Below are 55,076 nucleotides of genomic sequence, written 5' to 3'. Positions count from 1 at the left end.
GTGCTGCGCGACAGCCAGAAGGCCTATGCCCACTGCCGCTACCAACCGGGTGCCGGCGTGCTGCTGCTCACCTGCATCGCGGGCGGCAAGGAACGGCCGATGACCATGCGCGTGGCGCCCGACAAGGCATCGCTGACCAACTCGGTGGGCGACGTGTACCGCAAGAACCGCAAGTAGGGGCGCGTCCGCCTCAGAAGGGCCGCTCACGCCGAGCACGCAGCAAGTCTTGGCCACAGACTCGCTCGAGAGCTTGGAGGCCAGGTCCACCAGGCCCTTGATTCACCGCTGGACCAGGAGCAGCTTGGGGCCGCCGTCGGCAATGGCCTGGGCCTCGCCCTTTTCAACGGCCAGGCCCATCCCACCACCGTGGCCGCCCCCGTTGCACGCAGCAACTACCGGCGCGACCAGCGCTCCTCTCCCCCCAGAATCTGGCCCCTGGTGTTCATGCTGGATACCCTCTTGAATGAAGACGACGACGGTGCAGGCACCGGACCGAACGCATTGCAAACTACGGGGCACCGAAAGAGAACGAAGAAAAACGGAAATGGATATGCAAACGATGCCGCACACCCCCACGGCCAATGCTGGTGCAATACCGGACATGGATGCCCCTGCCCTCGCCGTTCCTGACAAATCCGCCGTCGCCGAGGCGCCGCCCGACACCGCCCGCCTGCGCGGCTTCGTGCAGCAACTGGCCGCACTGGTGGAAAGCGCCCCGCCCGAGCCCGAACTGCTCAAGCACGGCAGCGCCTTGCTCGCCGCGCTCGTGGCCCATGACGACTGGCTGCCCGCCGCCTATGCCCAGCCCAGCCCCGAGCGCTACCAGCAGTTCCTGCTGCATGCCGACGCCCTGGGCCGCTTCTCGGTGGTGAGCTTCGTCTGGGGCCCGGGCCAGGCCACGCCCATCCACGACCACACGGTGTGGGGCCTGATCGGCATGCTGCGCGGGGCCGAGGATTCGCAGGCCTTTGCCCGCACGGCAGATGGCCGCTGGGCGCCCGACGGTGCACCGCACCGCCTGCAGCCAGGCCAGGTGGAGGCCGTGTCCCCCACCATCGGCGACGTGCACCGCGTGGGCAACGCGGTGGATGGCCAGACCTCCATCAGCATCCACGTCTACGGTGCCAACATCGGTGCCGTGCAGCGCAGCGTGTACCTCGAAGACGGCACGCGCAAACCCTTCATCTCGGGCTACAGCAACAGCACCCTGCCCAACATCTGGGACCTGTCCCGCAACCCCGCCCCCTCGGCCTGATCCTGCTCCCAAAGACCCGTACGATCCCGCAATGACTGCTCCCGCCATTCCCCAGACTTCCGCTCTCCAGGTCCGCCAGGCCCTGCTTGCCCGCGAGGAAATCGCCTTGCTCGACGTGCGCGAGGAAGACCCCTATGCCCAGGGCCACCCGCTGTTCGCCGCCAACCTGCCTGCGGGCAAGATCGAGCTGGACGCCTGGACGCGCATCCCACGGCGCGACACCTTCATCGTGGTCTACGACGATGGCGAGGGCCTGGCCGAGCCGGCGGCGCGCACGCTGCAGCAGCTGGGCTACACCCGGGTGACCTTGCTCACCCGCGGCCTGCAGGGCTGGCGCGATGCCGGGGGCGAGCTGTTCATCGACGTGAACGTGCCCAGCAAGTCCTTTGGCGAGCTGGTGGAGGCCGAGCGCCACACCCCCTCCCTCGCCGCAGAAGAGGTGCAGGCCCTGATCGACGCCAAGGCCGACGTGGTGGTGCTCGATGCGCGCCGCTACGACGAGTACCACACCATGAACATCCCCACGGGGGTGAGCGTGCCCGGTGCCGAGCTGGTGCTGCGCGCCCAGGCGCTGGCGCCCAACCCGGCCACACAGATCATCGTGAACTGCGCCGGGCGCACGCGCAGCATCATCGGCACGCAGTCGCTGGTCAATGCGGGCATTCCCAACCCCGTGGCCGCCCTGCGCAACGGCACCATTGGCTGGTTGCTGGCCGGGCAGACGCTGGAGCGTGGCGCCAGCCGCCGCTTCGATCCCGCCGTGCATATCGACCGCGCCCAGGCGCCACAGCAGGCGCGCAGCGTGGCCGACCGCGCCCGCGTGCAGCGCGCCCAGGCCGGTGACCTGGCCCGCTTTGTGGCCGAGGCCGGCCGCACCACCTACCTACTGGACGTGCGCACGCCCGAGGAGTTTGCGGCCGGCCACCTGCCGGGCTTTCGCAACACGCCTGGTGGCCAGTTGGTGCAGGAGACGGACCACACTGCTCCCGTGCGCGGCGCGCGCCTGGTACTGGTGGACGACGACGGCGTGCGCGCCAACATGAGCGCATCGTGGCTGGCCCAGATGGGCTGGGAGGTGTGGGTGCTCGACAGCGCGCAACCCGCAGACTTCAAAGAAACCGGCGCCGTCGCCAACTCCGTGCCAGAGCCGAAAGGCCCCATCGCCTGGACCACGCCCGAGCAGTTGGCCGCATGGCTGCAGCAGGAGCCGGCCGGGCACACCGCCGTGCTTGACCTCACCAGCAGCGCCAACTACACCCAGCGCCATATCCCAGGTGCCTGGTTCGCGCTTCGCTCGCAACTGGCGCACGCCGTGGCCTCCATCCCGCAGGCGCGCCGCTACGTGCTCACCTGCGGCAGCAGCCTGCTGGCCCGCTATGCGGCGCAGGACCTGGCGCGCCTGACCGGGGCCGAAGTGCAGGTGCTGGACGGCGGCACCCAGGCCTGGATCGACCAGGGCCTGCCGCTGGAGCATGGCGAAGCGCGCCTGGCATCGCCACGTACCGACCGCTACCGCCGCCCCTATGAGGGCACGGAAAGCCCGCGCGAGGCCATGCAGGCCTACCTGGACTGGGAGTTCGGGCTGGTCGAGCAGTTGGGCCGCGACGGGACGCACGGCTTTCGGGTCATTTGAAGCGGTACCGCAGGTGCGGCCGGCAGGGCCGACCCGCACATGCGTGGAGCCCCGGGTGCCGGGGGCGATTCTTGCGCACCATGGGCGCCCGGAATACGCCGCGCTTCAACCCCTGCGCGGCGCCGGGCTGCATGGCCAAGCTGTCAACAATTGTCAAAGCGGGCCTATTGCCCCCCACAACTGCGCGTAAACAGGCCCACCTTGCAGAGCATCCCGGCATAGTCGCTGCGTCTGCTCCTGACACTGCATTCGAGGAGCGAGCCAGCGAGACTCCTTCATGACGCCCTGTTTTCGCGCGGGGCTGCCCTGTGCAGCGTTCGCCCTGTTTGTTGTCCTGTCCAGCCTGTGGCTGCCATTGCCCTCCCATGCCAGCCTGGTGTGCCAGCCAACAGGCGCGCGGCCGGTGCTGCAACTGCAACGCCCAACCCTGCCAGCCCTGGCCTGCGACCTCCAGGCGCTGGAGAGGCTGCCGGCCCGTGACATCGTCACCACCTTGCCGCAGGCACTGGGGATTGCCGGCAAGTCCCAGTGGCGCGGCGTATCCCTGCGCCAGCTCGTGGAACGGATGGGCGGCAACGAGCGACACCAGATCGAGCTGACCGCCCTGAACGACTACGCCGTGCGCATCCCATGGAGCGACCTGGTGCAGTACGACCCGGTGCTGGCCTACCGTCGCAATCACCAGCCGATCGGCGTGCGCGACAAGGGCCCCTTGATCCTGATCTATCCCTTTGACGCACACCCCCAGTTGCAAAAGCAGGACTACGTCAACCGCACCATCTGGCAGGTCAATGTCCTCTCCGTCCGATAAGCCCCTGTCACCTGCGGCGCAAGCCGCCCGCCTGCCACGCCACCAGCGCGGAACCTATTGGCTGCTGGCCCTGGTGCTGGCCATGGTGGTGGCCACATCCATCGCCTTGTGGTGGACGCTTCGGCAGGTGCAATCGCTGGCGCAGCCGTTTCAGAAAAGCGATCTGTGGTACGTGTCGAGCGTGCACAGCGAGCTGGGGCGGGTCGCCCTGCTGGCGCGCAAGGTGAAAGCGCTGGAGGCGCCCGAGGAGGAACTGCGCGAGCGACTGGAAGTTCTCTACAGCACCTTGGACATGGCCGGCGCAAGCCAGCGCATCGGCGCGCGGTTGCGGCAGGATCTGGCGCTGCCAGCACTCGATCTGGAGGAACTGGGCCGGCATGTAAAGCGCTGGTCCAGCCCCATGGCCTCGGCACCGTCCGAGCGTGCCGACCTGAGCGAAGACATCATCGCGCACGCCGATGCCCTGCTGCAGAGCACCCGCAAGGCCGTGGTGGCGGTACACCTGCTTTCCTCACAGGACACGGACCGGGTTCGCCAGGACCTGCACGAGCATTTCATGCTGCTCAGCGCCGTGCTCGGGGGCCTGCTGATCGGCACGGCCCTCTTGATCCGCAAGCTGCTGCACGAAGCCCGGGCGGCCCAGGCCCTGTCCCAGCTATTGGCACAGGCCAACCGCCAGCTGGAGATGCGCGTGGCCAGCCGCACGCGCAAGATCGAGGAGAGCCGCGCGCTGCTGGGCTTCATCCTCGACTCCAGCCCGAGCGACGTCGTTCTCGTGGACGTCGAAAGCGGCTTCGTGCACTTCATCAACAACCAGATGGTGGAACGCCTGGGGCTGCAGTGGCCACCCATGAAGCTGTTTCTGCCAGAGCTGCTGCACGACCCTGGCACCAGCCGGCAATTGATGGATGCGCTGGAGAAGTATGGCCAGGTGGATGGCATGGAAGCGCTCATCGGCACCAAGAATCCACGCTGGAGCTCCCTTTCGGCGCGCCTCATCGAGGTCGATGGCAAGCTGGCCCATCTGCTGTGGGGCTTCGACATCAGCACGCACAAGCAACTGGAGTCGCAGCTGCGTGAACTGGCCACACGCGATTCGCTGACCGGTCTGCTCAACCGGCGGGCCTTTCTGGAGCGCGGCACCGCACTGCTCGACCACTGCCGCCGCCATGCCAAGCCGTGCACGGTGCTGATGATCGACATCGACCACTTCAAACGCATCAACGACCAGTATGGGCACCAGACCGGCGACGATTCGCTGCGCGCCTGCGCCACCTCCATCGCGGGCGCGCTGCGCGAGGCCGATATCCTGGGGCGGTTGGGGGGCGAGGAATTTGCGGCCCTGCTGCCCCACTCGTCCACCGGAAGTGCCCACCTGGTTGCCGAGCGCATCCGCGAAGCCATCTCGCAATTGCAGATCCTCTCCATCGCCAGCGAGCCGTTGAGGATCACCGTGTCCATCGGCATGGCCGAGATGGCGCACCGGGATGCCGGGATCGAGACCATCCTGGCATGGGCCGACCAGGCGCTGTACCGCGCCAAGGCCACGGGCCGCAACAAGGTGCTGGCCTACGAACGATCCATCACGTCTCCCGATACAACCGAGATCCTGCCATGAGCCTGCGACTTTTGATCGTTGACGACAGCCGCATGTCCCGGCTCATCCTGCAAGGATTCGTCTTGCAGGACCACCCCGCCTGGACCATCCTGCACGCCAGCAGCGGTGAGGAAGCCCTGAAAATGTGTGAAGAACACCCGGTGGACCTGGTGTCCATGGACTTCAACATGCACGGGATGACCGGCCTGGAGGCGGCCCTGGCATTGCGCCAGACCCGGCCCCACCTGCCCATCGCCATCCTCACCGCCAACGTCCAGTCTGCGATGCAGGAACGCATCGACGAGGCCGGCCTGGTATTCATTGCAAAACCCATCACAGCCGATGCAGCGAGGAAGCTCGCGGCACTGGCAGGAGCATGACATGACTGCCAAGCTTGATGCGGAACAAATCGACGCGCTCAGCGAGATTTTCAACATCGGTGTCGGCAAGGCGGCCGCGGCCATGGGCAAGCTCATGCACGACGAGGTACTGCTCTCGGTGCCGCACGTGAGCATTTTTACGGTGAGCGAGGCGGCGCAGCAACTGGGCACCGCCGGCAGCACCATGTACGGGGTTCGCCAGCCCTTCCGGGGCGTTTTCAGCGGCGACGCGCTGCTGATCTTTCCGGGCGACAAGAGCCTGGAGATCGTCCGCATCGTTGCGGGCCAGAGTGTGCCGGGCGAGGACCTGAGCGCCATCGAGCAAGATGCCATGACCGAGTTGGGCAACGTGATGCTCAGCTCCTGCCTGGCCACCCTGGCAGACCTGCTGGGCAACGAGTTCGAGCTGAGCCCGCCCCGGGTCGATGTCGGTGACAGCCGCACCATTCTGGGCACGCGCATCCAGAACCACCTGGTGGTATTCCTGCACATCCGCTTCGAGCTGCTCAGCAGCCAGATCGAAGGCTTCGTGGTGTTCGTGCTCAACACCACGTCCTTGCTGGCGCTGCGCGCGGCAGTGGACCGGCTTCTGGGTCGCCAGGCAGAGGTGGATTGATCCGAAGGGAATGGGCTGTTGCTAGCCAACCGCCAGCCGGCCATAGCGCCACTGCACGTTCAGCGCAAAGGACTCGCCCTGCTCCAGCACGCGCAGGCCCGGCTGCCCCGGCAGGTGGAAGGCATCGATGGGCTGGGTGATGGGCTCGAAGCAGAAGGCCGGGCCCTGCGGTGGGCGGTAGATGAGGCAAAAGTGCTGCCCGGCACCACCATCGGCACCGAAGTCGGGCATGCGGGCGGTCAACCGCAGGCCGTGCTCGGGCCAGTCGATCTGCGCCGTGCCGCCCCAACCGGTGTAGCCGTTGTCGATCAGCGTGCCATGGGCCGAGACGCCAGTATTCAGGTCCCAGCCTTCGGGGAACTGCGCGGTGTGTTCGGTCGGCAACGGGTCATTGCCGGACCGCCAGACGGCCTGCACCGGTGCGCTGATGCGCGTGCCCGGCGTGCGCGGAAACCAGGGGTGCACGCCAATGCCGTAGGGCAGCGGCTCGGCGCCTAGGTGGCGCACCAGCACATGCTGGTCGAGCCCGCCCTCCACCAGGCGAAAGGTCTGCACCGACTCATAGACGTACGGGTTGCCCCCAAAGCGCTCCGAGCGCAGCTGCATCTGCAGCGTGTCCGGGGCGGGCTGCGACAGCACCCACGGCTGCAGCCAGCCATCGCCGTGGATGGGATACGGCTCGCCCGCCCGGTTGGGCTGCATGGAATGGAACTGCCCGCCGTGCGTGAAGCCACCGCCGCTGATGCGGTTGGACCAGGGCACCATGGCGAACGATGCCAGTTGGTACAGGTCGGGCGTGGCGCCGTCCCAGGGGCGCCAGAGGTCAAGGCGCCCTTCTGGCTGCTGCGGATCGTCGATCTGCCAGGCAGCCACGCTGCCGCCCAGCGAAGGGACCAGCCCCAGGTGCTGCCCGGCATGGCGCAGCCAGGTGATGGGGTGGGTTGTATCGCTCATGTGCATGCTTTCATAAAGGGGGTCAGCCGCCGAACAGATGGGCCGGCACGCCAGGGCTATCAACTTCCACGGCGAAAACGGCGCCGGCCAGCGGCTCGGCAGCCAGTTGCCCGGGTGTGAGGCCCACCCGCGCGGTGGTGATGAACAGCGTGCGGAAATCCACCCCGCCAAAGGCGCAGGTGGTGACCTGGCTGGCGGGCAGCACCACCCGGCCCAGTTCCTCGGCCGTCTCGGGGTCGTGGCAGCTCACGCAGTGGCCGCCCCAGTGCGCGATCCAGATGCGGCCCAGGGCGTCGGTGGTCATGCCGTCGGGCAGGCCCTCCTCGGGGCCAAAGCGCTTCCACACCTGCTTGTTCGACACGGTGCCAGCCGCCGCATCGAAGTCGTAGCGCCAGGTGATGGCGCTCAGGGTGTCGTTGAAGTACAGGCACTGCCGGCCATTGGCCATCGCCCAGGTGGGCCCATTGGTCACCACAAAGCCCTCGTCGTGGCGCGAGCAGCGGCCATCGGGGTCGTAGCGGTAGAGGCCGCCGGTGGGCAGCTTGCAGTCAAAGTCCATGCTGCCGCCCCAGAAGCGGCCCTCGGCATCGCACTTGCCGTCGTTGAAGCGGTTGCCTGGCAGCTCGGCCGCGGGCTGGTGCAGGTAGCGCGGGGCGCTGTCGGTCGCGGGGTCAAACAGGGCAAAACCGCGCCGCAAGGTGATGATCAGCCCCGGAGCATCCGCGCGCTCAGCCAGGGCCGATATCTCTTCGGCAAAGCTCCACTGCAGCTGCTCACCGGTGGCCGGGTCCAGCCGGTACAGGCGGCAGCCCAGGATATCGAGCCAGTACAGCACCTGCTCGCGCACCGACCACACCAGGCCTTCGCCCAGCTCGGCACCGGCCTCTGCGACGCAGCGCAAAGGCCCGGTGGTGGCGGGCGATGGAAATCTTGATGCCGGGGATGTGGGGGCGCCGCGAGCGGGGTTGTCCTGGTTTCTCAAAGCCTGTCTCCTGTTGTTGTTTGGGCATCTGCAACGCGATGCCTCTTGACGCCGGGCATCTTATCAACGCCAATTGATGCACGGAAGCAGTATTTTTGGAATTTATTGATATACAAATTGCAATGACAATTTCTACACCCCCCCTCCTTCAGCCCGCCAGCGCCACCCCGGATGCTGCCGCACTCTCGCGTTTTCCCAGCCTGCGCGGCCGCGCGGTCTTCGTCACCGGCGGGGGCAGCGGCATTGGCGCAGCCATCGTCGCAGCATTTGCCGAACAGGGTGCGCGCGTGGCCTTCGTGGACGTGGCGCGCGAGGCCAGCGAAGCCCTGGCCCAGCAGCTCGCGGACGCGGGCCATGAACGCCCCTGGTGGCAGGTGTGCGACGTGCGGGACATTGCGGCCCTGCAGGCCGCCGTGGGCGAGGCCGCTGGTGCGCTGGGCGATTTCTCGGTGCTGGTCAACAACGTGGCCAGCGACGACCGCCACACCCTGGAGTCCGTCACCCCCGACTACTACGACGAGCGCATGGCCATCAACGAGCGGCCCGCCTTCTTCGCCATCCAGGCCGTGGTGCCGGGCATGCGGCGCCTGGGCGCGGGCGCGGTGATCAACCTGGGCTCCACGGGCTGGCAGGGCAAGGGCGCGGGCTACCCGTGCTATGCCATTGCCAAGTCGTCGGTGAACGGGCTCACGCGCGGCCTGGCGCGCACGCTGGGGCAGGACCGCATCCGCATCAACACCGTATCGCCCGGCTGGGTGATGACCGAGCGCCAGATCAAGCTCTGGCTCGATGCCGAAGGCGAGCAGGAGATCGCGCGCAACCAGTGCCTGCCCGACAAGCTGCGCCCGCACGACATTGCGCGCATGGTGCTGTTCCTGGCCTCGGACGATGGAGCCATGTGCACGGCCCAGGAGTTCAAAGTGGATGCCGGCTGGGTCTAGGACCGGTCTTTAATCCCCCGCCTCCAGCCTGCGGCCGTACTGGCTCAGGCTGGTCTGCTTGAGCGCCTTCATCATCACCTTGGCCGCAGGTGACAGCAGGCGGTCCGTGCGGGTGATGATGCCAAACGCATCCATGTGGCAGGGCATGGCCAGCGGCAGCACGGTGACCATGCCGTGCGAGGCATAGTAGTGCGCCACGTCGGCCCCGACCACGGCGATCATGTCGCTCTGCTGCAGCATGCGGGTCATGAACAAGAGCGCAGCGGTCTCCACCACATTGACCGGCGGCGCCAGACCGTCCTGCTGGAACATCAGGTCGAAGCGGTGGCGCAGCACGCTGCCTGCGGGCGGCACGATCCAGCCGGCGGCCAGCACATCGCGCAGGGTCAGCCCGGCCATGCCCGAGAGGGGGTGGCCCGGGCGGGTCACGGCGCAGACCAGTTCCTCGCTCAGCGGCTCGTAGCGCAGGTTGGTCTTGTCGTGCTCGGCGAACAGGCGGCCCACCAGGATGTCGAGCTTGCCCTGCTCCAGCCGGTCCATCAGCACCGGGCTGGTCTCAATATCGAGCGAGATGCGCAGGCTCGGGTGCTCCTGCTTGACCAGGGCCACGGCGGCGGGCAGCAGGCTCAGGCCCGGCGAGGTGATGGCGCCTATGCCCACCTGCCCGAAATGCCCGGTCTTGAGGGCCGCCAGTTCCACATGCGCCTGGTTCAGGCTGGCCAGCGCCATGCGCGCGTGGCGGATCATGGTCTCGCCATACCAGGTGGGGCGCATGCCGCGCGGCAGGCGCTCGAACAGCGATACCTCCAGCACGTCCTCCAGGTCCTTTAGCAGCTTGGACGCGGCCGGCTGGGTCATGCTGAGCACTTGGGCCGCGCGGTGGATGTTGCCTTCCTCGGCCAAGGCCACCAGCAGCAGCAACTGGCGTGTCTTCAGGCGTGCGCGGATGAACCAGTGGTTGTAGGTGCTCATGGGGTTTTCCAGAATGCGTGGATGTATATCTATTTTGTCAAAAAACTATTAGATTGATATCTAAATCGATCTTAGACTTTGCCGAACACCAGCACCAAGGTTCTTTCCCAGGTCCCCATGAAACTCGGCGACACACAGCAGCTCACCCCCCGGCACCTGATCAATGGTCGCTGGGAGATCGGCACCACCACCGGGGTCAGCACCAACCCCTCGGACACCCGTGAAGTGGTGGCCGAGTACGCCCGGGCCGACCGCAACCAGACCGAGCGCGCCATCCGCGCCGCCGCCGACGCCCTGCCTCACTGGAGCCACAGCAGCCCCCAGCGCCGCGCCGACGTGCTTGACCAGATCGGCAGCGAGCTCCTGGCACGCAAGGACCAGCTGGGCACGCTGCTGGCCCGCGAGGAGGGCAAGACCCTGCCCGAGGCCGTGGCCGAGGTGGCCCGGGCCGGCCAGATCTTCAAGTTCTTTGCCGGGGAGGCGCTGCGCATCCCGGGCGAGCTCATGGCATCGGTGCGCCAGGGCGTGCAGGTGGACGTGACCCGCGAGCCCGTGGGCGTGGTAGGCGTCATCGCGCCGTGGAACTTCCCCTTTGCCATTCCGGCCTGGAAGATCGCCCCCGCCCTGGCCTATGGCAACACGGTGGCGTTCAAGCCGGCTGAGCTGGTGGCCGCCTGCGGCTGGGCGCTGGCCGAGATCATCAGCCGCTGCGGCCTGCCGGCCGGCGTGTTCAACCTGCTCATGGGCAGCGGCCGCGAGGTAGGCCAGACCCTGGTGGACCACCCATTGGTGAATGCGATCAGCTTCACAGGATCGGTCGATACCGGCGAGCGCATCCTCAAGTCGGCCACGGCGCGCCGCGCCAAGGTGCAGTTGGAGATGGGGGGCAAAAACCCGCTGGTGGTGCTGGCCGACGCCGACATGGACCAGGCCATCGACTGCGCGCTGCAAGGCTCGTATTTTTCCACCGGCCAGCGCTGCACGGCATCGAGCCGGCTGATCGTCGAATCGCGTGTGCACGATGCCTTCGTGGACCGGCTGCGCCAGCGGCTCGTGGCCCTCAAGGTGGGCCATGCGCTGGAGCGCGGCACCGAGATGGGCCCGGTGGCCGATGCCAGCCAGTTGGAGCAGAACCTTTCCTATATAGAGATCGCCCGAAGCGAAGGCGCCCAGCATGTCTGGGGCGGCGAGCGGCTGGAACGCGCCACGCCCGGCCACTACATGGCCCCGGCGTTGTTTCTGGCCCGGCCCGAGCACCGCATTGCGCGCGAGGAGATCTTCGGCCCCGTGGCCTGTGTGCTGCGTGCCGATGACTACGAGCACGCACTGGCCCTGGCCAACGACACGCCCTATGGCCTGTGCGCGGGCATCTGCACCACCTCGCTCAAGCACGCCATGCATTTCAAGCGCAATGCCGTGGTCGGCATGACCATGGTCAACCTGCCCACGGCGGGCGTGGACTTCCACGTGCCCTTTGGCGGGCGCAAGGATTCCAGCCACGGCCCGCGCGAGCAGGGCCGCTACGCCGCAGAGTTCTACACCACCGTCAAGACCGGCTACATGCTCGCTTGAATCGACCGGTTTCTTTCCCGCAGTGCATTTCTTTCTTCCACAACAGCGTCAACAACAGACAGACAGGAGACAAATGATGAAACTGAACCGCCGGACCCTCGTATCCGCCCTTGCCTGCGCCCCCGTGGCCGGGCTGCTCCCGGGCGCCGCATGGGCCCAGAAGCCCATCGTGCTGGGCTTCAGCCAGGTAGGTGCCGAGAGCGAGTGGCGCACCGCCAATACCGAATCGATCAAGTCCGCCGCCAAGGAGGCCGGCATCGAGCTCAAGTTCTCCGACGCCCAGCAAAAGCAGGAAAACCAGATCAAGGCCATTCGCTCCTTCATCGCCCAGAAGGTGGACGTGATCGCCTTCTCGCCCGTGGTCGAGTCGGGCTGGGAGAACGTGCTGCGCGAGGCCAAGGCCGCCAAGATACCGGTGGTGCTGACCGACCGCGCGGTGAACACGAAGGACACCTCGCTGTATGTGACATTCATGGGCTCGGACTTCGTGGAAGAAGGCCGCAAGGCCGGCCGCTGGCTGGTGGACAAGATGAAGGACCAGAAGGGCGACATCAACATCGTCGAACTGCAGGGCACCGTGGGCTCGGCCCCGGCCATCGACCGCAAGAAGGGCTTCGAGGAAGTCATCAAGGCCGACCCCAAGTTCAAGATCCTGCGCTCGCAGACCGGTGACTTCACGCGTGCCAAGGGCAAGGAGGTGATGGAAGCCTTCCTCAAGGCCGAGGGCAAGAAGATCAACGTGCTCTACGCACACAACGACGACATGGCCATCGGTGCGATCCAGGCGATCGAAGAGGCCGGCATGAAGCCCGCCAAGGACATCGTCATCATCTCCATCGACGCGGTCAAGGGCGCCTTCGAGGCCATGATCGCCGGCAAGCTCAACGTGAGCGTGGAGTGCAGCCCCCTGCTGGGCCCGCAGTTGATGACCGCCGTCAAGGACATCAAGGCTGGCAAGGCGGTGCAAAAGCGCATCGTGACCGAGGAAGGCATCTTCCCGATGGAAGTGGCCGCCGCCGAGTTCCCGAAACGCAAGTATTGATGCCGCTGCTGCCGGTGTAGAACCGGCAGCACGGCAGGAGGCCGGCCCCGTGCGCCCACAGGAGGTGTACGAGGGCCGGGCAGAAAACCAGAAAAACAGGAGACAAATTGATGAAGCGCACCATTTTCAAGACCGTACTGGCCACCGTGGCCCTGGCCGCCATGGGCGCCGCACCGCTGGCACTGGCCCAGGACAAGGGCAGCATCGGCATCTCGATGCCCACCAAGTCCTCATCGCGCTGGATCGCCGATGGAGACAACATGGTCAAGGTGCTCAAGGAGCGCGGCTACAAGACCGACCTGCAGTACGCGGACGACGACATCCCCAACCAGCTCGCGCAGATCGAGAACATGATCACCAAGGGAGCCAAGGTGCTGGTGATCGCTTCCATCGATGGCACCACCCTCTCGCGCGTGCTGCAGAGCGCGGCCGACAAGGGCGTCAAGGTCATCGCCTATGACCGGCTGATCAAGGGCTCCAAGAACGTGGACTACTACGCCACCTTCGACAACTTCCAGGTCGGCGTGCTGCAGGCCAACTCCATCGTCGACAAGCTGGGCGTCAAGCAGGGCAAGGGACCGTTCAACATCGAACTCTTCGGCGGCTCGCCCGACGACAACAACGCTTTCTTCTTCTACGACGGCGCCATGAGCGTGCTCAAGCCCTACCTGGACAGCGGCAAGCTGGTGGTGCGCAGCAAGCAGTTGGGCATGAACAAGGTGGGCACGCTGCGCTGGGACGGCTCGGTGGCGCAGGCGCGCATGGACAACCTGCTCTCGGCCTACTACGGCAAGGACAAGGTGCATGCCGTGCTCTCGCCCTACGACGGCCTGTCCATCGGCATCCTGTCCTCGCTCAAGGGCGTGGGCTACTGCACGGCGCAACAGCCCTGCCCGGTGGTGAGCGGCCAGGACGCGGAAATCCCCTCGGTCAAGTCCATCCTCAAGGGCGAGCAGTTCTCCACCGTGTTCAAGGACACGCGCGAGCTGGCCAAGGTGGCAGCCAACATGGTGGACGCCACGCTCTCGGGCAAGCAGCCCGAGATCAACGACACCAAGACCTACAACAACGGCGAGAAGGTCGTGCCGTCGTACCTGCTCAAGCCGGTGTCGGTCGATGCATCCAACTGGAATGCGGTGCTTGTGGGCAGCGGCTACTACAAGGAATCGCAAGTCAAGTAACCCAGGCCTGGGCCAGGGGAGGCAGCGCATCTCCCCTGGTACCAGGGCCACGTGAGACAACAGAGGAAGCCCGCAGCGCTTCCTGCACGAGCCCAGTCCATGATTCTTGAAATGCGGAACATCCGCAAAACCTTCCCCGGCGTGGTCGCGCTCAACCAGGTGAACCTGAACGTGCGCGCCGGCGAGATCCACGCCATCGTCGGCGAGAACGGCGCGGGCAAGTCCACACTGATGAAGGTGCTCTCGGGCGTCTACCCGCACGGCAGCTACAGCGGCGAGATCGTCTTCGAAGGCCAGGAGCGCCAGTTCGACGGCATCCGCGACAGCGAGCACCTGGGCGTCATCATCATCCACCAGGAGCTGGCGCTGGTGCCGCTGCTCTCCATTGCCGAGAACATCTTCCTGGGCAACGAGACAGCGCGGCACGGCGTGATCGACTGGATGGCTGCGCACAGCAAGGCCCAGGCGCTTCTGCGCAAAGTGGGCCTCAAGGAATCACCCGAGACACTGGTCACCCACCTGGGCGTGGGCAAGCAGCAACTGGTAGAGATTGCCAAGGCGCTGTCGCGCCAGGTGCGCCTATTGATCCTCGACGAACCCACGGCCAGCCTCAACGAGAACGACAGCCAGGCGCTGCTGGACCTGCTGCTGGAACTCAAGAAGCAGGGCATCACCTGCATCCTGATTTCGCACAAGCTCAACGAAATATCGCGCGTGGCCGATGCCATCACGGTGCTGCGAGACGGCAGCACCGTGGAGTCGCTCGACTGCCGCACCGGCCTGGTCAGCGAAGACCGCGTGATCAAGGCCATGGTGGGCCGCGAGATGGCCGACCGCTACCCGCCGCGCCAGCCCGACATCGGCCCCACCGTGTTCGAAGTGCGCAACTGGCGCGCCCACCACCCTCAGCACAGCGACCGCGAGGTCATCAAGGGCGTCGACCTCACTGTGCGGCGCGGCGAGATCGTGGGCATTGCCGGCCTCATGGGCGCGGGCCGCACCGAACTGGCGATGAGCATCTTCGGAAAATCCTGGGGCCAGCGCATCAGCGGCCAGGTGCTGCTGAACGGCAAGGAGATCGACGTCGGCACGGTAGAGAAAGCCGTGCGCCATGGCCTGGCCTACGTCACCGAGGACCGCAAGGGCAACGGCCTGGTGCTCAGTGAAGACATCCAGTTCAACGTCTCGCTGGCCAACCTGGGCGGCATCTCCACCGCCACGGTGATGGACCATGGGCGCGAGCACCAGATCGCGCAGGACTACCGTCGCAAGCTGCGCATCCGCTGCTCCGGCGTGGACCAGAAGACCGTGAATCTCTCTGGCGGCAACCAGCAGAAAGTGGTGCTGGGCAAGTGGCTGTTCACCAACCCCGACGTGCTCATCCTCGATGAGCCCACGCGCGGCATCGACGTGGGCGCCAAATACGAGATCTACACCCTGATCGCCCAGATGGCGGCCGAGGGCAAGTGCGTGATCGTTATCTCCTCGGAAATGCCCGAGCTGCTGGGCATCACGGACCGCATCTACGTGATGAACGAGGGCCGATTCGTCGCCGAAATGCCCACCGCCGAAGCCTCCCAGGAAAAGATCATGCGCGCGATCGTGAAAGCAAGTTGACATGACCCCAATGACCCCCTCCTCCACCGCCACGCTCGCCAACTCCTCTGCGGAGGCGCCAGCCGGCAACGACAAGCCACTGCTCGAACACATCAAGCACAATTTCCGCGAGTACGGCATGCTGATCACGCTGGTGGCCATCATGGGCTTCTTCCAGTACATGACCGACGGCACGCTGATGCAGCCGCTCAACCTGACCAACCTGCTGCTGCAGAACAGCTACATCGTCATCATGGCGCTGGGCATGCTGCTGGTGATCGTGGCCGGGCACATCGACCTGTCGGTGGGCTCGGTCTGCGGCTTCATCGGCGCACTGGCGGCGGTGCTGATGGTGGAGTACCGCTGGCACTTCCTGCCCGCATCGCTGGTGTGCCTGCTGTGCGGCGGCGTGATCGGGGCGCTGCAGGGCTGGTTCGTGGCATTTTCGCGCATCCCGTCCTTCATCGTCACACTGGCGGGCATGCTGGTTTTCAAGGGCCTGGCGCTGGCGCTGCTCGCCGGGCAATCGGTGGGGCCCTTCCCTGCCGAGTTCCAGATGCTCAGTTCGGGCTTCATACCGGACCTGTTCAGCGTCGAGGGGCTCAAGCTCACCTCGCTGCTGCTGGGCGTGGCCGTGGCCGTCGCGCTGGCCGTGGCCGGGGTGCGGGCGAGGGCCAACCGCTTGAAGCACGGCGTGCAGGCCGAACCGCTGGCCTTCTTCGTGGCGCGCACGGCGGTATTCGCAGCGCTGCTGGTCTATTTTGCCTACCTGCTCGCCTCGTACAAAGGCCTGCCCAACGTGCTGGTGGTGATGGCGCTGCTGATCGTGCTGTTCGACTTCGTCACCAGCCGCACCACCATTGGCCGGCGCATCTACGCCATGGGCGGCAACGAAAAGGCGGCCAAGCTCTCGGGCATCAAGACCGAGCGGCTGTCGTTCTATGCCTTCATCAACATGGGCGTGCTGGCGGCGCTGGCGGGGCTGGTGTTTGCAGCCCGGCTGAACACGGCCACGCCCAAGGCGGGCCTGGGCTTCGAGCTCGACGTGATCGCCGCCTGCTTCATCGGCGGGGCATCGGCCTCGGGCGGCGTGGGCAAGGTCATGGGAGCGGTGATCGGCGCCTTCGTGATGGGGGTGATGAACAACGGCATGTCCATCCTCGGTATCGGCATCGACTACCAGCAGGTCATCAAGGGCGTGGTGCTGCTGGCGGCCGTGCTGGTTGATGTCTACAACAAAAACAAAGCTTGAAAGCCATGGACGCGGTCACCGGTCACACCGTTTCTCCCGTGATGGAACTCACGGGCATCCACAAGCATTTCTCGGGCATCCCCGTGCTGCGCGACGTGCAGCTCAACTTGTACCCGGGCGAGATCCACGCCCTCATGGGCCAGAACGGCGCGGGCAAGTCCACGCTGATCAAGGTGCTCACCGGCGTGCTCGAAGCCAGTGGCGGACAGATGCGCCTGGCCGGCCAAGCCGTGTGGCCCGATTCGCCGTTGGCCGCGCAGCGCCTGGGCATCAGCACCGTGTACCAGGAGGTCAACCTCTGCCCCAACCTGTCAGTAGCCGAGAACATCTTTGCCGGCCGCTACCCGCGCTGCGGTATCGCCCAGGGTTTTCGCATCGACTGGGCCACGCTGCACCAGCGCGCACGCGAGCTGGTGGCGCGCATCGGGCTGTCCATCGACGTCACGCGCCTGCTCTCGGACTACCCGGTGGCCGTGCAGCAGCTCGTGGCCATCGCCAGGGCGCTGAGCATCGAGGCCAAGGTGCTGATCCTGGACGAGCCCACCTCCAGCCTCGATGACGACGAGGTGCAAAAGCTCTTCGAGGTGCTGCGCCGGCTGCGTGGCGAGGGCCTGGCCATCGTCTTCGTGACCCATTTCCTGAACCAGGTGTACGCCGTGTCGGACCGCATCACGGTGCTGCGCAACGGCAGCTGGGTGGGCGAATGGGCCGTGGCCGACCTCCCTGCGCAGGCGCTGATCAACGCCATGCTGGGGCGCGAGCTGGCAGCCCAGTCCACCGAGCCGCCCGTATCCCCCGTGTTCGACGGCGCGGCGCACGCCCTGCTGCAGGCCGAAGGCCTGGGCCAGAGCGGCCAGTTGCAGCCCATCGACCTGAAGGTGCGTGCGGGCGAGGTGGTGGGCCTGGCGGGCCTGCTGGGATCGGGCCGCACCGAGCTGGCGCGGCTGCTGTTCGGCCTGCAGGCGCCCGACCGGGGTGTGCTGCGCATCGACGGCCGGGCCGTGGCCTTCTCCAATCCCATGGACGCCATCCGCGAGGGATTGGCCCTGTGCCCCGAGGAGCGCAAGACCGACGGCATCGTGGCCGAGTTGTCGGTGCGCGAGAACATTGCCCTGGCGCTGCAGGCGCGCATGGGCATGGGCCGCTTTCTCTCGCGTGCCGAGCAGACCGCGATTGCCGAGCGCTATGTGCAGCTGCTGGGCATCAAAACCGCGAGCGTGGAAACGCCCATCGCCCTGCTCTCGGGCGGCAACCAGCAAAAAGCCATTCTCGCGCGCTGGATGGCCATCGAGCCGCGCCTGTTGATCCTGGACGAGCCCACACGCGGCATCGACGTGGCGGCCAAGCAGGAAATCATGGAGCAGATCCTGCGCCTGGCCGATGCTGGCATGGCCGTGGTCTTCATCTCCTCCGAAATGAGCGAGGTGGTTCGCGTGGCGCACCGCATCGTGGTGCTGCGCGACCGCCGCAAGGTTGGCGAGCTGCCGGCCGGCAGCAGCGAAGAAGCCGTGTACGAACTGATTGCCGCAGAAAATGCCTGACGCATCCCTCCCCTCCTCCTTTCTCTCGGTGGCGCTGCGCCATCGGCTCACCTGGCCCCTGGTCACGCTGGCCCTGCTGCTGGCCGTGAACACGGCTTTCAACGCGAGCTTTCTGCACATCGAGTGGCGCGACGGACACTTCTACGGCAGCCTGGTCGACATCCTCAACCGCGCCGCGCCCCTGGCCCTGGTGTCGCTGGGCATGACCATGGTGATCGCCACGCGCGGCATCGACATCTCGGTGGGCGCGGTGGTAGCCATCGCCGCCGCCGTCGGCGCCTGGATGATCGGCGGCTCGGTCTCGGGCGGCGAGAGCCGCTTTCCCCTGCCGCTGGCCATCCTGGGCGCCATCGGCGTGGCGGCGCTGTGCGGGCTGTGGAATGGCCTCTTGGTCGCCAAGGTGGGCATGCAGCCCATCATCGCCACGCTGATCCTGATGGTGGCGGGCCGGGGCATCGCCCAGTTGATCACCGACGGGCAGATCATCACCATTTACTACGCGCCCTTCTTCTTCCTGGGTGGGGGCTACCTGCTGGGCCTGCCGTTTTCGCTGTTCGTGCTGGCCGCCGTGTTTGCCGGGCTCTACCTGGCGGTCACGCGCACGGCGCTGGGCCTGTTCATCCAGGCCGTCGGCATCAACCCCACGGCGGCGCGGGTGGCCGGCGTGCAGTCGCGCCGGTTGGTCGTCGCGGCCTACACTTTCTGCGGCGTGTGCGCGGGCATTGCAGGCCTGCTCATCAGCTCCAACGTGAAGAGCGCCGACGCCAACAACGCCGGCCAGATGCTGGAACTCGATGCCATCCTGGCCGTGACGCTGGGCGGCACGGCACTGACTGGCGGGCGCTTCAGTCTGGTGGGCAGCGTGATCGGCGCGCTCATCATCCAGACACTGACCTACGCCATCTACTCGCTGGGTGTGCCGCCCGAGATCAACCTGGTCGTCAAGGCCGTGGTGGTGTTCATCGTGATGCTGCTGCAGTCGCCCGACTTCCGCGCGCAGATCGGCACCCTGGTGCGCCGACCCACGGCCGGGGGAGCCCTGTCATGAGCGGCGGACACAGCCCCACCCTGGATGCGGCGCCCAGCGCCGAGGCGCCAACACAACGCCCTGTTTCTCCAAGCATGCGCCTGAACCCCAAGTACCTGCCGCTGGCGGCCACCATCGCGCTGTTCGTGGCCATGGCCACGGCAGGCTCGGTGCTCTACACCGGCTTCTTCTCGGCCCAGGTGTTCCTCAACCTGCTGATTGATAACGCGTTTTTGATCATCGTCGCGGTGGGCATGACCTTCGTGATCCTTTCGGGCGGCATCGACCTGTCGGTGGGCTCGGTGGTGGCGCTGACCACCATGGTGCTGGCCAGCCTGGTGGAGCACCACCACTGGAGCCCGTTCACGGCCATCCCGCTGGTGCTGCTCATGGGCACGGTGTTCGGCGCCTTCATGGGCTTTCTGATCGAACGCTTTCGGCTGCAGCCCTTCATCGTGACGCTGGCGGGCATGTTCCTCGCCCGCGGCCTGTGCTACCTGATCAGCATCGATTCGATCAGCATGGCCGACGAGGCGTATTCGGAGATGGCGCAGTGGCGCCTCGAACTATGGGAGGGCGCCTCGCTCTCGCTGGGCGCGCTGATCGCCATGGCAGTACTGCTGGCCGCCATCTTCGTCGCGCACTGCACGCCCTTCGGCCGCAACGTGTATGCCGTGGGCGGCAACGAGCACTCGGCTGTGCTCATGGGCCTGCCGGTGCGCGCCACGGTGATCGGGGTGTACACGCTCTCGGGCTTGTGCTCGGCCCTGGCCGGCGTGGTGTTCACCTTCTACATGCTCTCGGGCTACGGCCTGCACGCCACGGGCATGGAGCTTGATGCGATCGCCGCCGTGGTGATCGGCGGCACCCTGCTCACCGGGGGCGTGGGCTATGTGGCGGGCACGCTGTTCGGTGTGCTGATGCTCGGAATCATCCAGACCCTGATCTCTTTCGACGGCACGCTCAGCTCGTGGTGGACCCGCATCGTCGTGGGCGTGCTGCTCTTCGTTTTCTGCCTGCTGCAGCGCCTGCTGACGCGCCGCGCCTCCAAGTGACCCCCCTTTTTCTATCTCACAACCACCATGACCACATCCCCGCGCAAGCTTCGCTCCGCCGAATGGTTCGGCACCGCCGACAAGAACGGCTTCATGTACCGCAGCTGGATGAAGAACCAGGGCATTCCGGACCATGAGTTCGACGGCCGCCCCATCATCGGCATCTGCAACACCTGGTCCGAACTCACGCCCTGCAACGCCCACTTCCGCAAAATCGCCGAGCACGTCAAGCGCGGCATCTACGAGGCGGGTGGCTTCCCCGTCGAGTTCCCGGTGTTCTCCAACGGCGAATCCAACCTGCGGCCCACGGCCATGCTCACGCGCAACCTGGCCAGCATGGACGTGGAGGAATCCATCCGCGGCAACCCCATCGACGCCGTAGTACTGCTGGTGGGCTGCGACAAGACCACTCCGGCGCTGCTGATGGGCGCGGCCAGTTGCGACGTGCCGGCCATCGTGGTCACGGGCGGGCCCATGCTCAACGGCAAGCTCGAAGGCAAGGACATCGGCTCGGGCACGGCCGTGTGGCGGCTGCACGAATCGCTGAAGGCGGGTGAAATCAACGAACACCAGTTCTTCGCGGCGGAAGCGGGCATGTCCCGCTCGGCCGGCACCTGCAACACCATGGGCACGGCCTCCACCATGGCCTGCATGGCCGAGGCGCTGGGCACCTCGCTGCCGCACAATGCGGCCATTCCGGCCGTGGACTCGCGCCGCTATGTGCTGGCCCACATGTCGGGCCGGCGCATCGTGGAGATGGCGCACGAGGGGCTCACGCTCTCCAAGATCTTGACGCGCGAGGCGTTCGAGAACGCCATCCGCACCAATGCGGCCATCGGCGGCTCGACCAATGCCGTGATCCACCTCAAGGCCATTGCCGGCCGCATCGGCGTGCAACTGGACCTGGAAGACTGGACGCGTATCGGCCGCGGCACGCCCACCCTGGTGGACCTGCAGCCCTCGGGCCGCTTCCTGATGGAAGAGTTCTACTACGCGGGCGGCCTGCCCGCCGTGCTGCGCCGCCTGGGCGAGAACGACCTGCTGCCCCACCCCGGCGCGCTCACCGTCAACGGCAAGAGCCTGTGGGACAACGTGCGCGAGGCGCCCCAGTACAACGACGAGGTGATCCGCACTCTGGACAACCCCTTGATCGCCGACGGGGGCATCTGCATCCTGCGCGGCAACCTGTCGCCGCGCGGCGCGGTGCTCAAGCCCTCGGCGGCCTCGCCCGAGCTGCTCAAGCACCGGGGCCGCGCCGTGGTGTTCGAGAACCTGGAGCACTACAAGGAGCGCATCGTCGATGAAGACCTGGACATCGACGCCAGCTGCGTGATGGTGATGAAGAACTGCGGCCCCAAGGGCTACCCCGGCATGGCCGAGGTGGGCAACATGGGCCTGCCGCCGAAGCTGCTGCGCCAGGGCGTGAAGGACATGGTGCGCATCTCCGACGCGCGCATGAGCGGCACCGCCTACGGCACCGTGGTGCTGCACGTGGCGCCCGAGGCCGCTGCCGGCGGCCCGCTCGCCGCCGTGCGCGACGGTGATTTCATCGAGCTCGACTGCGAGCAGGGCCGCCTGCACCTGGACATCAGCGACGAAGAGCTGGCCGCACGCCTGGCCGCGCTGGCCAACACCGACATGGGCGGGCGCGGCGGCTACCAGCGCCTGTACGTGGACCATGTGCTGCAGGCCGATGAGGGCTGCGACTTCGACTTCCTCGTCGGCTGCCGGGGTGCTGCCGTGCCGCGCCATTCGCACTGAACATTGACCCGTAGACCCATGCAAACAACGAAATCCCCCCAGTCCCCTCGCTACCGCGGCATCTTTCCCGTGGTGCCCACCACCTTCCACGAGGACGGCCGCCTGGACCTCGACAGCCAGAGGCGCAGTCTCGATTTCATGATCGACGCTGGTGTGGACGGCCTGTGCATCCTGGCCAACTTCTCCGAGCAATTCTCGCTGTCGGACGCCGAGCGCGAAACGCTCACCCGCCTGTCGCTGGAGCATGTGGCCGGCCGCGTGCCCGTGATCGTCACCACAACGCACTACGGCACCCGCGTATGCGCCGAGCGCAGCCGCGCCGCGCAGGACATGGGCGCCGCCATGGTGATGGTGATGCCGCCCTACCACGGCGCCACCTTCCGCGTGCCCGAGGCGCAGATCTACGAGTTCTATGCCCGGGTGTCGGATGCCATCACCATTCCCATCATGGTGCAGGATGCCCCCGCCAGCGGCACCGTGCTCTCGGCCCCGTTTCTGGCGCGCATGGCGCAGGAGATCGAGCACCTGGCCTACTTCAAGATCGAGGTGCCCGGCGCGGCCAGCAAGCTGCGCGAGCTGATCCGCCTGGGCGGCGCGGCCATCGAAGGGCCCTGGGATGGCGAAGAGGCCATCACCCTGCTGGCCGACCTCGATGCCGGTGCCACGGGCGCGATGACGGGCGGGGCTTTTCCCGATGGCATACGCCCCATCATCGAAGCGCACCGCCAGGGCGATGCCGACCAGGCCTTCGCGCTCTACCAGCGCTGGCTGCCACTCATCAACCACGAAAACCGCCAGGGCGGCATCCTCACCGCCAAGGCCTTGATGAAGGAAGGCGGCGTGATCGCCAGCGAGGCCGGGCGCCATCCCTTCCCCGCCATGCACCCCGAGGTGCGCCGGGGCCTGATCGACATTGCACGCCGGCTGGACCCCCTGGTGCTGCGCTGGGGCCAGTAATCCGCTGATGACGAACGACGCCATTCTTTCCCACAGCGCCGCATTGATCGGGCTGGACTGGGGCACCAGTTCGCTGCGGGCCTTTCGCTTCGATGCCACTGGCACGGTGCTCGAAATGCGCCAGCGCCCCTGGGGCATCATGAACCTGCCCGTCGCAGCCAATGGCCAGGCACACGCGACCCAAGGCGCCGCGTTCGAGCACGCCTTCGACGATGTCTGTGGCGATTGGGTGCAGGCCCAGCCCGGCATCCCCGTGCTGGCCTGCGGCATGGTCGGCAGCGCCCAGGGCTGGCGCGAAGCGCGCTACCTCGAATCGCCCGCCTCGCTGGACCAACTGGCCCGCGGGCTCACAGTGGTGGAGCACGGCGCAGGCCCCCGCGTGCACATCGTCCCCGGCCTGCTCCAGCGCGGCGATCTGCCCAATGTGATGCGCGGCGAAGAGACCCAGGTGCTGGGCGTGATGGCGGCCTCGGCCCTGCCCGACGATGCCCCGGTGCTCATCGGCCTGCCCGGCACGCACAGCAAGTGGGTGCTGGCACGGCACCGCTCCATCGCGCAATTCCACACCTTCATGACCGGCGAGGTGTTCGCCGCACTGCGTGGCCACACCATCCTGGGCCGCACCATGCAGCCAACAGAGGCGCCTGACGACGCAGCGTTTGCGCGCGGCCTGCAGGTGGCGCGCTCGGCAGAGGCCTCGCTGGGCCTGCTCTCGCACATCTTCAGCACACGCACGCTGGGCCTGACGGGCGCGCTGCCCGGCACGGCCCAGGCGGACTACCTCTCGGGCCTGCTCATCGGCCACGAGGTGGCCGCACTGGCGGCACAACAGGCGCCGGGTGCCACGCCCACGCATGTGGTGCTCTGCGGCGAGCCCGACCTCTGCCGGCGCTACGCCCTGGCCCTGGCCGCCTACGGATTGCCGGCACCCGAAATAGCCGACAACGCCACCGCGCGGGGGCTGTGGCAGATCGCCACCGCTGCCGCGCTGGTGACCCCTACCGACACACAAGCTGCACGACGCGCATGACTCCTTCAGACCTTCTTTCCGCCTCCATGCAGCGCTGCGGCCTGGTCGCCATCCTGCGCGGTGTGGCGCCCGCCGAAGTGGTGCCCATCGGCCTGGCGCTCAGCGAGGCCGGCTTTCGCATCATCGAGGTGCCGCTCAACTCGCCCGAGCCGCTGGCCAGCATCCGCGCGCTGCGCGACGCGCTGCCGGCCGACGTGCTGATCGGCGCGGGCACCGTCATTCGCCCCGAGGACTGCGCCGCCGTGGCGGCAGCCGGCGGGCAGATCGTGGTCATGCCGCACAGCGATGCGGCGGTGATCCGCGCCGCCAAGGCGGCCGGCATGGCCTGCGCCCCCGGCGTGGCCACGCTGACCGAGGCCTATGCCGCGCTGGCAGCGGGGGCCGATGCGCTCAAGCTGTTCCCCGCCGAGGCGCTGGCGCCCTCCGTGCTCAAGGCCTGGCGTGCCGTGCTGCGCCCGCCGGTGGCGCTGCTGCCCGTGGGCGGCATCACGCCCGAAGGCATTGCGGCCTATGCTGCGGCCGGTGCCAGCGGCTTCGGCCTGGGCTCGGCCCTGTACAAGCCCGGTGACAGCGCCGCCGGCGTGGCGCGCCAGGCGGCCGCCTTCATGCAGGCATGGCGCCAGTCCTACCCCACCTCCTGACGGATCCCCTCTCCACTTTTCGACGAACTCCCAGCCATGAAGATCACCCGACTGACCACGTTCCTGGTGCCACCGCGCTGGTGCTTTCTGAAAATCGAGACCGACGAAGGCATCGTCGGCTGGGGCGAGCCTGTGCTCGAAGGCCGGGCCCACACCGTGGCGGCCGCCATCGAGGAACTGGGCGACTACCTCATCGGCAAGGACCCGCGCCACATCGAGGACCACTGGACGGTGCTCTACCGTGGCGGCTTCTACCGTGGCGGCGGCATTCACATGAGCGCCCTGGCCGGCATCGACCAGGCACTGTGGGACATCAAGGGCAAGGCCCTGGGGGTACCCGTGTCCGAGCTGCTGGGCGGCTGCGTGCGCGACCGCATCAAGGTCTACAGCTGGATCGGCGGCGACCGGCCCAGCGAGACCGCTGCGGCAGCCAAGGCCGCCGTGGACCGCGGCTTCACCGCCGTGAAGATGAACGGCACCGAAGAGATGCAGTACGTGGACAGCTTCGACAAGGTGGAGAAATGCCTGAAGAACGTGGCCGCCGTGCGCGACGCGGTGGGCCCCAACGTGGGCATCGGCGTGGACTTCCATGGCCGGGTGCACAAGCCCATGGCCAAGGTGCTGTTCAAGGAGCTCGACCCCTACCGGCTGATGTTCATCGAAGAGCCCGTGCTCAGCGAGCACTACGAGGCGCTGAAGGAGCTGGCCCACCTCTCGTCCACCCCCATCGCGCTCGGCGAGCGCCTGTACTCGCGCTGGGACTTCAAGCGCGTGCTGTCCGAAGGCTATGTGGACATCATCCAGCCCGACCCCTCGCACTCGGGCGGCATCACCGAAACGCGCAAGATCGCCTCCATGGCCGAGGCCTACGACGTGGCCCTGGCCCTGCACTGCCCGCTGGGGCCGATTGCGCTGGCGGCCAACCTGCAACTCGATGGGGTCTGCTACAACGCCTTCATCCAGGAGCAGAGCCTGGGCATCCACTACAACGCCAGCAACGACCTGCTCGACTATGTGTCCAACGGCGAAGTATTCGCGTACGAGGACGGCATGGTCGCCATCCCCCAGGGCCCGGGCCTGGGCATCGAGGTCAATGAAGCCTATGTACGCGAACGCGCCGCCGAAGGCCACCGCTGGCGCAACCCGGTGTGGCGCCACAAGGATGGCAGTTTCGCGGAGTGGTGAGCTTCCCGGCGGTGTAACAACACCGTGAAGACGTGACGGCAGGGGCGAAAGGGAGGAAAATACTGTAATTACAATCAGTGTTTTGAAGAATCCCCAAGCCCCTATGACGGCGCCGACCATCAACCGCTTCCACCGCACCCGCCTGATGCAGATCTGGCGCTCGGCCGGCTGGCCCTGCAAGGACGCGCTGGAGATCGACCTGCTGGCTGCGCAGCTGGTCGCCCTGCACACCTCGCCCGAGGGCTTCGAGACCCTGAAGCTCACCGAGGACGGCATCCGCACCCTGGCCGAGGCGCGCCAGCGCGGCGTGCGCGCCCTGAGCGCGCACGACCGGCTGGGCCAGAAGTTTGCCGCGCACCTGCTGGCCTCGGGCCGCATCGTCTGGCGCGAGCTGTCGCTGCGCGCCGTGATCGAGGGTGCGGCCCCGGAAACTGCGCCGCTGACTCCGGCAACCAGCAACCCGCTGTGGAGCGAGGACACGCCCGCAAGCCGCAAGGCCGCCAATGTCTGGCGCATGGCACGGCCGGACCTGTTCTCGGTGCGCAACACCACGGTGCCGGCCTACCTGCAGCCCATGGTGCACGAGATCAAGTACAGCCGCGCCGACCTGCTCTCGGACCTGCGCCACGAGGCCAAGCGCCAGGCCTACCAGTGGCTGTGCGAGGAGTGCTACTACGTGTTCCCGGCCGGCGTGGCCGAGGCCGGCGAGGTCCCTGAGCACTTCGGCATCTGGGTGCTGCACGGCGGGCTCGACGATGGCCGCTTCGAGCTATTGCGCCCCGCGCGCCATGCCAGTTGCACCCTGCCCTTCGCCGTGTGGATGGCCCTGTGCAAGGCCACGCCGCTGCGCAGCGAAGAAGAGCTGGCCCAGGCCCACCTGGGCGAGCCCTCCACTGGCGGCCTATGACCTATACCGTGGCGGTGCGCGAGCTGTGCGAGTTCACCGCCAAGCAGGGCGACCTGGACCTGCGCTTCACGCCCGCCCCCACGGCCCTGGAGGGCATGGCCGGCCATGCCGTGGCTGCCGCGCGCCGGGGCGACGGCTACCGCGCCGAGGTCGCGCTGGCCGGCAGCTACAAGAGCCTGCGCGTGCGCGGCCGGGCCGATGGCTTCGACCCGGAGCATGCCCGGCTCGACGAGGTCAAGACCTTCAAGGGCCGGCTCGACCGCCAGCCCGCATCGCACCGCGCACTGCACTGGGCCCAGGCACGCATCTACGGCTGGCTGCTGTGCGCGCAGGAAGGGCTGGAACACATCGACCTGGCGCTCGTGTACTTCGACATCGCCAGCCAGAAGGAGACGGTGTTCACCGAACGCCGCACGGCCGACGAGCTGCAGCAGCACTTCGAGGCGCAGTGCGAGCGCTTTCTCGCCTGGGCCGAGGCGCAGGTGGCGCACCGCGCCGCGCGCGATGCAGCGCTCACCACCCTGGCCTTCCCGTTCGGCGGCTTTCGCACCGGCCAGCGCCCGCTGGCCGAGGCGGTGTACAAGGCCGCGGGCGCAGGGCGCTGCCTGATGGCCCAGGCGCCCACGGGCATTGGCAAGACCATGGGTACGCTGTTCCCGCTGCTCAAGGCTGCGCCCACGCAGCAGCTCGACAAGGTGTTCTTTCTGGCGGCCAAGACCTCCGGGCGGCAGACGGCGCTTGATGCCCTCACGCGCCTCGCCGACAGCGCCCCCGCCCTGCCGCTGCGCGTGCTGGAGCTGGTGGCGCGCGACAAGGCCTGCGAGCACCCCGACAAGGCCTGCCACGGCGAGTCCTGCCCGCTGGCCCAGGGCTTCTACGACCGGCTGCCCGCTGCGCGCGCCGCTGCGCTGCGGCCCGGCGCCGGCAGTGAACGCATCACCCTGCACCAGGCCGAGGTGCGCAGCGCGGCGCTGGCGCACCAGGTCTGCCCCTACTACCTGAGCCAGGAGCTCGCGCGCTGGGCCGACGTGGTGGTGGGCGACTACAACTACTACTTCGACATGGGCGGCCTGCTGCACGGACTGGCCCAGGCCAATGGCTGGCGCACGGCGCTGCTGGTGGACGAGGCCCACAACCTCGTGGACCGGGGCCGCAAGATGTACACCGCCGAGCTGCGCCCCGACGGCCTGGCCCAGGCGCGCAAATCCACCAGCGCCAGCCGCTACCCGCCGGTCAAGAAGGCGCTGGACAAGGTGCGCCGCGCCTGGGTGGCGCTGGACAAGCGGCAGGCTACCGCCTATGCGGTGCACGAGGCCTTTCCCGAAGACCTGCTCACCGCACTGCAGCAGTGCGGCAACACCCTCACAGACCATCTGGCCGAGCACCCCGCCGAGCCCGATGCCGCCCTGCAGGCCTTCTACTTCGATGCCCTGCACCTGGTGCGCATGGCCGGGCTGCTCGACGCGCACTCGCTGGTGGACATCACCCAGCCCACGGCCCCGGGCCTGCCCCAGGCCGCCCGGGCGCCCGGCAGCTCCACCCTGTGCATCCGCAACCTGGTGCCCGCGCCTTTCCTCGGCCCGCGCTGGGAGGCCGCGCACACCAGCACGCTGTTCTCGGCCACGCTGCGGCCCGAGCGCTACTACACCGACCTGCTGGGCCTTCCCACGGACCACCTGGCCATCGACGTGGAATCCCCGTTCCAGGCCGCGCAACTGACGGTGCAGGTCGCGCGCCATATCTCCACCCGCTACCCAGACCGCAAGGCCTCGCTCGCGCCCATCGTTGCGCTGATGGCGCAGCAGTTCACCCAGCGGCCGGGCAACTACCTGGCCTTCTTCAGCAGCTACGAGTATTTGCATCAGGCAGCCACGATGCTGGCCGAGCGCCACCCGCACCTGCCGCACTGGAGCCAGTCGCGGCGCATGCTCGAATCGGAGCAAAAGCAGTTCCTGGCACGCTTCACCGATACCAGCGAGGGCATCGGCTTCGCAGTGCTGGGCGGTGCGTTCGCCGAAGGCATCGACCTGCCGGGCCGGCGCCTGATCGGGGCCTTTTTGGCCACGCTGGGCCTGCCGCAGGTCAACCCCGTCAACGAGCAGGTCAAGGAGCGCATGCAGGCGCTGTTCGGCGAGGGCTACGACTACACCTACCTCTACCCCGGCCTGCAGAAGGTGGTGCAGGCTGCGGGCCGCGTGATCCGCACACCCAGCGACGAAGGCGTGGTGCACCTGATGGATGACCGCTTTGGCCGGCCCGAAGTCCGGGACCTGCTGCCCCGGTGGTGGAGCCTGCCGATCACGTTGAACTCGAAGCCCTTGACTGCGGGAGCAGCATGCCCGCCAACTGGCTGATGGACGCCCGTGGCGTGCCAAAGCTCACCGACTTGCCCGATTTCTTCGCGTAGGCGGCCAGTTCGTAGATGTTCTTTACGGGCAGGTCATTGCGCACCACCACCAGGTGCGGCGAATAGGCGGGAATGGCAATCGGCGCCAGGTCGTTGAGGCGTTCAGAGCGCCCGGTAGATCAGGTTCTCGGGTGGTTCGCCGAACTGCAGCCGCTCAATGTTGCAGGCCATGACGCTGTAGCGCCGCTCCAGCAGCGCAGGCGTGATGGCCGAGATAGGGGGAGTAGCGCGCACTTTGGGCCGTTCGTGCAGCGGCCAGCGTGATGGCGGCACCGGCGCCTGGACCTGTTTCGGGTATCGGTACCAGACGTCGAACACGGCCATCGAGGAAGCCATGGCTCGGCAGGAATAGTCATCATAGTTTCATTGTTTATTGGAAACAATGTTCGATTGCTCTTTCTTCAAATCAGCCCGCGCATGCAAACTCCCGTCCACGTCCCCACCCACAAGAACGCAATCGCTCTGCGCGCCGTCCCCCTGGCCGCGTTGCTGACCCTGGTTGCCTGCGGCGGCGGGGACGATTCGACCTATGCCATTCCCACACCTCCTGCCGGGCTGGGCAAGGAATCAATCGACGTCACCGCGCGAGCAGCTACCAGCATGCCAGCGTCACGAACGGACGTGCCCAAATACCGCGAGGATGCGACCGCCTTCAACTCCGGCAGACACGACGCAACGGCCAGCGGCAACAACGCCTGCTATTCCGATCACACCACGAACAGCACACTCCGCTCTCTGTCGGGCTTCCTTGATATCTGGGAGCCCTCCGAGCGCAAGATGAACGGGTTCAAGGCCTCGGACTACGCAGGCATCTTTGCGAATGGGTCGACCACGCCAGATACGAACGTGGCAGGCAAGGATGCATGCGGTGCGTTTGCATTGACCACCTGGAACGGTGTCTGGCACGTGCTCACAGCCAACAATACCAACGGCACGCTCGGGCAGGCCCCCGCCGGAGGCACGACAGGAACCATCAAAAACAACGCGCTGTTTCTTCAGAACATGGCGTACTCCTCCAAGCTGACCACCCAAACCACCTACACCGCCGCGCAGAAGCAGGAAATCACGCTGGATGACACCGGCAACAAGGTCACGCGCACGGTCAAGGGCGGTTCGCTGGGCCCCCTGGGTCAGGCGTGGGACGACCTCGCAAAGAACCCCGCCTCCGGCTGGGGCGACACGAGCACATCGAACAACCCTGAATTCGGTGCGGTGCTGCAATTCGTGGACAACGCCACAGTGGGCAATATCGCTTCGGACAATGGCCCCAAGGGCTTCTACAAGTTTGCACGCCCGTATCGCTGGTCTGCTGCGGACAAAAACCTTCCGGTCGTTACCGTACTACCCGAACTGCTGGCACGCCGCGCAGCAGGTGCCGATGCGGCTGCGGCACAAACGGCAGCCCAGCAGGACTCCGATTTCCCCAGCGGCCACACCGCCGAATACGTGCGTTACTCGATGGCCATCGCTTACGTGGCACCACAGCGCTTCCACGAAGCGGTGGCGCGTGGCCTGGAAGCCGGGGAGAACCGCATCCGCGCGGGCATGCACTCGGCGCTGGGTACCATGGGCGGGCGCATACTCGGCTCGTCCGTCTGGATGCCATTCTTGAAGGGCGCTGGCGATCGCGGGCTGACTTATACGGAAGCGCAGCGCCAGGCCGTCTTCCAGCAAGCGCAGCTGCAACTGCGCACCAAGTTGGGCGTGAGAACTGGGGTGGAGCTTTGGAATGTCGCACACTCGGCGAGCGTTAGCGAAGACCGCTTCTCGGATTTCGCTGCCGCTAAGGCAGACTATCTGCGCCGCCTCACCTTTGGTTTTGCCAAGAACAGTGCCAAAGCCGGCAAGCCTGCCGTCGTTCCCAAGGGCATGGAGACGCTGCTGGAAACCCGCTTCCCCTATCTCAGCGCCGACCAGCGACGTGCCGTGCTCAAAACCACCGCCATCGATTCGGGCTATCCCGTGCTCGACGACGAAGAAGGCTTTGGCCGCCTGAACCTGTTCGATGCAGCCAGCGGCTACGGCAAGCTGGAAGCCGACGTGACCGTCACCATGAACGATGGCACCGAAGGCTTCTGCGTCTCGGGCTTCTGCTCCTTCGACCGTTGGCGCAACGACATCAGCGGTGCGGGTAAGCTGACCAAGCGCGGAGCCGGCACGTTGGCACTGACAGGTGCGAATACCTACAGCGGCGGCACCATCGTTGCTGCAGGCACCTTGCGCGCGGATTCCGCGGCAGCGATGGGAACTGGCGCGGTGTACGTCGATGGCGGCACCTTGGCCACCAACGGCACCCAAGTGAGCGTGGCGAGCACCTACACGCAAAAATCTGGCACGCTGAACCTCGCATTGTCCAGCAGCACTGCCGGTACGTTGGTGGTCGGAGACCACGCCGCGCTGGCAGGGGCGCTGAAGGTGACTTTCGCCAACGGCTACACGCCCAAGGCCGGTGACAAGATTGTGGTCATCGCCGCCAAAGGGGTGCACAACAAGTTCGACATCGTGGCCGTGGACGGCTTTGCCAAGTCCACCGTGACCTATGGTGATTCCACTGTGACCATCACGCTGGCCAGTTAAAGCGGCTAACAAAACTCTTCTGGCGTCGTTGCAGCGTCTTGTCGTACTGCCTCCGACGCAGCGCCTAGCCAGAACCGCTTCGCTGAGTTTTGTTATCCGCTCTTAGAGCGGCCAGCCCAACACTGGCAGCGAGCGCAGGCAGATGGCGCAAGCTGCCAGGAAAAGCAAGGCGACGTGAATGTCGATGCGACGCTCAAAATGAGTGCGCAGATAACGCCCTCGCCCGGCTCCACGAAGGCTACGAGCAGCAGCCCTGCAGCGGCAATGATCGACCAGCGCTCAAAAGCGCCAGATGCACTCCTTCTTGCCATGGATTGGCTACCTGGAGTAGGCGCGCTCGACATTGCCCCAACATGGTGTCGCCCGCTGGGCCCGTGCGACCTTACAACCAGGTACGCTACGGCCTGCCGCCCACCCAGCCGGCCACCTGCTGCGCCACCCAGGTCGGATCGTCCAGCGGCAGGTCGTGCCCGGCCCAGGGGTGCACCGCCAGCGGGCAGTTCCATGCGCGCGCGATGGCTTCGGAGCAATGCTGGCTGACCAGACCGTCCCGTGCGCTGCCCAGCAGCAGCATGCGGTCCACCGGGCGCGCGCGCGGGGCCCGGTAGCGCGCTGCGGCAGCCAACTGGCGCACGGTATTGGCGCGTGACACGGGCCGCAAGTGGCGGGCCATCACCCAGCCATCCACCACGTCTGCATGCGCGCCCGCACGGTTGCTGGTGAGTTGGAGCACGGTGGACTCCGCTTCGTGCGGCCCGCTTGCGAGCAGCACCCCGCGCACCATGGAAATCCAGTTGCGTGGCCGCAGCCGCTGGTAGAAGGGGCTGAAATTGCCGAAGCTGGTGTTGATGAGCACGCAGCCCTGCACCTCGCTGGGCGCGCTGCACGCCCATTCGGTGGCCACCATGGCCCCAAGCGACATGGCCAGCAGGTTGTGCGGCCCGGTGACACCGCGCTGCGCAAGCTCCGCCCGGCATTGGGCCACCATGGCCGCCACCGACAGCGGGCTTGGGCGCGCATGCCACTGGCCATTGCCCGGCAGGTCCAGCATCAGAACCTCGGCGTCCGGCAGCGCCTGCCTGAAGACTTCCGCGAAACCGCCCCAATGCACGGCCTCGCGGGTGAGGCCGCGCAAAAAGATCCAGCGGGTTGGTACGTGCTGCATGCCGTCAGTACCAGAACGCCAGGGCATCGGCCCGGCGCTGCACGCGCGCCTCGGGTGCAGGCACCCAGCGTTGGTGGCTGCCCGCCGCGCGCGAGAGAAAGTCGAGCAGCGGCATGTGCCGGCGCAGCACACGCTGCAGCCGGTGGTTGATCAGCGGGTTGAAGATGCCCTTGCGCGAGAACAGCTGGCGCGGGTTCTTCTTGATCCAGCGCCAGGAGCCCATCTCCAGCGTCAGCGGCAAAAAGGTGCGCGTGGGGTCGTTGCAGGCCTGCATGTACAGGTGGTCCCACAGGTCGCCGTGCGTGAGGTACTGCGCGCTCTGCGGCTCGATGATGTAGGGGTGGTAGGCATGCGCCTGCAGAAAGATCTCGTGCAGCGCATGCAGCTCCGGCAGGTGGGCAATGGGCTTCTTCGTGTGCGCGAACGGAAACCACAGCCGGTCGCTGATGCCAAAGCCCGAGTGGCAGTCCAGCGCGATGCTGAAGGGGCGCGAGAGCAGTTCGTCGTGCACCACCTCGCACAGGGCCCGGCTCTCGGCCTCCATGGGCGCACCGGGCTTGCCGCGGTACCAGGGCAGGCCCGCGCTCAGCCGCTGGCCGCCGATGAGGAAGGGCACCCGGTCCAGCGCGTCCACCGGGGCGTTGCGCATCAGGTCCACCCCATTGGGATTGGCCCGGGTGGAGGCCCACATGCCGCCCGGGTTCACGATGGGCATGAACACCAGGCGCACCTGCTCGAGCTGCTGGTTCAGGGCCAGGTCCCAGGGCAGGCGCGTCACCACGTTCTGCAGGTAGGCAATCACCACCTCGGCGCCGATGCCTTCGAGCCCGTGGATGCCACCGAAGAAGCCCATGGCCGGCACGCTGCGGTCGGGGTTGCCCAGGCTGATGGCATGGATGGGAAAGCGCTCGCCCGAAGGCATCTCCACGGTATGCACCACCCGGGCGTCCAGGCGGTCGCCGCCCTGGTCGATGATCTTTTGCAGCGCCGCAAGTTCGGGCAGAACGGTGTCGGGCACGGTGGTGGTGGTCTCTGGCAGCGAAAAACAGCCAGCATAGCGCCCGCAGCCCCACGCGCCAGGGTCTTTGCGCAGGCCTGTTGCGATTGCCACACTGACGCAAAACCGTCACATGGCAACGCTATCTTGGGGGAGCTTCACACCACCCAGGAGGTCACCATGCTCTGGAAATTTCTCGGATTGCAGCGGTTGTTCGACGAGCTCTTGGACGAGAGCTGGTTCTCGTTCGACCTTCCTGACAACGACTGCTTTTTCCATGACGAGCCGCTCCCGCTCTCCGCGCAGGATTGAACCGCTGCGCACCGTCGCGCTGTTCGGGATCATGGGCTGCGCCATGGCCTGGGGCCTGGTGGAGCTGTTCGCGCTGCAGCGCTCGCGCTACCACGCCTGGCGCGAACGGCACCACACGGCCCTGCCCCGCTGATACCGCGCTGACACAGGCCTCGCCATGCAGTGCCGCGACCAGACCCCTGGCGAAGAACTGGCCAACAGTGCCAGCCACGGCCTGGCACTGCTGGCTGCGGTCATCGCGGCCCCGCTCCTCGTGGCTTCGGCACGTCCGCAGGGCGCTGCCAGCGTGGCCGGCGCCATCGTCTTCGCGGCCACCATGGTGCTGCTGTACCTGGCCTCCACCGTCTACCACGCCCTGCCCGAAGGGCGCTTCAAGCAGGCTGCGCTGAAGCTCGACCACGGCGCCATCTACCTGTTCATCGCGGGCAGCTACACACCCTTCGCCCTGAAGCAACCCGAGGGCGAGTGGAACCTGGCCCTGCTGGCCCTGGTCTGGGCCGTGGCCACACTGGGCCTGGTGCTGAAGGCGCTCAACCGGCTGCGCTCGGCATGGCTCTCCACCGGGATGTATGTCGTCATGGGCTGGCTGGCGCTGGTGGCCGCCCTGCCCCTCATCGGCCACCTCACGCAGTGGAGCGCGCACTGGCTCATCGCCGGCGGCGTGGCCTACACGGTGGGCGTGGCGTTCTTCGTGCTCGACTCGCGGCTGCGCTATGCCCATGCCGTGTGGCATGGCTTCGTGGCCGCCGGCACCGGCTGCCACGCCGTGGCCATCATGGGCTATGGGGGTTAGCGCGCTGGGTTCTGCGGCATCGCCCACGGCATCCCCTGAATGGAAACAACAAAGCCCTGCATTGCAGGGCTTGGCAATCACACGGCCGCCAGGCGGCCGGCGTCGATCACAGCTTGGCGATGGACACCTCGGTCGACTTCACCAGCGCGACCACGTCGGAGCCCACAACCAGCGCGAGGTCGTCCACCGAGCGCGTGGTGATGACGGAAGTGACGATGCCCCAGGGGGTTTCGACGTCGACCTCGGAGACGACGTCGCCGCGGATGATCTCGCGCACTTTGCCCTTGAACTGGTTGCGCACGTTGATGGCTTGAATGGACATGGTGTTTCTCCTTGAAAGTCCGGGAACGGATGGATGGGTCAAAAAATCAGAGGGGGCGAAGGCGCTCACACCGCCCAGCGCAGGCCGTGCGCGGGCACACCGGGCCAGCGCGCGTCGGCGGCGCTGGGTTCGGCATCGGGCTTTTGCAGCACACGGTCGAGAATGCGTTTTTCGATGGCGGCAAACGCGGCATCGCCATGCGAGCGCGGGCGCGGCAGGTCGATCAGCTGGTCCAGCGCGATCTGCCCGTCTTCGATCAGGATCACGCGGTCGGCCAGGGCCACCGCCTCCTGCACGTCGTGGGTCACCAGCAGCGCGGTGAAACCGCTGGCCTGCCACAGGCCTTCGATGAGGCGGTGCATCTCGATGCGGGTGAGCGCATCGAGCGCGCCCAGGGGTTCGTCGAGCAGCAAGAGGCGCGGGTTGTGCACCAGAGCACGCGCCAGGGCCACGCGCTGGCGCTGGCCGCCCGACAGGCGCGCCGGCCATTCGCCCAGCCGGTCGCCCAGGCCCACACGGGCCAGCACGTCGGCCGCAGCGCCGCGGCGCTCGGCCGGCAGGCCCAGTGCCACGTTGTCGGCCACGCGCTTCCAGGGCAAGAGGCGCGAGTCCTGGAACATGATGCGCGTGTCCTGGCTCAGGCCGTCCACGGCCTGGCCGTCGAGGCGGATGGTGCCGCCCGAGACGGCTTCGAGCCCCGCCACCAGGCGCAGCAGCGTGCTCTTGCCGCAGCCGCTGCGGCCCACGATGGCCACGAACTGGCCGGGCTCGATCACCAGCTCGGTCTTCTTGAGCACCTCGCGGGCGCCATAGCGCTTGTCCACGCCGCGCACTTCCAGGCGCACGCCATTGTTGGCGCTGTCGCGCGGTGTTGCATTGGTCTGTGCCATGGTGTCAGGCTCCCGGCTTGAAGAGGGCCACGTCCAGCGTGTTCACACGCCGGGGCAGCAGTTTCTCGGACAGGAAGGCATCGGCAATGCGTTGCTGCTCGGACAGGCCCGCAGGCAGCACGGCACGCACCTCGTAGCTGCGGCGGCTGTTGGCCTGCTCCACCGTGGCGGCATCCAGCCCCCACACGGGAGCCAGCAGCGCCGCGGCGTCCTTGGGGTGGCCCTTGACCCAAGCGCCGGCCTTCTGCAGCTCGGCGAACAGCACGCGCAGCACGTCGGCGCGGGCCTGGGCGTAGGGCGTGGCGGCCAGGTAATAGCGCTGGTAGGAGGCCACATCGCGCCCGTCGGCCAGGATGCGCACATTCGACTGGCGTTGCACGGCGGCGAGGAACGGGTCCCACACCACCCAGGCGTCGATGGCACCGCGCTCGAAGGCGGCGCGGCCGTCGGCCGGCGTGAGGTAGGCGGGGTCGATGTCCTTGAACGACAGGCCGGCCTTCTCCAGCGCGGCGATCAGCAGGTAGTGGGCACCGGCGGCCTTGGCAAAGCCGATCTTCTTGCCCTTGAGGTCGGCCACGGTCTGGAGCGGCGAATCAGCGCGCACCACGATGGCCTGGGCCGAGGGGGACGGCGCCTCCTGCGCCACGAAGGTCACGGCAGCACCGGCCGCCTGGGCGAACACCGGCACGGTGTCGGCCACATCGGCGCTGACATCGATGTTGCCCAGGTTCAGGGCTTCGAGCAACGGCAGCCCGCTGGTGAACTCATGCCAGGTGAGCTTGGTGCCCAGGGGGGCCAGCAGCTTCTCGAGCGTGCCCTGGGTCTTGAGCACCACGATCAGGGTGGACGACTTCTGGTAGCCGATGCGCACGGTATCGGGCTTGGCACCGCTTTGTGCGGACACCAGGCCGCTGGCCGTGGCAGCCAGGGCGGCCAGCGCAGCGAGCGTGGTGCGCCGGGAGGTGGAGTGGAAGATAGACATGGAAATCCTTGGAGCCCCTCAGACGGGGCATGCATGCAATGGTGGAGTTCAGGTGCTCTGGTAGCCAGGGTGCCAGCGCAGCCAGTAGCCTTCCAGGCCCTTGGCGAACAGATCGGCCAGCTTGCCCAGCAGCGCGTACAGCAAAATGCCCACGAGCACGATGTCGGTCTGCAGGAATTCACGGGCATTCATGGTCAGGTAGCCGATGCCCGCCTGCGCCGAGATGGTCTCGGCCACGATCAGGATCACCCACATCAGGCCCAGCGAGAAGCGCAGGCCCACGAGGATGCTGGAGAGAGCGCCCGGCAGGATGATCTGGCGGTACAACTGCCAGCGCGACAGGCCGTAGGTGCGCCCCATCTCGATCAGGCCCGGGTCCACGTTGCGGATGCCGTGGAAGGTGTTCAGGTAGATCGGGAAGAACACCGACACGCTGATCAGGAACAGCTTGGCCGACTCGTCGATGCCGAACCACAGGATCACCAGCGGGATCAGTGCCAGCGCCGGGATGTTGCGCACCATCTGGATGGTGGAATCGAGCAGCGTCTCGAACAGGCGCACCGAGCCCGTGAGCAGCCCCAGCGCCAGCCCCAGGCCGCCGCCGATGGCCAGGCCCGCCAGCGCCCGGCCGGCGCTGACCTTGACGTGGGTCCACAGCTCGCCCGATGCGGTCAGCGTCCAGGCGGCCTTGATCACCTCCAGCGGCGCGGGTAGCACCCGGGTGGACAACCAGCCGAGCGACGAGGCCACCTGCCACACCACGATCAGCGTGACGGGCACGGCCCAGGGCAAGAGGCGCTGCAGCACGCCCTTGGCAAAGCGCAGCCATTGCGAGGGCACCAGCGGCGCCAGGCTGGGCGCGTCGATGGAGTCGGCCACAGGCGAGACCTGCAGCTCACGGAGGGATGATGAAGTCATGCGAACTCCTGTCGTTCGGTGTCGGGTTCCAGAAATTCCAACTGGTTGCCCGCCGGGTCTTTCACGTAAAAGCGCAGGTAGCCGGGCAGCGCCCGGTTCTCCACGAGGGGTAACTGGGCCTGCAGCAGGCGCCCGCGCAGCGCGGGCAGGTCCTGCACCTCCAGCGCCAGGTGCGACACCGAGGGCGCGCCCTGCCAGTGGTCGGTGGGCACCAGGTCGATGCGCTGGGTGCCGGCGGCAAAGTGCAGCGCGTTGCCTGCGGCCAGTCGCACCTCGGGCAGGCCGAGCAGGCGGCTGTAGAAGTTGCGGATGGGTTCCTCAGAACCGGCCGGAAAGGCCAGTTGCACGTGGTTGATGGAATGGATGGCCATGGGCGATCTCCTAGGGTGCCGTGCGCTCAGCTTTGCGAGGCGCGCGGTGGCAGCTCGTTGGCGACGGATTCGCCGAACGGGCCCAGCGGGTTGCCGCCGGTGAGCTTCTCGCGCACTGACAGGGGCAGCAGCGGGAACACCAGCTCGGCAAAGCGGTAGGCCTCCTCCAGGTGCGGGTAGCCCGAGAGCACGAAGGTATCGAGGCCCAGGGCCGCGTATTCCGTGATGCGTGCAGCCACCGTCTCAGGGTCGCCCACCAGGGCCGTGCCGGCACCGCCGCGCACCAGGCCCACGCCGGCCCACAGGTTGGGGCTGATCTCCAGGTCGGCCCGCGCACGCTTGGCACCGCCTGCATGCAGGCGCGCCATGCGCCGCTGCCCTTCCGAGTCCATGCGCGCGAACACCGCCTGGGCGCGCACCACGGTCGCATCGTCCACATGGCTGATGAGTTCCTCGGCCGCGGCCCAGGCCTGCGCGTCCGTCTCGCGCACGATGACGTGCAGGCGGATGCCGAACTTCACCGTGCGGCCCTTTTTGGCTGCGCGCGCACGCACGTCGGCGACCTTCTTGGCCACCTCGGCCGGGGGTTCGCCCCAGGTCAGGTAGGTCTCGACCTGCTCGGCCGCCAGGTCGTGGGCTGCGTCGGACGAACCGCCGAAGTACACCGGCGGATGCGGGTTCTGCAGCGGCGGAAACAGCAGCTTGGCGCCCTTCACCGTGAGGTGCTGGCCCTCGAAGTCATAGGTTTCGCCGGTGTGGCTGCGGGCCATGATTTCGCGCCAGATGCGGATGAATTCGGCCGACTGCTCGTAGCGCGTGGCATGGTCGAGGAACACGCCATCGCCTTCGAGCTCGGTCTGGTCGCCACCGGTCACCAGGTTGATCAGCAGGCGCCCGCCCGACAGGCGGTCGAACGTGGCCGCCATGCGCGCGGCCAGCGCGGGCTGGTGCAGGCCGGGGCGCACGGCAACCAGGAACTTGAGCTTCTTGGTCACCGCGATCAGGCTCGAAGCGATCACCCAGGGGTCTTCGCAGGAGCGGCCCGTGGGGATGAGCACGCCTTCGTAGCCCAGGCTGTCGGCCGCCACCGCCACCTGCTGCAGGTAGTCGTGGCTGAGCTGGCGCGCGCCCTTGGAAGTGCCCAGGTAACGGCTGTCGCCGTGCGTGGGAATGAACCAGAAGATCTGCATGGGAAACCTCTTTGTGATGGCGTCAGTAGGAGATGGCAAAGCCGAACCGGGGCGCACGCACACCCGCGCAGCGCGGCCGCGTGGGCAGGCCCCAGGAGGTGGCGGTCACGCACAGCACGCGGCGCAGTTGCTCGTGCAGGGGAAAGGGCATGGGGGTGTGCATGGAAAGCTCCCGGGAAGAGGGTCAGGCGCCCAGGTCCACCGGCGCGGCGTGCAGCAAGTTGAGCTTCTTGGGGATGAGCTTGAGTTCGAAGAAGGTGTCGGCAATCGACTGCTGCTCGGCGATGATTTCGCGCGTCACGGGGGCGGTGCCGAACCTGGCGCGGCTCAGGTACAGGTCGGTGATGCTGCGGTCCAGGCCCAGCACCGTGGTCAGCTCTGCGGCGGCGGCGCCCTGGTTCTTCGAGGCCCAGGTGTCGATGGCATTGACCTCTTCGATCGCGATGCGCAGCACGTCGGCGTTGCGCGTGGCGTAGTCGCGCGAGGTGAAGTAGTAGGCGCGGTTGTTGACCACGCCGGTGGCGTCCACCAGCAGGCGCGCGTCCAGCGTCTTTTGCGCTGCGGCCAGGAAGGGGTCCCAGATGATCCAGGCGTCCACGGCGCCCTTTTCGAAGGCGGCACGGGCATCGGCCGGCGCCAGGAAGATCGACTGCACGTCACCGTACTTCAGGCCGTTCTTCTCCAGCAGCTTGACCAGGAAGTACTGCACGTTGGAGCCCTTGTTGTAGGCCACGCGCTTGCCCTTGAGGTCAGCCACGCTGCGGATCGGCGAGTCCTTGGGCACGATCACGGCCTCCAGTGCAGGGCGGGGCACGGTGGCGCCGGCGTACACCAGCGGCGCACCGGCGGCCTGGGCAAAGATCGGGGGCGCTTCGCCCACGTCGCCGAAGTCGATGGCGCCCACGTTGAGTGCTTCGAGTTGCACCGGGCCGGCGTTGAACTCGGTCCAGGTGACCTTCACGCCCAGCGGTGCCAGGCGTTTTTCCAGCGTGCCGCGGCCCTTGAGGATGGACAGCCAGCCCTTCTGGTGGCCTACGCGCAGCACGCGTGCCGGGGTTTGGCCGAAGGCCGTTCCACCGGCGGCACCCAGGGCCGCAGCCGCCAGGCTGGACAAGACCACCTGGCGGCGGCGCGAAGAGAGGAAGGTTTGTGTCATGGCGATGTGTCTTTCAGCAATATCTGGTGGTGCGGTGGTTCGGGCGGTGGCGGCGGCCATGCAGCGGCCTGGCCGGCCCGCGTCGGCGGTTACCGGCTCGAAAAAAGTGGGGAGAGAAGAAAGGGATGTGGATGCCGCCGGAGCGTTGAAAAGCTCGGGCGACATCCACTGCTTCAGACGCTACATCGCACCTGCGAGAAATGCACTGGAGCAAACCGGCCCGCCTGCGCCGCGGGTGGGCGCAGGGTTTCGGTGATCAGCACGTTCACCGCTTCGTCCAGGCGGGCGGCAATGTCGGCGTGCAGGTCGTAAGCGCCCTCGGGCGTCAGGGCGACCTGGGAGTCGGTGGCGTAGATGCCGGGCAGGATGTGCTTGGCGCCCAGCGACTGCAGTACGGGCCTGAGCGCATAGTCCAGCGCCAGCATGTGGTGCGGGCTGCCGCCCGTGGCCAGGGGCAGCACGATCTTGCCCTTGAGCGCGGTCTGCGGCAGCAGGTCCAGAAAGACCTTGAGCACGCCGCTGTAGGCGGCCTTGTAGACCGGTGTGGCGACCACCAGCACCCGGGCCTGCGCCACCTGGTCGACGGCGCCGACCACTGTGGGGTGGGCGAAATCGGCCAGCAGCAGGGCCTGGGGCGACAGGTCGCGGATATGGATGCGGTCCACCAGCGCGCCGCGCACCGACAGGCGTTGGGCCACGGCGTCCAGCAATGCGGCTGAGCGCGAGCGTTCCGACGGGCTGCCGGCAATCAAGAGGGCTGACATGGAGAACTGTCCTTTGCGCGATCGGCGGGGTTCACTTGCGTGTATAGATCTGGTCGAAGCTCGCGTTGTCGGCAAAGTGGTCCTTGGCCGCCTTGTCCCAGCCACCAAATGCGTCGTTGATGGTGAACAGGTTCAGCTTGGGGAACTGCTTGGCGTACTTGGCCTTGGCCTTCTCGGACACAGCGGGGCGGTAGAAATGCTTGCCGGCAATGTCCTGGCCCTCTTCGGTGTACAGGTACTTGAGGTACTCCTCGGCCACGGCGCGCGTGCCCTTCTTGTCCACGTTCTTGTCCACGACCGACACGGCGGGCTCGGCCAGGATGGAGATCGAGGGGGCGATCACGTCGAACTTGGTGCCGAATTCCTTTTCCAGCAGGTAGGCCTCGTTCTCCCAGGCGATCAGCACGTCACCCTGGTTGCGCTGGGCGAAGGTGATGGTGGAGCCGCGCGCACCGGTGTCCAGCACGGGCACGTTGCCGTAGAGCTTGGCCACGAAGTCCTTGGCCTGGGCATCGCTGCCCAGCTTGCGCTTGGCGAATTCCCAGGCGGCCAGGTAGTTCCAGCGGGCGCCGCCCGAGGTCTTGGGGTTGGGCGTGATCACGCTGATGCCGGGCTTGATCAGGTCGTCCCAGTCCTTGATGCCCTTGGGGTTGCCCTGGCGCACCACCAGCACGATGGTCGAGGTGTAGGGCGAGCTGTTGTGCGGCAGGCGCTTTTGCCAGTCCTTGGGGATCCAGCCGCCGTTGGTGTGCAGCGCGTCGGTGTCACCGGCCAGGGCCAGCGTGGCCACGTCGGCGTCCAGGCCGTCGATGATGGAGCGCGCCTGCTTGCCCGAGCCGCCGTGCGATTGCTTGATCGTCACGTCCTGGCCGGTCTTGCCCTTCCAGTGCTTGGCGAAGGCCTGGTTGAACTCCACATACAGCTCGCGGGTGGGGTCGTAGGAGACGTTGAGCAGGGTCACGGACTGGGCAAACGACGGCAATGCCGTCAGGGCCAAGCCACCCGCAAGGGCGAGAGCGAAGGGAAACTTGATAAAGTCGCGGCGAAAGTTCATGAGGAGCCTCTTCAATTAGGGATGCGAATGGGTGCTGGACACCGATGGATCGCATTCTCCGAGGCAGCCATCAAAACTGAAACAACTAAGATTTCAGTTCTTTATACCGAAACTATCTGAGCACTTCGCTCGCACAACGATTTACAAGGAAAATCCCCATGGCACGCACCGTTCAATGCATCAAGCTCGGCAAGGAAGCCGAAGGCCTGGATTTCCCGCCCTACCCGGGCGAACTGGGCAAGCGCATCTGGGAAGGCGTGAGCAAGGAGGCCTGGGCCGGCTGGCTCAAGCACCAGACCATGCTGGTCAATGAAAACCGCCTGAACCTGGCCGACGCGCGTGCGCGCCAGTACCTGGCCCGCCAGATGGAGAACCATTTCTTCGGTGGTGGCGCCGACGCGGCAGCGGGCTACGTGCCCCCAACGCCTGAATAAGCGCTCAGCGCACACCCTGCCCATGTCCGAGCCTGTCGACTGGCTGCCGGACGGCACCCCCTACAGCCCCCGTTTCGGCGACCGCTACCACAGTGAAAACGGCGGCCTCACGCAGGCCCGCCAGGTGTTTTTGCACGGCTGCGGCCTGCCGCAGGCGTGGGCTGGGCAAGCGCAATGGCGCATCCTGGAAACCGGGTTCGGCTTCGGCCTGAACTTCCTGGTGACCTGGGCTGCGTGGCGTGCCGATCCCGAGCGCTGCACCCTGCTGCACTTCGTCTCCACCGAGGCCTGGCCCGTGGGAGCCGATGACCTGCTGCGCGCCACCAGCGCCCACCCTGAACTGGCTCCACTGGCGCAGCAGCTGCACGCCCAGTGGTGGGGCCTGCTGCCGGGCGTGCACCGGCTGAGCTTCGACGCAGGGCGGGTGCTGCTCACCCTGTACGTGGGCGATACCCAGGCCATGCTGCGCCAGCAGGCGCTCACGGTGGATGCCGTCTACCTCGATGGCTTCAGCCCCCAGCGCAACCCCGAGATCTGGGATGCCCACACCCTCAAGGCCGTGGCGCGCTGCTGCCGGCGCGGCACGCGCCTGGCCACCTGGACCATCGCGCGCGCCGTGCGCGATGCCCTGGCCCAGTGCGGTTTCGAGGTCACGCGCATGCCCGGCGTGCCGCCCAAGCGCGACAACCTGCACGCCACCTTCAACCCACGCTGGGAGCCGCGCACTGCAGCGCCGGCACACCCGGAGCCAGATCCCCTGCCCCCGGGGGACTGCATCGTGATCGGCGCTGGCGTGGCCGGCGCAGCCTGCGCGGCCAGTCTGGCCCGGCGTGGCTGGCGCGTGCAGGTGCTGGACCGGGCTGGCGCCCCGGCGGCCGGCGCCTCGGGCCTGCCCGCCGGCGTGTTCGCACCCCATGTCTCGCCCGACGACAGCCTGCTGTCGCGCCTGTCGCGCAGCGGGGTGCGCGCCACCCTCGCCCAGGCCCGTGCCGTGCTGAGCGAAGGGCAGGACTTTGGCCAGACCGGCGTGCTGGAGCGGCATGCGACCGACAAGGCCCGCAACAAGGCCCTGCCCGCCACCTGGGCCCAGGGCCCCGGCACCGACTGGAGCCAACCGGCCAGCGAAGACACGCTGCGGCAGGCCCGGCTGCCGGCCGACACACCCGCCAACTGGCACCCCCATGCGGGCTGGCTGCGCCCCGCACGCCTGGTGGCCGCGCTGCTCGCCCAGCCGGGCATCAGCTGGCAAGGCGACTGCCGCGTGGCCCGGCTGCAGCGTGTGGACGATACCCCCGACGCCGCATGGCAGGCGCTGGACGCTGAAGGCCATGTGCTCGCCCAGGCCCCGATGGTAGTGATTGCCGCAGGCGCCGACAGCCGCCCTCTGCTGGTCAGCCACTGGCCCCTGCAGGCCTTGCGCGGCCAGGTGTCCATCGGCACCTATGGGCCCGGCGCTGCGCCGCTGGCGCCCTTCCCGCTCAACGGCAGTGGCAACCTTGTGCCCGACTTTCCGCTGTCGGACGGGCCGGATGCGCCCCGTGCCTGGATCATGGGATCGACCTTCGAGCGCGGCCTCACTGCGCTGCCGCCCACGCCCGCCGAGCAACGGGAGGCCCATGCCGCCAACCACGGCAAGATGCAGGGGCTGCTGCCGTCTGCGGCCGAGCGCCTGCTGGCGGACTTTGCAGCCATGGCCGGCCCAGATGCGCCGGCCGGTGGCCTGCGCACCTGGGCCGCAGTGCGCTGCACCCTGCACGACCGCTTGCCCGTGGTGGGCCCGGTCGATGCGCGGGCCCTGCCGGGTGTGTGGGCCTGCACGGCCATGGGTGCGCGCGGGCTGACCCTGTCCATCCTGTGCGGCGAACTGCTCGCGGCACGGCTGCAGGGCGAGCCTCTGCCGCTGGATGCGAAGCTGGCCAAGGCGCTGGGCGCCGAACGGCTGGCCGGTGTGTAACCAGCATGCAACAAGGGCCCGGGCCCTGCCCACCCACCGCAAAGCCGCGCCAGCACTGGCGCATAAGCTTATCCGCATAAGGGCAGGACAAAACAATAGTTTGCATCCATAAGCCGTGCCTCTACATTCGCTGGCATGCACGACTTGGCGTTTGTTTTTGCGGGTTTCGCGGTCGGGTTCATCGTTGGCCTGACCGGTGTGGGCGGTGGCTCGCTGATGACGCCTGTGCTGATCTTTTTCTTCGGCATCAAGCCCCACCTGGCCATCGGCACCGACCTGCTGTTCGCCGCCTTCACCAAGATGGGCGGCACGGTGAGCATGGCACGCCAGCGGCTGGTGCCCTGGCGCGTGGTGGGCCAGTTGTGCGCGGGCAGCATCCCCGCCGCCATCCTCGCGCTGTGGGCGCTCAAGGAACTGGGCCCTGCCAGCGCCCAGGCCCAGCGCATCATGACCACCACACTGGGCTTTGCCCTGCTGCTCACGGCAGCGGCCACGCTGTACAAGGTGGTGGCCTTTTCACGCCAGCGCCAGGCGGCTGACCAGGCCCTGCGCCTGGCCAACGCCGATCAAGCCACCCGCCCCCGCCACTGGAGCCTGCCGGTGCTGCTGGGCGCGGTGATCGGCACGCTGGTCACCTTCACCTCGGTGGGTGCGGGCGCCATCGGCGTCACCGTGCTGCTGCTGGTCTACCCGCTGCTGCCGCTGCCGCGCATCATCGGCGCCGACATCGCCTACGCCGTGCCATTGACCCTGGTGGCAGGGCTGGGACATGCGTCGCTCGGCTCGGTGGACTGGACTTTGCTTGCACAATTGCTGGCTGGCTCGCTGCCGGGCATCTGGCTGGGTTCACGCCTGGTCACCCGCACGCCCGAGCGCCTGATCCGCTCCGCCCTGTCCGTCCTGCTGGCCTGGGCAGGCGCCAAATTGATAATGATCTGAGTACCCCACGATGTACCAATACACAGAATTCGACAAACAGTTCGTCCACCAGCGCTCGCGCCAGTTCCGCGACCAGCTCGAGCGCTGGCAGGCCGGCAAGCTGCCCGAAGACGACTTCCGCCCGCTGCGCCTGCAGAACGGCTGGTACGTGCAGCGCTACGCGCCCATGCTGCGCGTGGCCGTGCCCTACGGCGAGATCGCCAGCCGCCAGCTGCGCGTGCTGGCCACCATCGCCCGCGAGTACGATGAGCCCGAAGCTGCGGTGTTCAAGGCCGCCATGGACGGCCAGGGCCTGCTGGGCACGACCTTTTTGCCCAAGAACTGCGCCCACTTCACCACGCGCACCAACGTGCAGTTCAACTGGATCCCCCTGTCCAAGGCGGCCGACGTGATGGACCTGCTGGCCAGCGTGGACATGCACGGCATCCAGACCAGCGGCAACTGCATCCGCAACACCACCACCGATGCACTGGCCGGCGTGGCCGTGGACGAGCTGATCGACCCCCGTCCCTACGCCGAAATCCTGCGCCAGTGGACCACGCTGCACCCCGAGTTCGCCTTTTTGCCGCGCAAGTTCAAGATCGCCATCAGCGGTGCAGCAGACGACCGTGCCGCCACCGGCTGGCACGACGTGGGCCTGCACATGGCCCGCAATGAGGCCGGCGAGATCGGCTTCAAGGTCTTCGTGGGTGGCGGCATGGGCCGCACCCCGGTGATCGGCACCGTGATCCGCGAGTTCCTGCCGTGGAACCAGATCATGAACTACATCGAGGCTATCGTGCGCGTGTACAACGAGCACGGCCGCCGCGACAACAAGTACAAGGCGCGCATCAAGATCCTGGTCAAGTCCGAAGGCCAGAAGTACATCGACGACGTGGAAGAAGAGTACCGCCAGATCATGGAGATCGACGGTGGCCCGCACACCGTGCCCCAGGCCGAGTTCGACCGCGTGGCCGCATGCTTCGTGCCGCCCGTGCTGGCCGACATCCCCGATGCCGACCCCGCCACCCTGGCCGCATCGCTGCAAGCGCAGGCGGCAGAGCACGTGGCCTTTGGCCGCTGGCTGCAGCGCAACGTGCACGCACACAAGAATGCGCAGCTGCGCGCCGTGACGCTGTCCTTCAAGCGCCCTGGCCAGTCGCCGGGCGATGCCACCAGCGAGCAACTGATCGCCGTGGCCGACCTGGTGGACCAATACTCCGCAGGCGAAGCCCGCGTGACGCACGACCAGAACGTGCTGCTGCCTTGGGTGCACGCCAGCCGCCTGTTCGACCTGTGGCAGGAAGCCAAGGCTTTGGGCCTGGCCAGCGCCAACGTGCAACTGCTCACCGACATGATCGCCTGCCCCGGTGGCGACTTCTGCTCGCTGGCCAATGCGCGCTCGCTGCCCATCGCCGAAGCCATCACGCAGCGCTACCAGGACCTCGACGAGCTCGACGACATCGGCGAGATCGACCTGCACATCAGCGGCTGCATCAACAGCTGCGGCCACCACCACAGCGGCCACATCGGCATCCTGGGCGTCGACAAGGACGGCAAGGAGTGGTACCAGGTCACGCTGGGCGGCTCGGACGGCTCCGACCTGTCGGGCGCGGCCGTTGCCGGCAAGGTGATCGGCCCCTCGTTCTCGGCGGCCGAAGTGCCTGACGTGATCGAAGCCGTGCTCGGCACTTACCGCGACCTGCGCGAAAGCGGCGAGACCTTCCAGAGCACCGTGCGCCGCGCCGGCCTGGACCCGTTCAAGGAAGCCGCCAAGACGGCCCGCCACAAGGAAGAGGCCGTGGCTGCCGCCTGAGCCCCGCCCCAGAACAGAGATAGACACCTCATGAAGATACTTGCATCCCAAGACCACCAGGCCCCTGCCGAAGGCGACCCGCGCAGCGTGGCGCTGGCCAACGATGCCGATGCCCTGGCGCTGGCACTGGACGGCGTGGAGCGCGTGGACCTGCACTTCCCCAGCTTCACCGACGGCCGGGCCTTCAGCCAGGCCTTTCTGCTGCGCCGCCGCCGCAGTTTCAAGGGCGACATCCGCGCCACGGGCGACGTGCTGATCGACCAGCTGGTGCAGATGCAGCGCACGGGCTTTTCGTCGGCCGTGCTGCGCGAGGGCGTGGACGCAGCGGACGCGCAGCGCCAGTTCGAGATGTTCCCTGGCTTCTACCAGGGCGACGCGGTCAACCCCCAGCCGATCTTTGCCGACAAGGCCGTCACCGCCTAACACCATGAGCCAATTCGATCTCACATCCGTCAACGCCGAACTCGGCCGCAACGCCGAAGGCCTTGTCGCCTGGGCCCTGGGCCTGGGCCAAAGCCCCATCGTCACCACCAACTTCCGCCCCTTCGAGGCCGTGATCCTGCACATGGTCAGCCGCATGCAGCCCGATGTGCCGGTGGTCTGGATGGACAACGGCTACAACACCGAAGCCACCTACCGCTTTGCCGATGAAGTGACGAAACAGCTCGGCCTGAAGCTGCAGATCTACCTGCCGCGCCGCTCGCGTGCGCACCGCGAAGCCGTGGAGGGCGCAACGCCCGGGCTGGACGACCCGCGCCATGCGGCCTTCACCGAAGAGGTGAAGCTGGAGCCTTTTACCCGCGCCCTGCGCGAGACGGCACCCAAGGTCTGGTTCACCGCGCTGCGCGCCACCGACACCGCCGTGCGTGCCCAGATGGACCCGGTGAGCATCAACCCCGATGGGCTGATCAAAGTAGCGCCGCTGCTGCACTGGTCGTCCAAGGAGCTGTACGAGTATTGCCAGCAGCACGGCCTGCCGAACAACTTCGACTACGTGGACCCCACCAAGGGCGAAGAGAACCGCGAATGTGGCCTCCATATAGCCCACTGACCCCACCGCTGACCCCACCATGAACGCCCGCACCGATGCCGCGCTGCTGCAGAACAAGAACATGAGCCACCACCTGAACAATTCGCACCTCGACGCCCTGGAAGAGGAAACCATCTTCATCCTGCGCGAGGTGGCTGCCGCCTTCGAGCGGCCCACCCTGCTGTTCTCGGGCGGCAAGGATTCGCTGGTGATGCTCAAGTGCGCTGAGAAGGCCTTCGGCGCGGGCCGCATCCCCTACCCGCTCTTGATGATCGACACGGGCCACAACTTCAAAGAGGTCACGGACTTCCGTGATTCGCGCGCCAAGGAACTGGGCGCCGAACTCATCGTGCGAAGCGTCGAAGACTCGATGGCGCGCGGCACGGTGCGCCTGGCCCACCCCGGTGAGAGCCGCAACGTGCACCAGTCGGTCACGCTGCTCGAAGCCATCGAAGAATTCCGCTTCGACGCACTGATCGGCGGCGCCCGCCGCGACGAAGAAAAGGCCCGCGCCAAGGAGCGCATCTTCTCGCACCGCGACAGCTTCGGCCAGTGGCAGCCCAAGGCCCAGCGCCCCGAACTGTGGACCCTGTTCAACACCCGGCTGCAGCCCGGCGAGCACTTTCGCGTGTTCCCCATCAGCAACTGGACCGAACTCGACGTGTGGCAGTACATCGACCGCGAGCAGATCGGCCTGCCCAGCATCTACTACACGCACAAGCGCGAGGTGGTGGACCGCCGGGGCCTGTTGATGCCGGTGACCGAATTGACGCCGCCGCGCGAGGGCGAGACGGTGCAGACGCGCGACGTGCGTTTTCGCACCGTGGGCGACATCACCTGCACCGCACCGGTGGAGAGCACGGCCGCCACCCCGGCCGAGATCGTGATCGAGACCCTGGCCGCCGACGTGAGCGAGCGCGGCGCGACCCGCATGGACGACAAGACGAGCGACGCCTCGATGGAAAAGCGCAAGAAGGACGGGTATTTCTGATGACCACCGCACACCAAGCCACCGCCCCTGTCGCAGCCAACGCCGGCAGCAACCACGCCTCGGCCCTCAAGTTCATAACCTGCGGCAGCGTCGACGACGGCAAGAGCACGCTGATCGGCCGCCTGCTGGTGGACAGCCGCGCCGTGCTGCAAGACCATCTGGCAGGCGTGCAGCGCGGCGGCGAGACCGACCTGGCCCTGCTGACCGACGGCCTCTCGGCCGAGCGCGAGCAAGGCATCACCATCGACGTGGCCTACCGCTACTTCGCCACCGAGTCGCGCAAGTTCATCATCGGCGATGCGCCCGGCCATGAGCAGTACACGCGCAACATGGTCACCGCCGCCAGCGGCGCCGACGCCGCCGTGGTGCTGGTCGATGCGACCAAGCTTGACTGGCAGAACGCAGCCCTGGCACTGCTGCCGCAGACGCGCCGCCACTCGCTGCTGGCCCACCTGCTGCGCGTGCACTCGCTGGTGTTCGCCGTGAACAAGCTCGATGCCGTGGCCAACCCCGAACTGGCCTTCGCCCACATCAGCGCCGCCCTGGCACAGTTCGCCGCAGATGCCGGCATTGCCGTGCGCGCCACGGTGCCGGTGTCGGCCTTGAAGGGCTGGAACGTGGTCGACGCCCATGCGGGCTGGTGCGGCTACAACGGCCCCACGCTGCTCGAAGTGCTCGAACAATTGCCCAACACCCCGGCCGATACCGGCCTGCCCCTCGCCTTTCCGGTGCAGTGGGTGGAGAAGTTCTCGTCCTCCGCCGACACATCGCAGGGCCGCCGCGTGTTCTGGGGCCGGGTGGCCGCAGGCGCCGTGGCGCCCGGCACGGCCGTGCAGATCTTCCCGAGCGGCCAGAGCGCCACCGTGGCCCAGGTGCTCGACCATGCGCGCCGCCCCGTGGGCGTGGATGCGGGCCAGAGCGCCGGCATCATCCTCGACCGCGAGGTGGACGTGTCGCGCGGCGACTGGATCCTGGCCGCCCCCACGCCCGCTGCGGCGGCTGCCGAGGACGATTTCGACACCCCTGCCGCCGTGCCCGCCTGGCCCGCCAGCCGCGAGCTGCTGACCACCGTGGCCTGGATGGACGACGAGCCGCTGGTCGCCGGCCGCGTCTACTGGGCGCTGCATGGGCACCGCTGGGTCAAGGCCAAGGTCAAGCGCGTGGTGCACCGCCTGGACATCAATACCCTGGCCGAGGACGAAGCCACGCAGCTTGACCCCAATGCCATCGGCCATGTGGAACTGCTGCTGCAGGAGCCCCTGCCCGCTGCCCCCTTTGGCCAGGCGCGCGTGCTCGGCTCGCTGATCCTGGTGGACACGGCAAGCCACAAAACTGCCGGCGCTGTGCTGGTCAACTGATCCGCATTCGCAATGAGTGCACATTTGTGCGCCCAAAACCCTGCGTCACCCTCTCGGACCCAGGGGCCCAGCAACCCAAGGCCGGTGAAAGCTTCTAAAATAGAGGGTTTTCACCGACCCACACAACTCTCGTCATGACCCACGTCGTCTCCGAAAACTGCATCAAGTGCAAGTTCACCGATTGTGTGGACGTCTGCCCCGTGGACTGCTTCCGCGAAGGCCCGAACATGCTCGTCATCGATCCCGATGAGTGCATAGACTGCGCCGTGTGCATCCCCGAGTGCCCGGCCAACGCCATCTTTGCCGAAGAAGACCTGCCGGCCGACCAGATCGCCTTCATCAAGCTCAACGCCGACCTGGCCTTTGCCGACGGCTGGAAGAGCATCACCAAGCGCAAGCCCGCCCTGCCCGACGCCGACGAGTGGAACGGCAAGCCCGGCAAGGTCAACGAACTGGTCCGCTGAGCGGCATCGCTGCATTCGCCGGTGTCCACGCTCGCGCAATCGTCCCCTCCCATCGCCACGGATGCCGTGGTCATTGGTGCAGGCCCGGTGGGCCTGTTCCAGGTCTTCCAGCTCGGCCTGCAGGGCATCACTGCCCATGTGATCGACGCCCTGCCCCATGCCGGCGGCCAGTGCGTGGAGCTGTATGGCGACAAGCCCATCTATGACATCCCGGGCGTGCCCGTGTGCAGCGGGCGCGAACTGGCGGCCCTGCTGCTGCAGCAGATCGCCCCGTTCAAGCCGCACTGGCACCTGGGTACGCTGGTCGCGTCCGTGTCACTGCAGGACGATGGCCGCATCCTCATCGAAACCAGCCAGGGCCAGGCCCTGCTGGCGCGCAGCGTGTTCATCGCAGCCGGCGTGGGCGCCTTCGTGCCGCGCACGCTCAAGGTCGAGGGCATAGAGCCTTTTGTCGGCACGCAGGTGCACTACCAGCACCTGCCCGCCGGCACCGTGGTGGCGGGCCAGCGCGTGGTGGTGCATGGTGGTGACGAAGCCGCCGTGGCCCATGCGATCGCCCTGGCAGGGCTTGCCGCAGATGAAGCCCCTGCCCGCATCCGCCTGCTGTACCGGCGCGACGCCTTCCAGGCGCCACCCGAGCAGTTGCAGCAATTGCAGGCCCTGCGCGATGCAGGGCGTATCGACGTCATCGTCGGCCAGATCACCGGCGCGGTGGCCGAGGGCGGGCGCCTGGCCGCCCTGCAGGTGGTGGACACCGGGGGCCACACGGCCAACGAACCGCTCGACTGCCTGATCGCTGCCCTGGGCATATCCCCGCGACTGGGGCCGATTGCCGACTGGGGCATCGCCATCGAACGCAAGCAGCTGGTGGTGGACACCGCCAGCTTTCGCACCAGCGTGCCCGGCATCTACGCCGTGGGCGACATCAACACCTACCCGGGCAAGCGCAAGCTCATCCTGTGCGGTTTTCACGAGGCCACGCTGGCCGCCTTCGGCGCGGCCGAGGCCCTGAGCGGCGACAAGGTGGCCTTGCAGTACACGACCACCAGCCCGAGGCTCCACGCGCTGCTGGGCGTTGCCACACCGCAAGCGGCCTCCTGAATCCGCCGGGGCTGTGCTACCTTCGGCCCTTCACCACTGCCACAAAATTTCCGCATGATCCGATGCCTGCTGGTGGACGACGACCCCGCCATCCGCACCCTGCTGCTCGACTACCTGGGAACCTTCGGCTTCACCACCGAGGCCGTGGGCGATGGCCGGGGCATGCGTGCCGCGCTGGCGCGCCAGGGCTTCGACGTGGTGCTGCTCGACCTGATGCTGCCCGACGAGGACGGCCTGACCCTGTGCCAGTGGGTGCGCCGCGACCATGGCCAGTTGCCCGTGATCGTGCTCACCGCGCAGGGCGACCCGATGTCGCGCGTACTGGGCCTGGAGCTCGGTGCCGATGACTACCTGTCCAAACCCTTCGAGCCGCGCGAACTGGTGGCACGCATCAAGGCCGTGCTGCGCCGCGGCACCGCCGCCCCGCCACCGGCCAATGCGCCCCAGGTGCGCTTCGAGGGCTGGACCTTCGACCGCCTGCGGCGCGAACTGGTCTCGCCCGACGGCACCATGGTGGCCCTGTCCAGCGCCGAGTTCCGCCTGCTGGAGGCCTTTACCGCCCATGCCGGCAAGGTGCTCAGCCGCGACCGGCTGCTCGACCTCTCGCGTGCCCCCGGCGTGGTGGTAAGCGACCGCAGCATCGACCTGGCCGTTTCGCGCCTGCGCGGCAAGCTCGGTGAAGGCCAGCGCGATCGCCCCCTGATACGCACCCTGCGCGGCGAGGGCTACCTGTTCGACGTGGAGGTGCAGCGGTGAAACCCGCGACACCGGGTGGGCGCTGGAATTGGCGCCGCCTGGACACCCTGTTCCTGCGCCTGTTCATCCTCATGTGGGTGGCGCTGGCCGGCAGCCACCTGGTGGCCTACCTGGTGGTCACCAACCTGCGCCACCAGCAGGACCTGGGCACTGCGCTCTCGCGCCTGCCGCCGCTGGCCTCGCTACCGCCTGGCAACCCCCTCACCGGCTCCGGCATGCCCGGTGGCCCGCCGCCGCCGCAGTCAGGACCGAATGCAGGCCCCGGCGGCAGCCCCTGGCCCGGCCCGCCGCCCATGGTTGGGGGCGAGCGCATGGCTGCGCTGTCCTTCCAGCCCCCCGGGGGCAGCGCGGGCAGCGGCGATGGCCGCCCGCCCAACCCGTTCACCGCCCCGGGTCCGCAGCGCATGGGCGGCCCCATGCCCGGCAAAGCGCTGTGGCTGGACTACGGCATCCGCTTCGTGCTGATCGGCCTGGCCGCCTTCCTGGGCGCACGCTGGCTGTCGCGCCCCATGCTGCGCCTGTCGCATGCAGCCAGCGCCCTGTCGCAGGGCATCGACAAGGGCGGCAAGCCGCCCGTGCTCGATGAAACGCTGGGCACCGTGGAGGTGCGCAATGCCGCACAGGTGTTCAACCAGATGTCACAGCGGCTCAAGGAGCAGTTCGACGCACGCGGCCTGCACATGGCCGCCGTATCGCATGACCTGCGCACCCCCCTGACCCGGCTGCGCATGCGCGTGGACCAGTGGCCCGAGGGCCCGGCGCAGCAGGCCGCCATCAGCGACATCCGCGAAATGGACGAGATGATCGGCGACACCCTGGCCGTGCTGCGCGAGCAGCACGAGGGCAGCGAGGCCCGCTCCATCGACCTGGTGGCCCTGCTGCAGGCCCTGGTGGACGACCTGGCCGACCAGGGCCAGCCCGTGCAACTGCAGGCCCCGGTCGGCAGCGCCCCCGTGCGCGTGCGCGCCCGCACCGCTGCACTGCGCCGCGTGATCGGCAACCTGGTGGGCAATGCCGTGCGCCACGGCGGCGGCGCCACGCTCAGCGTGCACGCCCTGCCCGAAGGCGCGGTGCTGCACATCGACGACTCGGGCCCGGGCATCCCCGAGGCCCAGCTGGAGCAGGCCCTGGAGCCCTGGGTGAGCCTGTCGCAGGACCCGCTGTCGGCGCACTCGATGGCGGGCGACCTCCCGGGGAACACGGCGGGCTATGGCCTGGGCCTGGCCATCGCGCGCGACCTGGCGGAGCGCGATGGCTGCCGGCTGAGTCTGCACAACCGGCCCGAGGGTGGGCTGCGCGCGCAATTGGTGATACCGCTGGCAGGCTGACTGCTTGCTGCTTGCTGCTTGCTGCTTGCTGCTTGCTGCTTGCAGCGAGAGGCCCGCAGCGCGTCCTCTTGCGCCGAAGCCAAAGTCCGGGATGTGAGCCCCGTGCTGCCACTTTTTTTAGCGGTGTGCCTTGGTTGAGG

At 67.4% G+C, this 55,076-nt stretch carries 55 protein-coding genes (1 of these 55 running past the window's edge); 39 read left to right on the top strand and 16 right to left on the bottom strand.

The window, feature by feature from the left end:
- The 7 genes from QYL93_RS29690 to QYL93_RS29660 form a co-directional block, all read left to right on the top strand.
- Positions 1–177: the 3' portion of a hypothetical protein gene (locus tag QYL93_RS29690; protein ID WP_305747046.1), read on the top strand. Its footprint begins 177 nt before the window's first position; 177 of the gene's 354 nt are visible here — the last part of the coding sequence; its start codon lies beyond the left edge, outside the window; it ends in the stop codon at positions 175–177.
- A gap of 424 nt (positions 178–601) precedes the next feature.
- A complete protein-coding gene (locus QYL93_RS29685) occupies positions 602–1,255 on the top strand; it encodes a cysteine dioxygenase (RefSeq protein ID WP_305747045.1) in 654 nt (217 codons plus the stop codon).
- 31 nt (positions 1,256–1,286) lie between these two features.
- A complete protein-coding gene (locus tag QYL93_RS29680; protein ID WP_305747044.1) occupies positions 1,287–2,888 on the top strand; it encodes a rhodanese-related sulfurtransferase in 1,602 nt (533 codons plus the stop codon).
- 277 nt (positions 2,889–3,165) lie between these two features.
- Positions 3,166–3,699 (top strand): molybdopterin-dependent oxidoreductase, encoded by a 534-nt coding sequence (locus QYL93_RS29675; RefSeq protein WP_305747043.1) that lies wholly within the window; start codon positions 3,166–3,168, stop codon positions 3,697–3,699.
- Positions 3,680–5,317 carry a diguanylate cyclase gene (locus tag QYL93_RS29670; protein WP_305747042.1) on the top strand — a complete coding sequence of 546 codons (1,638 nt, stop codon included), beginning with the start codon at positions 3,680–3,682 and terminating at the stop codon, positions 5,315–5,317. Before QYL93_RS29675 ends, QYL93_RS29670 begins: the two co-directional genes overlap by 20 nt.
- Positions 5,314–5,676: a response regulator gene (locus tag QYL93_RS29665; protein WP_305747041.1), complete on the top strand. Its 363-nt coding sequence runs from the start codon at positions 5,314–5,316 to the stop codon at positions 5,674–5,676. Before QYL93_RS29670 ends, QYL93_RS29665 begins: the two co-directional genes overlap by 4 nt.
- A gap of 1 nt (position 5,677) precedes the next feature.
- On the top strand, positions 5,678–6,292 hold the full coding sequence (locus QYL93_RS29660; protein ID WP_305747040.1) for a chemotaxis protein CheC: 615 nt from the start codon (positions 5,678–5,680) through the stop codon (positions 6,290–6,292).
- Between the two features lie 21 nt (positions 6,293–6,313).
- On the opposite strand, the gene QYL93_RS29655 is transcribed toward QYL93_RS29660, so the two are convergent.
- Entirely contained in the window at positions 6,314–7,246 is a 933-nt protein-coding gene (locus QYL93_RS29655) for an aldose 1-epimerase (RefSeq protein WP_305747039.1), read from the bottom strand.
- 22 nt (positions 7,247–7,268) lie between these two features.
- The gene (locus tag QYL93_RS29650; protein ID WP_370877073.1) at positions 7,269–8,228 is read right to left on the bottom strand and encodes an SMP-30/gluconolactonase/LRE family protein; all 960 of its coding nucleotides are present in this window, start codon (positions 8,226–8,228) and stop codon (positions 7,269–7,271) included.
- A gap of 122 nt (positions 8,229–8,350) precedes the next feature.
- On the opposite strand from QYL93_RS29650, the gene QYL93_RS29645 reads away from it, so the two are divergent.
- Positions 8,351–9,169, top strand: coding sequence for an SDR family NAD(P)-dependent oxidoreductase (locus QYL93_RS29645; protein ID WP_305747037.1), 819 nt, complete (start codon positions 8,351–8,353; stop codon positions 9,167–9,169).
- A gap of 9 nt (positions 9,170–9,178) precedes the next feature.
- On the opposite strand, the gene QYL93_RS29640 is transcribed toward QYL93_RS29645, so the two are convergent.
- The gene (locus tag QYL93_RS29640; RefSeq protein ID WP_110537842.1) at positions 9,179–10,141 is read right to left on the bottom strand and encodes a LysR substrate-binding domain-containing protein; all 963 of its coding nucleotides are present in this window, start codon (positions 10,139–10,141) and stop codon (positions 9,179–9,181) included.
- A 117-nt stretch (positions 10,142–10,258) separates the two neighbouring features.
- Between QYL93_RS29640 and QYL93_RS29635 the strand changes: the two genes are divergently transcribed.
- From QYL93_RS29635 to QYL93_RS29565, 15 genes are all read left to right on the top strand, one after another.
- Positions 10,259–11,713 (top strand): aldehyde dehydrogenase family protein, encoded by a 1,455-nt coding sequence (locus tag QYL93_RS29635; RefSeq protein ID WP_305747036.1) that lies wholly within the window; start codon positions 10,259–10,261, stop codon positions 11,711–11,713.
- A 76-nt stretch (positions 11,714–11,789) separates the two neighbouring features.
- Positions 11,790–12,755, top strand: coding sequence for an ABC transporter substrate-binding protein (locus tag QYL93_RS29630; protein ID WP_305747035.1), 966 nt, complete (start codon positions 11,790–11,792; stop codon positions 12,753–12,755).
- Positions 12,756–12,865: 110 nt separating this feature from the next.
- Complete coding sequence (gene chvE / locus QYL93_RS29625) at positions 12,866–13,936, top strand: multiple monosaccharide ABC transporter substrate-binding protein (RefSeq protein WP_305747034.1); 1,071 nt, start codon at positions 12,866–12,868, stop codon at positions 13,934–13,936.
- A 99-nt stretch (positions 13,937–14,035) separates the two neighbouring features.
- Positions 14,036–15,553, top strand: coding sequence for a multiple monosaccharide ABC transporter ATP-binding protein (gene mmsA / locus QYL93_RS29620; protein WP_305747033.1), 1,518 nt, complete (start codon positions 14,036–14,038; stop codon positions 15,551–15,553).
- Position 15,554: 1 nt separating this feature from the next.
- On the top strand, positions 15,555–16,784 hold the full coding sequence (mmsB, locus tag QYL93_RS29615) for a multiple monosaccharide ABC transporter permease (protein ID WP_305747032.1): 1,230 nt from the start codon (positions 15,555–15,557) through the stop codon (positions 16,782–16,784).
- A 5-nt stretch (positions 16,785–16,789) separates the two neighbouring features.
- Entirely contained in the window at positions 16,790–18,325 is a 1,536-nt protein-coding gene (locus QYL93_RS29610) for a sugar ABC transporter ATP-binding protein (RefSeq protein WP_305747031.1), read from the top strand.
- Positions 18,318–19,373 carry an ABC transporter permease gene (locus QYL93_RS29605; RefSeq protein ID WP_305747030.1) on the top strand — a complete coding sequence of 352 codons (1,056 nt, stop codon included), beginning with the start codon at positions 18,318–18,320 and terminating at the stop codon, positions 19,371–19,373. The genes QYL93_RS29610 and QYL93_RS29605 overlap by 8 nt, the downstream gene beginning before the upstream one ends.
- Complete coding sequence (yjfF, locus tag QYL93_RS29600) at positions 19,370–20,407, top strand: galactofuranose ABC transporter, permease protein YjfF (protein WP_370877072.1); 1,038 nt, start codon at positions 19,370–19,372, stop codon at positions 20,405–20,407. The genes QYL93_RS29605 and yjfF overlap by 4 nt, the downstream gene beginning before the upstream one ends.
- Positions 20,408–20,434: 27 nt before the next feature.
- The gene (locus QYL93_RS29595) at positions 20,435–22,168 is read left to right on the top strand and encodes an IlvD/Edd family dehydratase (RefSeq protein ID WP_305747029.1); all 1,734 of its coding nucleotides are present in this window, start codon (positions 20,435–20,437) and stop codon (positions 22,166–22,168) included.
- 18 nt (positions 22,169–22,186) lie between these two features.
- Positions 22,187–23,125 (top strand): dihydrodipicolinate synthase family protein, encoded by a 939-nt coding sequence (locus QYL93_RS29590; RefSeq protein WP_305747028.1) that lies wholly within the window; start codon positions 22,187–22,189, stop codon positions 23,123–23,125.
- A gap of 7 nt (positions 23,126–23,132) precedes the next feature.
- Complete coding sequence (locus QYL93_RS29585) at positions 23,133–24,155, top strand: 2-dehydro-3-deoxygalactonokinase (RefSeq protein ID WP_305747027.1); 1,023 nt, start codon at positions 23,133–23,135, stop codon at positions 24,153–24,155.
- The gene (locus tag QYL93_RS29580; protein ID WP_305747026.1) at positions 24,152–24,796 is read left to right on the top strand and encodes a 2-dehydro-3-deoxy-6-phosphogalactonate aldolase; all 645 of its coding nucleotides are present in this window, start codon (positions 24,152–24,154) and stop codon (positions 24,794–24,796) included. Before QYL93_RS29585 ends, QYL93_RS29580 begins: the two co-directional genes overlap by 4 nt.
- Before the next feature lie 36 nt (positions 24,797–24,832).
- Complete coding sequence (gene dgoD, locus QYL93_RS29575) at positions 24,833–25,981, top strand: galactonate dehydratase (protein ID WP_305747025.1); 1,149 nt, start codon at positions 24,833–24,835, stop codon at positions 25,979–25,981.
- A 103-nt stretch (positions 25,982–26,084) separates the two neighbouring features.
- Positions 26,085–26,888, top strand: a complete 804-nt coding sequence (locus tag QYL93_RS29570; protein WP_305747024.1) for a hypothetical protein — start codon at positions 26,085–26,087, stop codon at positions 26,886–26,888.
- Positions 26,885–29,242, top strand: coding sequence for an ATP-dependent DNA helicase (locus QYL93_RS29565; protein ID WP_305747023.1), 2,358 nt, complete (start codon positions 26,885–26,887; stop codon positions 29,240–29,242). Before QYL93_RS29570 ends, QYL93_RS29565 begins: the two co-directional genes overlap by 4 nt.
- Positions 29,243–29,397: 155 nt before the next feature.
- Here the strand turns inward: QYL93_RS29565 and QYL93_RS29560 are convergent, their stop codons facing one another.
- On the bottom strand, positions 29,398–29,631 hold the full coding sequence (locus tag QYL93_RS29560) for a hypothetical protein (RefSeq protein WP_305747022.1): 234 nt from the start codon (positions 29,629–29,631) through the stop codon (positions 29,398–29,400).
- 81 nt (positions 29,632–29,712) lie between these two features.
- On the opposite strand from QYL93_RS29560, the gene QYL93_RS29555 reads away from it, so the two are divergent.
- Positions 29,713–31,872, top strand: coding sequence for an autotransporter-associated beta strand repeat-containing protein (locus QYL93_RS29555; RefSeq protein ID WP_305747021.1), 2,160 nt, complete (start codon positions 29,713–29,715; stop codon positions 31,870–31,872).
- A gap of 397 nt (positions 31,873–32,269) precedes the next feature.
- Here QYL93_RS29555 and QYL93_RS29550 read toward each other — a convergent pair whose 3' ends face one another.
- Together QYL93_RS29550 and QYL93_RS29545 are read right to left on the bottom strand one after the other, a co-directional pair.
- The gene (locus QYL93_RS29550; RefSeq protein WP_305747020.1) at positions 32,270–33,037 is read right to left on the bottom strand and encodes an alpha/beta fold hydrolase; all 768 of its coding nucleotides are present in this window, start codon (positions 33,035–33,037) and stop codon (positions 32,270–32,272) included.
- A gap of 4 nt (positions 33,038–33,041) precedes the next feature.
- Positions 33,042–34,055 carry a M14 family zinc carboxypeptidase gene (locus QYL93_RS29545; protein ID WP_305747019.1) on the bottom strand — a complete coding sequence of 338 codons (1,014 nt, stop codon included), beginning with the start codon at positions 34,053–34,055 and terminating at the stop codon, positions 33,042–33,044.
- A 159-nt stretch (positions 34,056–34,214) separates the two neighbouring features.
- Between QYL93_RS29545 and QYL93_RS29540 the strand changes: the two genes are divergently transcribed.
- Genes QYL93_RS29540 through QYL93_RS29530 form a run of 3 tightly spaced genes read left to right on the top strand, consistent with a single transcriptional unit; the run spans position 34,215 to position 35,139 of the window.
- Positions 34,215–34,346, top strand: coding sequence for a hypothetical protein (locus tag QYL93_RS29540; RefSeq protein ID WP_255357714.1), 132 nt, complete (start codon positions 34,215–34,217; stop codon positions 34,344–34,346).
- The gene (locus tag QYL93_RS29535) at positions 34,312–34,479 is read left to right on the top strand and encodes a hypothetical protein (RefSeq protein ID WP_305747018.1); all 168 of its coding nucleotides are present in this window, start codon (positions 34,312–34,314) and stop codon (positions 34,477–34,479) included. The genes QYL93_RS29540 and QYL93_RS29535 overlap by 35 nt, the downstream gene beginning before the upstream one ends.
- Before the next feature lie 24 nt (positions 34,480–34,503).
- The gene (locus tag QYL93_RS29530) at positions 34,504–35,139 is read left to right on the top strand and encodes a hemolysin III family protein (protein WP_305747017.1); all 636 of its coding nucleotides are present in this window, start codon (positions 34,504–34,506) and stop codon (positions 35,137–35,139) included.
- Between the two features lie 106 nt (positions 35,140–35,245).
- Here the strand turns inward: QYL93_RS29530 and QYL93_RS29525 are convergent, their stop codons facing one another.
- The 10 genes from QYL93_RS29525 to QYL93_RS29480 all read right to left on the bottom strand — a co-directional run bounded on the left by QYL93_RS29525 (position 35,246) and on the right by QYL93_RS29480 (position 42,786).
- On the bottom strand, positions 35,246–35,461 hold the full coding sequence (locus QYL93_RS29525) for a molybdopterin-binding protein (RefSeq protein ID WP_056168199.1): 216 nt from the start codon (positions 35,459–35,461) through the stop codon (positions 35,246–35,248).
- Between the two features lie 65 nt (positions 35,462–35,526).
- Positions 35,527–36,351 (bottom strand): ATP-binding cassette domain-containing protein, encoded by an 825-nt coding sequence (locus tag QYL93_RS29520; protein ID WP_305747016.1) that lies wholly within the window; start codon positions 36,349–36,351, stop codon positions 35,527–35,529.
- A gap of 4 nt (positions 36,352–36,355) precedes the next feature.
- Complete coding sequence (locus QYL93_RS29515) at positions 36,356–37,333, bottom strand: aliphatic sulfonate ABC transporter substrate-binding protein (RefSeq protein WP_305747015.1); 978 nt, start codon at positions 37,331–37,333, stop codon at positions 36,356–36,358.
- Between the two features lie 48 nt (positions 37,334–37,381).
- Positions 37,382–38,251 (bottom strand): aliphatic sulfonate ABC transporter permease SsuC, encoded by an 870-nt coding sequence (gene ssuC, locus QYL93_RS29510; RefSeq protein WP_305747014.1) that lies wholly within the window; start codon positions 38,249–38,251, stop codon positions 37,382–37,384.
- On the bottom strand, positions 38,248–38,622 hold the full coding sequence (locus QYL93_RS29505; protein ID WP_305747013.1) for a VOC family protein: 375 nt from the start codon (positions 38,620–38,622) through the stop codon (positions 38,248–38,250). The genes ssuC and QYL93_RS29505 overlap by 4 nt, the downstream gene beginning before the upstream one ends.
- A 26-nt stretch (positions 38,623–38,648) precedes the next feature.
- Positions 38,649–39,812 carry an FMNH2-dependent alkanesulfonate monooxygenase gene (ssuD, locus tag QYL93_RS29500; protein WP_305747012.1) on the bottom strand — a complete coding sequence of 388 codons (1,164 nt, stop codon included), beginning with the start codon at positions 39,810–39,812 and terminating at the stop codon, positions 38,649–38,651.
- A 22-nt stretch (positions 39,813–39,834) separates the two neighbouring features.
- Positions 39,835–39,975, bottom strand: a complete 141-nt coding sequence (locus QYL93_RS29495) for a hypothetical protein (protein ID WP_179680738.1) — start codon at positions 39,973–39,975, stop codon at positions 39,835–39,837.
- 21 nt (positions 39,976–39,996) lie between these two features.
- On the bottom strand, positions 39,997–40,968 hold the full coding sequence (locus tag QYL93_RS29490; RefSeq protein WP_305747011.1) for a sulfonate ABC transporter substrate-binding protein: 972 nt from the start codon (positions 40,966–40,968) through the stop codon (positions 39,997–39,999).
- A 173-nt stretch (positions 40,969–41,141) separates the two neighbouring features.
- The gene (gene ssuE, locus QYL93_RS29485; RefSeq protein WP_057207049.1) at positions 41,142–41,732 is read right to left on the bottom strand and encodes an NADPH-dependent FMN reductase; all 591 of its coding nucleotides are present in this window, start codon (positions 41,730–41,732) and stop codon (positions 41,142–41,144) included.
- A gap of 31 nt (positions 41,733–41,763) precedes the next feature.
- Complete coding sequence (locus QYL93_RS29480) at positions 41,764–42,786, bottom strand: sulfate ABC transporter substrate-binding protein (protein WP_305747010.1); 1,023 nt, start codon at positions 42,784–42,786, stop codon at positions 41,764–41,766.
- Positions 42,787–42,944: 158 nt separating this feature from the next.
- Here QYL93_RS29480 and QYL93_RS29475 point away from each other — a divergent pair, with 158 nt between their 5' ends.
- The 12 genes from QYL93_RS29475 (at position 42,945) to QYL93_RS29420 (ending at position 54,936) form a co-directional block, all read left to right on the top strand.
- Positions 42,945–43,220, top strand: coding sequence for an oxidative damage protection protein (locus QYL93_RS29475; RefSeq protein ID WP_057207053.1), 276 nt, complete (start codon positions 42,945–42,947; stop codon positions 43,218–43,220).
- A 22-nt stretch (positions 43,221–43,242) separates the two neighbouring features.
- Positions 43,243–45,174, top strand: coding sequence for an FAD-dependent 5-carboxymethylaminomethyl-2-thiouridine(34) oxidoreductase MnmC (gene mnmC, locus QYL93_RS29470; RefSeq protein ID WP_305747009.1), 1,932 nt, complete (start codon positions 43,243–43,245; stop codon positions 45,172–45,174).
- A 135-nt stretch (positions 45,175–45,309) separates the two neighbouring features.
- On the top strand, positions 45,310–46,113 hold the full coding sequence (locus tag QYL93_RS29465) for a sulfite exporter TauE/SafE family protein (protein ID WP_305747008.1): 804 nt from the start codon (positions 45,310–45,312) through the stop codon (positions 46,111–46,113).
- Positions 46,114–46,123: 10 nt separating this feature from the next.
- Positions 46,124–47,908, top strand: a complete 1,785-nt coding sequence (locus QYL93_RS29460) for a nitrite/sulfite reductase (protein ID WP_305747007.1) — start codon at positions 46,124–46,126, stop codon at positions 47,906–47,908.
- Positions 47,909–47,938: 30 nt separating this feature from the next.
- Positions 47,939–48,331, top strand: a complete 393-nt coding sequence (locus tag QYL93_RS29455) for a DUF934 domain-containing protein (RefSeq protein WP_305747006.1) — start codon at positions 47,939–47,941, stop codon at positions 48,329–48,331.
- 4 nt (positions 48,332–48,335) lie between these two features.
- On the top strand, positions 48,336–48,959 hold the full coding sequence (locus QYL93_RS29450) for a phosphoadenosine phosphosulfate reductase family protein (protein ID WP_305747005.1): 624 nt from the start codon (positions 48,336–48,338) through the stop codon (positions 48,957–48,959).
- Positions 48,960–48,978: 19 nt separating this feature from the next.
- The gene (cysD, locus tag QYL93_RS29445) at positions 48,979–49,929 is read left to right on the top strand and encodes a sulfate adenylyltransferase subunit CysD (RefSeq protein WP_057265676.1); all 951 of its coding nucleotides are present in this window, start codon (positions 48,979–48,981) and stop codon (positions 49,927–49,929) included.
- Positions 49,929–51,287: a sulfate adenylyltransferase subunit 1 gene (locus QYL93_RS29440; RefSeq protein WP_305747004.1), complete on the top strand. Its 1,359-nt coding sequence runs from the start codon at positions 49,929–49,931 to the stop codon at positions 51,285–51,287. Before cysD ends, QYL93_RS29440 begins: the two co-directional genes overlap by 1 nt.
- Positions 51,288–51,421: 134 nt before the next feature.
- Positions 51,422–51,751: a ferredoxin FdxA gene (gene fdxA, locus QYL93_RS29435; protein ID WP_057265679.1), complete on the top strand. Its 330-nt coding sequence runs from the start codon at positions 51,422–51,424 to the stop codon at positions 51,749–51,751.
- Positions 51,752–51,772: 21 nt separating this feature from the next.
- A complete protein-coding gene (locus QYL93_RS29430) occupies positions 51,773–52,852 on the top strand; it encodes an NAD(P)/FAD-dependent oxidoreductase (RefSeq protein WP_305747003.1) in 1,080 nt (359 codons plus the stop codon).
- A 54-nt stretch (positions 52,853–52,906) separates the two neighbouring features.
- A complete protein-coding gene (locus tag QYL93_RS29425) occupies positions 52,907–53,608 on the top strand; it encodes a response regulator (protein ID WP_305747002.1) in 702 nt (233 codons plus the stop codon).
- Entirely contained in the window at positions 53,605–54,936 is a 1,332-nt protein-coding gene (locus QYL93_RS29420) for an ATP-binding protein (protein WP_305747001.1), read from the top strand. Before QYL93_RS29425 ends, QYL93_RS29420 begins: the two co-directional genes overlap by 4 nt.
- Positions 54,937–55,076: the final 140 nt, after the last annotated feature.

The organism is Acidovorax sp. A1169 (assembly GCF_030704685.1).
Classification (GTDB): Bacteria; Pseudomonadota; Gammaproteobacteria; order Burkholderiales; family Burkholderiaceae_C; genus Acidovorax.
The sequence above is the reverse complement of the archived record's forward strand: the minus strand, read 5'-3'. Positions and strand labels throughout refer to the sequence as shown.

Coding starts and splice junctions, on each gene's coding strand:
- QYL93_RS29685 (WP_305747045.1), top strand. CDS start 602: ATGGATGCCCCTGCCCTCGCCGTTCCTGACAAATCCGCCGTCGCCGAG.
- QYL93_RS29680 (WP_305747044.1), top strand. CDS start 1,287: ATGACTGCTCCCGCCATTCCCCAGACTTCCGCTCTCCAGGTCCGCCAG.
- QYL93_RS29675 (WP_305747043.1), top strand. CDS start 3,166: ATGACGCCCTGTTTTCGCGCGGGGCTGCCCTGTGCAGCGTTCGCCCTG.
- QYL93_RS29670 (WP_305747042.1), top strand. CDS start 3,680: ATGTCCTCTCCGTCCGATAAGCCCCTGTCACCTGCGGCGCAAGCCGCC.
- QYL93_RS29665 (WP_305747041.1), top strand. CDS start 5,314: ATGAGCCTGCGACTTTTGATCGTTGACGACAGCCGCATGTCCCGGCTC.
- QYL93_RS29660 (WP_305747040.1), top strand. CDS start 5,678: ATGACTGCCAAGCTTGATGCGGAACAAATCGACGCGCTCAGCGAGATT.
- QYL93_RS29655 (WP_305747039.1), bottom strand. CDS start 7,246: ATGAGCGATACAACCCACCCCATCACCTGGCTGCGCCATGCCGGGCAG.
- QYL93_RS29645 (WP_305747037.1), top strand. CDS start 8,351: ATGACAATTTCTACACCCCCCCTCCTTCAGCCCGCCAGCGCCACCCCG.
- QYL93_RS29640 (WP_110537842.1), bottom strand. CDS start 10,141: ATGAGCACCTACAACCACTGGTTCATCCGCGCACGCCTGAAGACACGC.
- QYL93_RS29635 (WP_305747036.1), top strand. CDS start 10,259: ATGAAACTCGGCGACACACAGCAGCTCACCCCCCGGCACCTGATCAAT.
- QYL93_RS29630 (WP_305747035.1), top strand. CDS start 11,790: ATGAAACTGAACCGCCGGACCCTCGTATCCGCCCTTGCCTGCGCCCCC.
- chvE (WP_305747034.1), top strand. CDS start 12,866: ATGAAGCGCACCATTTTCAAGACCGTACTGGCCACCGTGGCCCTGGCC.
- mmsA (WP_305747033.1), top strand. CDS start 14,036: ATGATTCTTGAAATGCGGAACATCCGCAAAACCTTCCCCGGCGTGGTC.
- mmsB (WP_305747032.1), top strand. CDS start 15,555: ATGACCCCAATGACCCCCTCCTCCACCGCCACGCTCGCCAACTCCTCT.
- QYL93_RS29610 (WP_305747031.1), top strand. CDS start 16,790: ATGGACGCGGTCACCGGTCACACCGTTTCTCCCGTGATGGAACTCACG.
- QYL93_RS29605 (WP_305747030.1), top strand. CDS start 18,318: ATGCCTGACGCATCCCTCCCCTCCTCCTTTCTCTCGGTGGCGCTGCGC.
- yjfF (WP_370877072.1), top strand. CDS start 19,370: ATGAGCGGCGGACACAGCCCCACCCTGGATGCGGCGCCCAGCGCCGAG.
- QYL93_RS29595 (WP_305747029.1), top strand. CDS start 20,435: ATGACCACATCCCCGCGCAAGCTTCGCTCCGCCGAATGGTTCGGCACC.
- QYL93_RS29590 (WP_305747028.1), top strand. CDS start 22,187: ATGCAAACAACGAAATCCCCCCAGTCCCCTCGCTACCGCGGCATCTTT.
- QYL93_RS29585 (WP_305747027.1), top strand. CDS start 23,133: ATGACGAACGACGCCATTCTTTCCCACAGCGCCGCATTGATCGGGCTG.
- QYL93_RS29580 (WP_305747026.1), top strand. CDS start 24,152: ATGACTCCTTCAGACCTTCTTTCCGCCTCCATGCAGCGCTGCGGCCTG.
- dgoD (WP_305747025.1), top strand. CDS start 24,833: ATGAAGATCACCCGACTGACCACGTTCCTGGTGCCACCGCGCTGGTGC.
- QYL93_RS29570 (WP_305747024.1), top strand. CDS start 26,085: ATGACGGCGCCGACCATCAACCGCTTCCACCGCACCCGCCTGATGCAG.
- QYL93_RS29565 (WP_305747023.1), top strand. CDS start 26,885: ATGACCTATACCGTGGCGGTGCGCGAGCTGTGCGAGTTCACCGCCAAG.
- QYL93_RS29560 (WP_305747022.1), bottom strand. CDS start 29,631: ATGGCTTCCTCGATGGCCGTGTTCGACGTCTGGTACCGATACCCGAAA.
- QYL93_RS29555 (WP_305747021.1), top strand. CDS start 29,713: ATGCAAACTCCCGTCCACGTCCCCACCCACAAGAACGCAATCGCTCTG.
- QYL93_RS29550 (WP_305747020.1), bottom strand. CDS start 33,037: ATGCAGCACGTACCAACCCGCTGGATCTTTTTGCGCGGCCTCACCCGC.
- QYL93_RS29540 (WP_255357714.1), top strand. CDS start 34,215: ATGCTCTGGAAATTTCTCGGATTGCAGCGGTTGTTCGACGAGCTCTTG.
- QYL93_RS29535 (WP_305747018.1), top strand. CDS start 34,312: ATGACGAGCCGCTCCCGCTCTCCGCGCAGGATTGAACCGCTGCGCACC.
- QYL93_RS29530 (WP_305747017.1), top strand. CDS start 34,504: ATGCAGTGCCGCGACCAGACCCCTGGCGAAGAACTGGCCAACAGTGCC.
- QYL93_RS29525 (WP_056168199.1), bottom strand. CDS start 35,461: ATGTCCATTCAAGCCATCAACGTGCGCAACCAGTTCAAGGGCAAAGTG.
- QYL93_RS29520 (WP_305747016.1), bottom strand. CDS start 36,351: ATGGCACAGACCAATGCAACACCGCGCGACAGCGCCAACAATGGCGTG.
- QYL93_RS29515 (WP_305747015.1), bottom strand. CDS start 37,333: ATGTCTATCTTCCACTCCACCTCCCGGCGCACCACGCTCGCTGCGCTG.
- ssuC (WP_305747014.1), bottom strand. CDS start 38,251: ATGACTTCATCATCCCTCCGTGAGCTGCAGGTCTCGCCTGTGGCCGAC.
- QYL93_RS29505 (WP_305747013.1), bottom strand. CDS start 38,622: ATGGCCATCCATTCCATCAACCACGTGCAACTGGCCTTTCCGGCCGGT.
- ssuD (WP_305747012.1), bottom strand. CDS start 39,812: ATGCAGATCTTCTGGTTCATTCCCACGCACGGCGACAGCCGTTACCTG.
- QYL93_RS29495 (WP_179680738.1), bottom strand. CDS start 39,975: ATGCACACCCCCATGCCCTTTCCCCTGCACGAGCAACTGCGCCGCGTG.
- QYL93_RS29490 (WP_305747011.1), bottom strand. CDS start 40,968: ATGACACAAACCTTCCTCTCTTCGCGCCGCCGCCAGGTGGTCTTGTCC.
- ssuE (WP_057207049.1), bottom strand. CDS start 41,732: ATGTCAGCCCTCTTGATTGCCGGCAGCCCGTCGGAACGCTCGCGCTCA.
- QYL93_RS29480 (WP_305747010.1), bottom strand. CDS start 42,786: ATGAACTTTCGCCGCGACTTTATCAAGTTTCCCTTCGCTCTCGCCCTT.
- QYL93_RS29475 (WP_057207053.1), top strand. CDS start 42,945: ATGGCACGCACCGTTCAATGCATCAAGCTCGGCAAGGAAGCCGAAGGC.
- mnmC (WP_305747009.1), top strand. CDS start 43,243: ATGTCCGAGCCTGTCGACTGGCTGCCGGACGGCACCCCCTACAGCCCC.
- QYL93_RS29465 (WP_305747008.1), top strand. CDS start 45,310: ATGCACGACTTGGCGTTTGTTTTTGCGGGTTTCGCGGTCGGGTTCATC.
- QYL93_RS29460 (WP_305747007.1), top strand. CDS start 46,124: ATGTACCAATACACAGAATTCGACAAACAGTTCGTCCACCAGCGCTCG.
- QYL93_RS29455 (WP_305747006.1), top strand. CDS start 47,939: ATGAAGATACTTGCATCCCAAGACCACCAGGCCCCTGCCGAAGGCGAC.
- QYL93_RS29450 (WP_305747005.1), top strand. CDS start 48,336: ATGAGCCAATTCGATCTCACATCCGTCAACGCCGAACTCGGCCGCAAC.
- cysD (WP_057265676.1), top strand. CDS start 48,979: ATGAACGCCCGCACCGATGCCGCGCTGCTGCAGAACAAGAACATGAGC.
- QYL93_RS29440 (WP_305747004.1), top strand. CDS start 49,929: ATGACCACCGCACACCAAGCCACCGCCCCTGTCGCAGCCAACGCCGGC.
- fdxA (WP_057265679.1), top strand. CDS start 51,422: ATGACCCACGTCGTCTCCGAAAACTGCATCAAGTGCAAGTTCACCGAT.
- QYL93_RS29425 (WP_305747002.1), top strand. CDS start 52,907: ATGATCCGATGCCTGCTGGTGGACGACGACCCCGCCATCCGCACCCTG.